Source organism: Roseomonas sp. GC11, assembly GCF_024437745.1.
Lineage (GTDB): Bacteria > Pseudomonadota > Alphaproteobacteria > Acetobacterales > Acetobacteraceae > Pseudoroseomonas.
The window spans coordinates 1-55,246 of sequence record NZ_JANFNY010000024.1; the positions used below are offsets into that span (position 1 = coordinate 1).

A 55,246-nucleotide genomic window follows, 5' to 3' on the forward strand; every position below is an offset into this window, starting at 1 on the left:
AAGGCCGTCGAAGACCTCGCCAAGGCGTGGTCGCGCAAGCCAGCCACCAGGCGCAAGCTAGCAAGCTGATCAAGGCCTTCCCAGGATCGGCACCCCCGGGGAGCTCAGCCCTGACCGGCAGCGGCGAATGCCGCCCACCACCTGACCTCGGCATCCGTGGCCTTGGCCGTATGGATACGGAGAAGGAGATGTCCCGCTGTGTCTTTCAACACAGCTCGCGGACAATCCGCTCCGCCTGGGCCATCCGATCCACCGGCAGCGGCAGGCGAGGCGGGCGCGGCACGCCCACGGGCCGGCCCATCTCGCCGAGCAGCGCCTTGGTGCCTGCCACATAAGCCTGACCGCCAACAAATTCGATCAACGGCAGGTAGCGCAGATAGAGCGCGCGGGCCTCGGCGATCTTGCCCTCATCCGCCACCAGGGTGAAAAGCCGCGCCAGTGCCGCGGGCGCCACGTTCGAGGCCACCGCCACCCAGCCCTCAGCGCCTTCCACGAAGCTCTCGAAGCCCAGGATACCGCCAAACACCGTCATCCGCTCGCCACAGAGGCGCAGGATGTCGCGCACCCGCGTCACCTCCAGCGTGCTCTCCTTGATATAGCGGCAATTCGGGATGGCGGAGAGCCGAGCCACCAGCGCCGGCCTCATGTCCACATTGGCCGTCGCCGGGTTGTTGTAGAGCATGATCGGAATGCCGATGGCGTCCGAGACGGTGCTGTAGTGGTGGAACAGTTCATCCTCGGTGGGCGTGGAGTAGAAGGGCGGGATGATCATCACCCCATCCGCCCCCAGCCGCTCGGCACGGCGGCTGAGGCGCACCACCTCCCGCGTATCCTCCGCCCCGGTGCCGACCAGCACCGGCACCCGCCCCGCCGCCTGGCGGATGACGGTCTCGGCCACCGCCTCATGCTCCTCATCCGACAGGGAGAGGAATTCGCCGGTGGAGCCGAGCGGGATCAGCCCGTGGATGCCCTGGGTGATCTGCCATTCCACGAAGTCGCGCAGCGCGGGCAGGTCCACCGCCCCCGTCGCGTCGAAGGGCGTGATCATCACGGTATAGGTGCCGCGGAAGGCGGGCATGCGAAAGCTCCTTGGAGGCTGTTTGGGAAGGCGGGCGCGCGTGGCTTGAGGGGGCTTTGCCCCCTCAAACATCAGGGGAGACTCACAGAAGGGTTTCCAAAGGCCTCAGGCCTTTGGTGGCTGCAAGGCGCTGCCTTGCAGGTCTGAGAGGGGCGAAGCCCCTCTCAGGACCGCGTGCTGTCTTGTCAAACGGCCTCGCAGCGGGATGCGGGGGAGGGAAGCAGACCGGCTTCCCGCAGAGCGGCGCCGATGGCGGCGCGCTCCTCCGCCATGAGGGGCTGCAAGGGCGGGCGCGGCTCAGGATGCGGCAGCAGCCCCATCAGGTGCAGCGCCGTCTTCATGCGGTTGTGGATGTCCATGCCAGGCGCCCGGTAGAAGGCGCGCACCAGCGGCAGCATCCGTTCATGCGCCGCGCGGGCAGCGGCGAGGTCGCCGCGCCGGATCGCCGCGTCCAGATCCACCAGCAGGGGCGCCGCCACGCTGCCCAGGCCGGAGAGGATGCCATCCCCCCCACAGGCCAGGGTGCCGAGCAGCGCGGTGTTGTTGCTGGTCAGCAGGGTCACGGGCCGCCCCAGCGCGGCCAGCACGGCGCGGGTTTCGTCATAGCCGGCAGGCAGGTCGCTGCCTTCCTTCACGGCGATGACGGAAGGGATCTCCGTGCAGAGCCGGCGCAGCGTCTCCGCCGTGTAGCCCAGCCCCGAGGCACGGGAGAGCTGGAACAGCACCAGGGGCTTGCCCCCGGCCTCGGCCACGGCCCGGGCAAAGGCCAGGATGGCCTCGGGCCGCGCCGCCGAGCCCCCGGCGAAGGCCGGTGGCGGGAAGAGCAGCAGCGCATCCGCCCCCGCCTCGGCGGCATCGCGCGCCAGGGCGCAGGCCTGCCGGGTATTCTCCGCCGCCACGCCGGCCACGAGGCCGGTTTCCGCCCCCAGCGTGGCGCGGGCCAGGGCGACGACGCGGTGGCGCTCCGCCAGATCCAGCGCGGTGGCCTCGCCGGCATGGCCATTCACCACCAGGGCGCGCACGCCGGGAATCGCCGCCAGATGGGCGAAATGCGCGCAGAGCGCCCCCTCATCCAGCGCGCCCTCGGGCGTGAAGGGGGTGAGGGTGGCGGGCCAGACGCCGCCGATACCGGTCAGATCCATGCGCGCTCCTCGGGCTGGGGCCGCAAACGATTGCGGGCAATAGCTAAGAACCTCCCTGCCTCCCCCGTCAAGACCGCGTAGGAAAGGGCTGAAAAAGGGGGCTTGCGGTCGCAATCGTTTGCGGTCCAGCATGGCGGCATGGACGGCCCCGTCACCCTGCGCGATGTCGCGCGCCTTGCCAAAGTCTCCGTCAGCACCGCCTCCCGCGCGCTGGCCGGCGGGCTGACCAGCCGTGAGACCGAGCAGCGCATCCAGCGCATCGCCGCCGAACTCGGCTATCGCCCCAATATCCTGGCGCGCGGGCTGAAGACGCGCTCCTCCCGCCTCATCGGCCTGGTGGTGCACAACCTCGCCAATGCCTCCTTCCGCGTGCTGGCCGAGGTCGCCCAGGCCCGGCTGCGCGCCGCGGGCTACCAGCTTCTCCTCTGCATCACCGCCGATGACCCGGCGCAGGAGGAGGAGGCCCTGGCCACCCTGGCAGCCCAGGCGGCGGAAGGGCTGATCATCTGCCCCACAGGCCAGAACGGCCCCCGGCTGGCGGCGCTGGAGCGCGCCGGCACGCCCGTCACCTGCGTCATCCGCCGCGACGAGTCGGCGGAGCTGGAAACCATCCTCGCCGGCGATCCGGAAGGGGCCTATGCCGGCACGCGGCATCTGCTGGCGCTCGGCCACCGCCGCATCGGCCTGATCGTCGGCCGCGCCGAGACCACCTCGGGGCGGGAGCGCCTCTCGGGCTATCGCCGCGCGCTGGAAGAGGCCGGGCTGCCCTTCGACGCGGGCCTGGTCCATGCCGGGCGCTACGAGCCGGAGACCGGGCTGGCCGGCTGCCGCGCCCTGCTCGATGGCGGGGAGCGGCCCACCGCCCTCTTCGTCGCCAACCACGAGAGCACGCTCGGCGTGCTGCGCGGCCTGGCCGAGCGCGGCCTGCTGGTGCCCGAGCATCTCTCGCTGCTCTGCTACGAGGATATGCCGGGCCTCGCCTGGCAGCGCCCCGCCATCAGCGTGGTGGATAATGGCCCGGCCGCCCTGGCCGAACTGGCGGTGGACCGCCTCCTGCTGCGCCTGCGCGGCGAGGCCAGCGCCAGCCCCGCGCGCGAATACCGCATCGGCGCCCGCCTGATCGAGCGCCAGTCCTGCCGCCCCCCCGCATCCCGCACGCCCTCTCTCCGCCTGCCCGCCGAGGCCCGATAGCCATGCCCTATGTCGAACTCCTCGCCCCGCCTGTGCCCGAGGCCACCCGCGCCGGGGTGGCGCGCGCCGTCACCGAGGGGCTGTGCGCCGCCTTCGGCGTCGGCCCGCAGACGGTGACGACCTATTTCCTCGACATCCCCGCCAGCCACTACGCCCATGCCGGGGTGATGGGCGAGGCGGCCGGCACGCCGCGCATCCTGGCCAAGGTGCATGCCTATCGCCGCGACACCGCCGCCCGCCGCGCCGCCGCCCGCGCGCTGACCGGCCCGCTCGCCGCCCTCTACGGCGTGCCGGAGGCGACGCTGGCCGTCTATTTCATCGAGCGCGCGCGCGACGAGGTGGCGCATGGCGGCACCCTGGCCTGTGACGCGGAGGGCTGAGCCGGTGGACGTTTTTTTCAGTGAGCCGCTGGTCGCGCTGCGCGACACTGTCCGCCGCTTCGCCGAGCGCGAGATCCTGCCGCGTGCCGCCGCCATTGATCGTGAGGACCGTTTCCCGCGCGATCTCTACAAGGCCATGGCGGAACTCGGCCTCTTCGCCGTGGCGCTGCCGGAGGCGGCGGGGGGTGCCGGGCTTGGCGCGCTCGGCGCCTGCGTGGCGATGGAGGAAATCGCCCGCTGCTCCGCCGCCGTCGGCAATGCCTTCGCCATCCCCGTGGAGGCGGCGCTCTTTCTCAGCGAGCACGGCAATGCGCGCCAGCGCGCGCTGATCCCCGGCATCCTGGCCGGCGACATCATCCCCGCCACGGCGGTGACGGAGCCGGACCACGGCTCCGATGTCGCCGGGCTGCGCACCACGGCGCGGCGCGAGGGGGAGGGCTGGGTGCTGAACGGCACCAAGGCCTGGGTGACGCTGGGCGGCGTGGTGGATGCGCTGATGGTCTTCGCCCGCACCGGGGCCGAGGGCCAGGGCCACCGCGCCATGTCCTGCTTCCTGCTCGATGGCGCCTCGCCCGGGCTGATCCGCGGCAAGACCGAGGATCTGCTCGGCATGCACGGGCTGGAGGATTGCCAGATCACGCTCGATGGCGTGCGGGCGCCGCTGGATGCGCTGGTGGGGCCGGAGAATGGCGCCTTCAAGATGGCCATGGGCAATTTCAACTTCTCCCGCCTGATGATGTCGGCCATGGCGCTCGGCATCGCCCAGGCGGGGTTTGAGGATGCCGTCGCCTATGCGCGCAGCCGCAAGCAGTTCGGCGGCCCGATCCTGAACTTCCAGGCGGTGCAGTTCATGGTGGCCGACATGTCCACCGAGATCGCCGCCTCCCGCCTGCTGGTGCACCACGCGGCGCGGCTTTGCGATGCCGGCCTGCCGATCGCCAAGGAGGCGGCGCAGGCCAAGCTCTTCACCACCGACATGGCGACGCGCAACGTCTCCAACGCGCTGCAGATCCATGGTGGCAACGGCTATTCGCGCGAATACCGCGTCGAGCGCCTGTTCCGCGATGTGCGGCTGGCGCAGATCTATGAGGGCACCAACCAGATCCAGCGCCTGATCATCGCCCGCCAGGTCGAGAAGGAAATGGCCTGATGGCGCCGCGCATCCTCCCGGCGGAGGAGGCCGCCGCGCTGGTGCAGGACGGCGATTTCGTCATCATCGGCGGCAATGGCGGCACCGGCACGCCGGAGGCGGTGATCGAGGCGATCGAGCGCCGCTTCCTCGCCGGCCAGGGGCCGCGCGACCTCACCCTGTTCCATGTCACCGGCGTCGGTGCGGTGACGGAGCATGGAATGTGCCATTTCGCGCATGAGGGGCTGGTCCGCCGCGTCTATGGCGGGCATTTCGGCCTCCAGGTGCCCTTCATGGCCCTGATCGACGAAAACCGCGTGGAGGCCTACAACTTCCCGCAGGGCGTGATGACGGGGCTGTGCCGCGCCATGGCGGCGGGGCAGCCCGGCGTGCTCACCCATGTCGGCCTCGGCACCTATATGGAGCCGGCGCTGGGCGGTGGCCGCATGAATGAGCGCACCACGGAGCCGATGGTGGAGCGCCTGCATCTGCGCGGGCGCGACATGCTGTTCTACCACGCGCCGGAGCGCCCGCGCATCGCCCTGCTGCGCGGCACCACGGCGGATGAGGATGGCTATGTCGCCATGGAGCATGAGGCGACGACGCGCGAGGATCTCTCGATGGCGCAGGCCGTGCACAATGCCGGCGGCCTCGTCATCTGCCAGGTGAAGCGGCTGGCGCGGCGCGGCAGCCTGCACCCGCAGATGGTGAAGATCCCGGGCTTCCTCATCGATGTGCTGGTGGTGGAGCCGGAGCAGATGCAGACCTTCGGCACGCGCCACGACCCGAGCCGCTGCGGCGAGACGCGCGTGCCCGTCTCCGCCATCCGCCCCGACCCGCTGAGCGAGCGCCGCGTGATGGCGCGCCGCGCCGCGCTGGAATTGCGGCCGGGCGATGTCGTCAATCTCGGCGTCGGTGTCTCCGCCATGATCCCGAATGTCGCGGCGGAAGAGGGGATCGAGGAGATGATCACCCTGACCGTCGAGGCCGGGGTGATCGGCGGCGTGCCCGGCCATGCCCGCGAATTCGGCACCGCCATCAATCCGCGCGCCATCATCGACCAGGGCTACCAGTTCGATTTCTACGATGGTGGCGGGCTGTCCTGCGCCTTTCTCTCCTTCGCCCAGGTCGATCCGGCGGGGAATGTCAATGTCACCCGCTTCGGCAACCGCTTCGCCGGCTCGGGCGGCTTCATCGACATCACGCAGAACACGCGGCGCCTCGTCTTCAGCGGCACGCTCACCGGCGGGCGGCTGGACATCGCGGTGGAGGAGGGCGCGCTCCGTATCCTGCGCGATGGCAACTTCAAAAAATTCATCCCTGCGGTGGAGCAGATCAGCTTCAGTGGCCCCCAGGCCCTGGCCAAGGGGCAGGAGGTCAGCTTCGTCACCGAGCGCGCGGTGTTCGAACTGACGCCGGAGGGGCTGCTGCTGACCGAGATCGCCCCCGGCGCGCGGCTGCGCGAGGATGTGCTGGACCGCATGGGCTTCGCCCCGCGCATCAGCCCCAACCTGAAGCCGATGGAGGCGCGGCTGTTCCATGAAGGGCCGATGGGCATCGGCGCGGAATTCGCCCGCCTGCCGCCGCGCGCGCGCCGGGTGCCATGCTGAGCGGCCCCGCCCCGCGCAGCCTGTGCTGGGAGGATGTGCAGCCGGGCCAGGAATGGCGCACGGACGAGCACGCCATCACGGCGGAGGAGATCGCCGCCTTCGCCGCGCTGACGCGCGACCACCACCCGCTGCACACGGAGGAGGCTTATGCCCGCGCGCGCGGCTTTGGCGGCGTCATCGCGCACGGGCTGTTCGGCCTCGCGCTGATGGAAGGATTGAAGACGGAGCTGCGTCTCTACGAGACCACCTCCATCGCCTCGCTCGGCTGGGACAAGGTGCGCTTCCGCTGCGCCATCCTGGCCGGGGACCGCGTGCATCTGCGCTTCCGCTTCCTCTCCGCGCGGCCGAGCCGCGAGGCGGGGCGCGGCGTCGTGATGGAATCGCTCGAACTCATCAACCAGCACGGCGAGGCGGTGATCACCGCCGAGCATGCCGCGCTGGTGCTGGGGCGGGATGCGCGTCCCGCCTGAGGGCGGCACGCTTCTTGCTGCTTCTGCTTTTTCCGTTGCTTGCGTCTGAGAGGACGGCCGGGGCCTGCACACCGGCCGGGCAAATCCGCGAACGGAGACATACAGGATGAGCACACGTCGCCTTCTCCTTGGCCTGGCCGGCGCCCTGCTGCTGGGCGGACAGGCTCTGGCGCAGTCCTGCGCGCCCAAGGTGCCCGCCGCCAGCCTGCTCGAGGCGGGCAAGTGGCAGATGTCCATCAACCCCACCCTGCCGCCGCAGCAATTCGTGGACAGCAGGGGCGAGTTGCAGGGGCTCAATGTCGAGCTGGCGCGCGCCATTGCCGCGAAGCTCTGCGTCGAGCCGGTCTTCCTGCGCATGGATTTCCCGCCGATGATCCCGGGCCTGCGCGCCGGGCGCTTCGACACCATCAACACCGGCCTGTTCTGGACGGAGGAGCGCTCGAAGCTCTTCTACATGGTGCCCTACGCGCAGCAGGCCATCAGCATCTACACCCTGCCCAACAGCAGCCTCGCCATCACCAAATTCGACGATCTTTCGGGCCGCGTCGTCGGCATCGAGAGCGCGACCTACCAGGAGCGCAAATCGCGCGAGGTGAATGCCGAGATGGTGGCGCGCGGGCTGAAGCCGATCGACTTCCGCACCTTCTCCACCGCCAGCGAGACGGTGGCGGCGCTGCGTGCCGGGCAGCTGGAGGCGGCGATCAACATCGACGAGACGGTGAACGACCTCGTGCAGAAGAAGGTGGCGAAGGCGCATCTGCAGGGCCTCTTCGGCACCGACATCACGCTGGCCTTCCGCGACAGGGCGATGGCCGAGGGCGCGGCGGCGGCGCTGACCGCGCTGAAGGCCGATGGCACCTATGACAGGCTGTTCGACCGCTTCGGCATGACACGCCTCCAGGCGGAGAGCTTCGCCATCCGCGGCCCCGGCCCCGCCGCGAACTGAGGCGGGGGAACAGGCCGGTGTTCGACGTCCACGCCTTTCTCTCCTACCTCACCAACGCCTATCTGCTGCAGGGCGTGCTGGTGACGATCGGGCTGACGGTGGCCACCATGCTCATCGGCCTGTTCCTGGGCATGCTGCTGGCGTTGGCGCGCATGTCGCGCCACCTGGCGCTATCCTCGGCGGCGGGCTTCTATGTGTGGATCTTCCGCGGCACGCCGCTGCTGGTGCAGCTGGTGCTGATCTACACCGGCCTGCCGCAGATCGGGCTCAAGCTCGGCGTGCTGGCCTCGGCGCTGCTGGCGCTCAGCCTGAACGAGGCCGCCTATCTCTCCGAGACCATCCGGGGCGGCTTCCAGGGCGTGCCGAAGGGCCAGCGGGAGGCGGCGAAGGCGCTGGGCCTCTCGCCCTGGCACACGCTGCGGCTGGTGCTGCTGCCGCAGGTGGCGCGGCTGATCATCCCGCCGCTCGGCAATTCGCTGAACGGCCTGCTGAAGGCGACCTCGCTGGCCTCCGTCATCTCGCTGGAGGAGCTGATGCGGCGCAGCCAGGTGCTGATGCAGGAGAAGTTCGAGGTGCTGGAACTCTACTGCGTCGCCGCCGTCTATTACCTCGTGCTGACGACGCTGTGGAACCTCGTGCAGGTCCGGCTGGAGCGCCATTATGGCCGTGGCTATGCCGAAGTCGCGGCGCCGGTCAAACCTGTCTCCGCAATGGCCCAACCTGCCTGAAGGCGGGGTCTGGGGTGGCCCTGCCACCCCAGCGGGAGAGGTGCGGAGAGGGCGGTGCCCTCTCCGCGCGGGCGATCAGGCGACGGCCCCATGCTGCACGCTGTGCAGCCGCCGGTAAGGCCCCGGCCGGGCCAGCAATTCCTCATGCCGCCCGCGCTCGGCGATGCCGCCCTGGTCCACCACCACGATGCTGTCCGCATCGCGGATGGTGGCGAGGCGGTGGGCGATGACCAGGGTGGTCCGCCCCTGCGCCAGTTCCGTCAGGCTCTGCTGGATGGCGCGCTCCGTCTCGGTATCGAGGGCCGAGGTGGCCTCGTCCAGGATGAGGATGGGCGGGTTCTTGAGGAAGATGCGGGCGATGGCGAGGCGCTGCTTCTGCCCGCCGGAGAGCTTCACGCCGCGCTCGCCGATCACCGTGTCCAGCCCCTCCGGCAGGGCGGCGATGACGCCATCCAGCCGGGCGCGGCGCGCGGCCTCCAGGATTTCCGCCTCGCTGGCGCCCAGGCGGCCATAGGCGATGTTCTCGCGCAGCGTGCCGGCAAAGAGAAAAACATCCTGCTGCACGATGCCGATCTGCGCGCGCAGGGAGGCCATGCTCATGCTGCGGATGTCGATGCCGTCGATGGTGATGCGCCCGCCGCTGACCTCGTAGAAGCGCGGCAGCAGGGAGCAGAGCGTCGTCTTGCCGGCACCGGAGGGGCCGACAAAGGCCACCGTCTCCCCGGCATGGATGGCGAGGTCCACGCCCTCCAGCACGGCGCGGCCCGGGCCATAGGCGAAGCGCACCTGCTCGAAGCGGATCTCGCCCTTCAGCGGCGGGGCGGGGATGGCGTCCGGCGCATCGGTGATATCGGGCGCGGTGTCCAGCAGTTCGGTGTAGCGGCGGAAGCCGGCGATGCCCTTGGGGTAGGTTTCCAGCACCGCGCTGATCTTCTCGATCGGGCGGAAGAAAACGCCGACCAGCAGCAGGAAGCCGATGAAGGCGCCCTGGCTCAGCTCCCCGCGCAGGACGAAATAGCTGCCGGCGATCATGACGATCATCTGCGTCAGCCGCATGCCGAGGTAGTTGAGCGACATGCTGGCGGCCATGATCTTGTAGGCACGCAGCTTCGTCTCGCGGTAGCGCGCATTGTCGTGCGCGAAGAGGCGGCGCTCATGCTCCTCATTGGCGAAGGCCTTCACCACGCGGATGCCGCCCACCGCCTCCTCGATGCGGGCGTTGAAGGCGCCGACGCGGCCATAGATCTCCCGCCAGGTGCGCGTCATGCCGGCGCCGTAATGCGCCGAGGCCCAGGTGATGAGCGGCACGACCACCGCCGTCAGCAGCGCCAGCGGCCAGTGCACGCTGAACATCAGCGCGAAGGCGCCGAGCAGCGTCATCACCGCGATGAAGAGATCCTCCGGCCCGTGATGGGCGACCTCGCCGATCTCCTCCAGGTCGCGGGTGACGCGGGCGACGAGGTGGCCGGTCTTCTGGTTGTCATAGAACCGGAAAGAAAGCTTCTGGAGATGGTCGAAAGCCTTGCGGCGCATCTCCGTCTCGATGTTGATGCCGAGCGCGTGGCCCCAGTAGGTGACGATGGCCATCAGCCCGGTATTGACCAGGTAGATGCCGATCAGCCCCGCCGCGGCGGCCAGGATCAGCCCCCAGTTCTGCCCGGGCAGCAGGTGGTCGACAAAGGCCTTGACCGCGATGGGGAAGCCCAGCTCCAGCAGCCCGGACAGGATGGCGCAGGAGAAATCCAGCAGGAACAGCCCCTTGTGGGGGCGGTAATAGGCAAAGAAACGCCGCAGCATGGGCAGAGGGTCCGGCCTGAGGAGACAAGCCCGGCACGCGTCAAACCGCACCGGGCTGGTCCGGTATCCTCCTGCACGAGCGGAGGGTCAACCATTCCGGTGCGTTGCAACAGAGCGGTCATCCTGCCGCGCGTGGTCTTGAGAGGGGCTTCGCCCCTCTCAAACTCTCCCCACCAAAGGCCTGAGGCCTTTGGAAACCCATCCGCAAGCCGCACTCAGCCGAGGGTGGAGAGGTTCATCGGCTCCTGCACCCAGCCATAGCCATCGCCCTCGCGGGTGACATGGCCGAGGCCGGGCCAGGGGAAGTGGTAGGAGAGCACGGCGTGGCGATCCGTCGCCAGCCGGTCGAGCATGCGGCTGCGGCTCTGGGCGGAGAGCTTCGGGTCGGTGTCGAAGGAGAATTCCCACAGCGGCTTGCGCAGCAGCAGGATGTGGTGGTGCGCCAGATCGCCGGTATTGACCATCACCTCGTTGCCGGAGCTGATGGCGTAGCAGTGATGCCCGACCGTGTGCCCCGGTGAGGCAAGGGCGACGACGCCCGGCACCACCTCCTGCTCGTCCTTCACCATGATCATGCGGTCGCGGTAGGCGGAGAGGTTCTTCTTCGCCCCGTCGATGAAGGGCGTCATGAATTCCGGCCCGCGCTTGTTGGCGTCATCCGTCCAGAAGCGCAGATCGGCCTCGGAGAGCGCCACCTGGGCATTGGGGAAGACCTTGTTGCCATTGGCGTCCACGAGGCCCCAGCAATGGTCGCAATGGGCGTGGGTGAGGACGACGAGGTCGATCTGCTCCGGGCTGATGCCGGCGGCGCGGAGATTGGCCAGCATCTTGCCCGTGGTGGGGCCGAACATCTTGCTGGCCGGGCCCATGCTGTCGCCCATGCCGGTGTCGAACAGGATGAGCTGCCGGCCGGTGTTGAGGACGAGAATATTCTGTTCCAGCGTCGCCTCGTCGGTGGGCAGGAAATTGCTGCTCATCAGGCGGCTGATTTCCTCCGGCGGGGAGGAGGGGAAGGCCGGGGCCGGCTTGCCGAGCGGCAGGCGGCCATCGGAGATCACCGTGGCCTCGAACGCGCCGAGGCGGAAGCGGTGCCAGGCTGGCGGCAGGTCGTTGCGGAAAGGCGCGGCGGCGGTGGCGAGGCCGGGCATCTGCGTGGCGGCCACCAGGGCGGCGGCGCCGCCGAGCAGGCCGCGCCGGGTCATCTGTGTCATGGACTTGTTCCTTCCCCCGTCTGTGCTGCGGGTTCTCTCCCGCGCCGCGCGTCAGTCCCGCGGCGCGCCCGAAGCGCAGCACATTCCGTGCGGCACGCGCAACGGATCCGCCGGATTTTTTTCACGGGCGCCATATCGGCCGCTCGTGCCCACGCCAGACAGAAAAAGTCTTTTTGCTTCTTTTTCTTCAGAAAAAGAAGAGTCTTACTTTCTGTGCAGCAGATGCGTCATCGCCGCCGTGCCCAGCACCGGCACGAGCAGATTGGCGAAGGGCACGGCGGCGAGGGCGGCCAGTGCGCCCCCAATGGCCAGCACCTCAACCCGGCGGCGGCGGCGCAGGGCGCGGGATTCGGCCACGCCCATGCGGCGCTGCGCCACCGCCTCAAACAGGCCATAGCCGAGCGAGACCGAGGCCACCGCCCAGTAAAGCACCACCCCCAGCGGCGGCAGCAGCAGCGCCAGCGGCAGGGTGATGAGGCTGAGCAGCAGCAGCTTCACCGACAGGGCCAGCCCCGCCGCCACCTGTGCCGCCAGGGAGGCGCCCAGCGCCGGGGGCAGGGCAGGGTAGAAGCGGCGCTCGACCGCCTCCGCCACCGCATCCAGGAAGAGGCCGGTCAGCGCCAGCAGCACCGGGACAAAGAGCCAGAGGGCGGAGACGAGAACAAGAAGGCCGCCCAGCAGCCCGGCCAGGGTGGCCAGCCAGCCGGTGCCGCCGGCCAGCGTGGCCACGCCCCAATCCGCCAGCCAGGCCAGGCCGCCAAAGCAGAGCAGCGCCAGGGCCAGGGCCTTCAGCAGGGGGGAGAGGAAAGCCGGGTCGTCCAACTGGCGAAGCGGCAGGGTCAGGCTGGCAGGCACGGCTTTCATGCGGGGGAGGCTCCCAGGGGAAAAGACAGAACAGAAGGGAAAAAGACGCGGGGGAAAAGTATTCCCCCGCACCCCCTTCCTTTCCGTCAGGGCCGGCCGCCGCTGGCGGCCGGCTGTCTCCTCCTATGTAGCGCCGGTTCAACCCCGGATCAGGGGGCAGCCGCCCTCCGACATGGGGCGGAAGACCTCGTCGGCCGCCACCGTCTGCACCAGCTTGTAGTAGTCGAAGGGCGCCTTGCTCTCCTGCGGGGATTTCACCTCGAAGAGATAGGCCGGGTGCAGCTTGCGGCCATCGGGGCGGATGCGGCCGGCGCCAAAGGCATCGTCATCCGTCGGCATGGCCTTCATGCGCTCCACCACGGCACGGCCGGAGCGGCGCGCCTCCGCGACGCCGAGATCCGCCACCGCCTTCAGGTAATGCAGCGTGCCGGCATAGCAGCCGGCATGGATCATGCCGACCGGCAGGCCCCCCGGCATATGCGGCATCATGCGCGCGGCGAAGGCACGGGTGCGCGCGTTCATGTCCCAATAGAAGCTCTCGGTCAGCAGCAGGCCCTGGCCATTCTCCAGCCCCAGCCCGTGCACATCGGCGATGGCGAGCAGCAGCGTCGCCAGCTTCGCCCGCCGCGTCAGGCCGAATTCGCGCGCCTGCTTCACCGCGTTCACCGTATCCGCCCCGGCATTGGCGAGGCCCACCACCTTCGCCCGGCTGGCCTGCGCCTGAACCAGGAAGGAGGAGAAATCGGTGGTGCTGGGGAAGGGGTAGCGCGCGGCGCCCACCACCTTGCCGCCCGCCTCCTCCACGAAACGCGTGGTGTCGCGCTGGAGGTTGTGGCCGAAGGTGTAGTCGGCGGTGATGAAGTACCAGGTGTCGCCGCCCGCCTTGGTCAGCGCGGTGCCGACGGTGCGGGAAATCATCTGCGTGTCATAGGTCCAGTGCACGGTGTTGGGGGTGCACTGGCTGCCATAGAGGTCGGGCGTCGCGGCGCCGGAATTGACGAAGACCTTGTCCTTGTCCCGCGTCACGCCGGCGACGGCGAGGGCGACGGAGGAGGTCGGCACGTCCAGGATCATGTCCACCCCGTCCTGGTCATACCAGCGGCGGGCGATGGTGGAGCCGGTATCGGCGCGGTTCTGGTGGTCGGCGGCGACGATCTCCACGGCGATGCCGGGGTGGCTGGCCATGAATTCCCGCGCCGCCTGCTGCGCGCAGGCCACGCTGCCCGGCCCCGTGGGGTCGCGATAGGGGCCGGACATATCGGTCAGCACGCCGATGCGGATGGTGGAGCGCGCCTGCGCCCGGGCGGAGCGCCCGGCCAGGGCACCCCCCATGGCGGCGGCACCGGTGCCGGCGAGCAGCGCGCGGCGCGGAAGGGTAAGGCTCATTTCCTGTCTGTCTCCCTGGGGGCCTCTGCGGGCCCTTGGTGCATATGGATGCCGGCCCCCTTCGCGGCGGCCGGTTCCCGGTATTCAGAGCGGGGCGGCGCCAGCCCCCCGGCCTCATCAGCCCATGGCCTCAGTTTCCGGCGGCCTGCATCGCCTCGGCATAGAGTTCGCGGATGCGCGACTTCAGCAGCTTGCCGGTGGCGGTGTGGGGCAACTCCTCGGCGAAGCGGATATCCTCGGGGATGCACCAGCGCGCGACGCGCCCGTGGAAATGCGCGCGGATCTCCTCCGCCGTCACCGCCACCCCCGGCCGCCGCACGAGGACGAGCAGCGGCCGCTCCCCCCATTTCGGGTCCGGCCGGGCGACGGCCGCCGCCTCCTGCACCGCCGGGTGGCTGACGGCGATGTTCTCCAGCTCGATCGAGCTGATCCACTCGCCGCCGGATTTGATGACGTCCTTGGTGCGGTCGACGATGCAGACATAGCCATCGGCATCGACGGTCGCGACATCGCCGGTGTCGAACCAGCCCGGCTCCGTCGCATGGGCGGGGCTGTCCTCCAGCCCGTGATAGGCCGCGGCCACCCAGGGGCCGCGCACCAGCAGCCGGCCGAAGGCCACGCCATCGCGCGCCACCGGCTGCCCGTCGGCGCCAAGGACGCGGAACTCGACGCCATAGAGCGGCCGGCCCTGCCGGGCGGAGAGCGCCAGCCGCTCACGCGGGGGGAGGCCCTCATGCTTCGCCTGCGGCGCGCTGGTCAGGGCGACGGGGCTGGTCTCCGTCATGCCCCAGGCATGGCGGACGGTGACACCGCGCGCCGCCAGGCGCTCGATCACCACCGGCGGGCAGGCGGAACCGCCAATGCCCACCAGCCGCAGCGCGCCGAGGCCGCCCTGCGCCCCTGCTATCTCGCCTGCTATCTCACCCTGGGCGTCCAGCCAGTCGAGCAGTCCCATCCACACCGTCGGCACCCCGGCGGAGAAGGTGACGCCCTCGCTGAGGATGAGCTCGCGCAGGCTGGCGCCATCGAGCTTCGGGCCGGGCAGCACCAGCTTGGCGCCCACCATCGGCGCCGAATAGGGCGTGCCCCAGGCATTGACGTGGAACATCGGCACCGCCGGCATGATCACCGAGCGGGCGCTGAGTTCGAAGACATCCGGCAGGCAGCAGCCCAGGGCGTGCAGCACGCAGGAGCGGTGGCTGTAGAGCACGCCCTTCGGCATCCCCGTGGTGCCGGAGGTGTAGCACAGGCCGCAGGCGGTGTTCTCGTCCAGCGCCGGCCAGTCGAAGCCGGGCGGCTGGGCCGCCAGAAGCTCCTCGTAGCAGAGCAGCGGCGGCAGCCCCTCCGGCGGGGGCGGCATATGGGCGCGGTCCGTCATCACCACGATGGCGCGCACGGCGCCGAGCTTCCCCGCCAGCCCCGCCAGCAGCGGCAGGAAGGTGAGATCGGCACAGAGAATCTCATCCTCCGCATGGCGGATGATACCGGCGATCTGCTCGGGGAAGAGGCGCGGGTTGATGGTGTGGCACACCAGCCCGGCGCCGCCGGCGGCATAATAGATCTCCAGGTGGCGATAGCCGTTCCAGGCCAGGGTGCCGACCCGCCCGCCCTGGCCGAGGCCAAGCGCCAGCAGCGCCTTCGCCAGGCGCTGGCTGCGTTCGTGCAGCGCCGCATAGGTGGTGCGGTGGATCGGCCCCTCGACGGTGCGGGAGACGATCTCCGTCTCCCCATGCGTCTCCGCGGCATGGCGCAGCACGGCGCTGACCAGCAGCGGAACATCCATCATCAGCCCACGCATCCTTCGTCTCCTCCCTTTTGGTTTTTCTTGGTCAGGCGAATGCGGTCCGGCAGGCGGGAAGGGGGGTCAGTAGGCCTCCTCCCGCAGGGCGAGCAGCGGCGCCGCGCCCTCGGCGATGGCGAGGTCCAGCGCCACCGTCTGCGGCAGGATGCGGCGCAGGAAGAACTGCGCCACCGCCAGCCGGTCACGGTGGCGCTCCTCCGCCGCCGCCCCCAGGGCGAGGGCGTGCAGCGCCATGCGCAGCCACATCCAGCCCAGCGCCACCAGCGCGAAGAAGCGCAGATAGTCGGTGGCGGCGGCGCCGGCCTCCACCGGGTCCGCCGCGGCGCGCTTCTGCAGCCGGGTGGTGGCGCCCTCCAGCCGCTTCAGCGCGGCGGCCAGCGGCGCGGTGTAGTCCGCCGCGCCCGGAATGGCCGCGCCCGCCTCGATGCTCTGCCGCACCAGGGCGAAGAAGCGGAAGGGCAGCAGCCCCTCCTCCATCACCAGCTTGCGGGTGACGAGGTCCATGGCCTGCACGCCATTGGTGCCCTCATAGATTTGCGCGATGCGGGCATCGCGGACGAACTGCTCCATCCCCCATTCGCGCACATAGCCGTGCCCGCCCAGGACCTGCTGCGCCAGCACCGTCGCCTCGAAGCCGAGATCGGTGAAGGAGGCCTTGATCACCGGGGTGAGCAGGGCCAGCAGCCCCTCCGCCGCCGCGCGCCCGGCGGCCTCGGGCAGATGCGCGGCCTTGTCCATCTCCAGCGCCGTCCACAGCGCCAGGGCGCGGCCGGCGCCGGTGAAGGCGCGGATGGTCAGCAGCATCCTGCGCACATCCGGGTGGCCGAGGATGGGCTGCGGCCCTTGCCCGGCGGGTGCGGTGCCTGTGCCGGCGGCGAGCGGCGCGCGGCCCTGCAGCCGCTCCCGCGCATAGCGCGCCGCGCCCTGATAGGCCGCCTCCGCCACGCCGAGGCCCTGCAGCCCGACGAAGAGCCGCTCCGCATTCATCATGGTGAACATGGCGGAGAGGCCGCGATGCGGCTCGCCGATCAGCCAGCCCGTGGCGCCGTCATAATTCATCACGCAGGTGGGCGAGCCATGGATGCCCATCTTGTGCTCCAGCGCGCCCACCGACATGGCGTTGCGCGGGCCCGGCCGCCCCTCCGCATCCGGCAGGTATTTCGGCACCAGGGCGAGGCTGATGCCGCGCACCCCCGGCGGTGCGTCCGGCAGCCGCACCAGCACGAGATGAACGATATTCTCCGCCATCTCGTGGTCGCCCACGGTGATGAAGATCTTGCTGCCGGTGACGCGCAGCGTGCCATCGGGCTGCGGCTCCGCCCGCGTGCGCAGCAGGCCGAGATCGGTGCCGGCATGGGCTTCGGTCAGCGCCATCGCCCCGGTCCAGGTGCCGGAGACCAGCTTCGGCAGATAGACGGGCTTGAGCGCGTCCGGCGCGTAGCGGGCGATGGTCTCCACCGCGCCGCGCGTCAGCCCCGGCAGCAGGCCGAAGGCGAAATTGGCGGAGGAGACCATTTCGTCCAGCGCGATCTGCGCCACCTGCGGCAGGCCCTGGCCGCCCCATTCCGGCGGATGCGTCAGGCTGGTCCAGCCATCGGCGGCGAAGGCGGCATAAGCCTCGGCGAAGCCCTTCGGCGCGCGCACCACGCCATTCTCCAGCCGGCAGCCCTCGGCATCGCCGCTGGCATTCAGCGGCGCCAGCACCCCGGCGGTGAAGCGCCCGGCCTCGCTCAGCACATCGCGCAGCAGCGGCAGCGGGTCGCCTTCCGCCCCGGGCAGCGAGGCCAGCAGCGGCCCCGCCTCCAGCACCTCCTCCAGCAGGGAGATCATGTCCTCCACGGGGGGCTTGTAGTCGGGCATCGGGCGTCTCTCCTCAGGCGGGCTCGGTGGCGCAGAGGCGCAGCCGCGCCTCGGCATCGGCCCGCATCGCTTCAAGCTCGGTGATGGTCTCGTCCAGCTCGCGCCGCATCTGGCGCAGCTCGGCCAGGCGGTCCTCGATGCGGCGCAGGCCCAGGCGGAACTGCGCCGCATGCGGCTGCCCGCCGCGATACTGCGCCAGATACTCGGCGATCTGGTCGAGGGAGAAGCCAAGGCGGCGGAATTTCTGGATCAGCCGCAGCCGCGCATGGTCGCGGTAGCCATAGACCCGCGCGCCCTCCACGCGGCGCGGGGCGAGCAGCCCGCGCTCCTCATAGAAGCGCAGCGCCTGTGCCGTCAGCCCGAACTCGCGCGCCAGCGCGGAGACGGACCATTGCCTTGTCCTGTCTGCCACGACGTTTTCTCCCTGTGCCCATTCTCGGCACGGCGCGGGGGCTCAAGTCAACTTGAGACTACAGGGGATTCGCCAGGAGCCCGAGCACCTCGGCCAGCGCCTCCGCCGCCGGCGAGAGGCTGGCGCCGCGCCGCCGCAGCAGCACGATGCGCCGGCGCAGCGCCATGCTGCCAGAGGCACCGTCAGAAGGAGTTTCCACGGGGCGCGTCTCCAGCTCCGGCGCGGCGCGCAGGTCGATGGCGGTGGCGGGCAGCAGCGCCAGCCCCAGCCCCGCCCGCACCAGCGCCACGGCGGTGGACATGTAGGTGGCCTCATAGGCCGGGCGCGGCACCGCCAGCCCGGCGGCGGCGAAGGCAGCCTCGGCCAGGGCGCGCAGGCTGCTCTCCGGGTCCGTCAGCACCAGCGGCACGCTGGCCAGCGCCGCCAGCGGCAGGCTCGGCAGCGCCGCCAGCGGGTGCCCCGGCGGCAGCACCGCCACCAGCGCATCCTCGAAGAGCGGCGTTTCCTCCAGCTCCGGCTCCGGCTGCGCGGCGGCGTGGCCAATGCCGAGATCGGCCTCCCCCGCCCTCACCAGCGCGCCGACGCGCCGCGCCACCGCATCGCGCAGCATCACCCGGATGCCGGGATGGGCGGCGCGCAGCCGCGCCAGGGCGCCGGGCAGCAGCGTCGCCGCCACCGAGGGCAGCACGGCCAGATGCACCACCCCCGCCCGCCGCGCCGCCTGCTCCCGCGCGCTGTCCACCACCGCCTCCAGCTCCGCCAGGATGCGCTGGAAGGAGGCCGCCAGCGCCGCCCCCGCCCGCGTCGGCCGCGCCCCGCGCGCCGTGCGGTCGAAGAGGGTGACGCCCAGCGCCTGCTCCATCTCGCGGATCTGCACCGTCAGCGCCGGCTGCGAGACATGCAGCCGCGCCGCGGCCTGGACGAAGCTGCCGGTTTCCACCGCCGCCACCAGGGCGCGGATCTGGCGCAGGGAAGGGGTCATAACCCTTTCCTATGGGTGGCCCCGGAAAATCTCAATTGCCTGATGGCCCGCCCTGCCGCCTGATACCGGCAACGGGGCCGCCCGAGCCCCCGCCGAGGAGACGCAGCATGACCCTTCCCCCCCTGCCGCGCCGCGCCCTGCTGGGCGCCGCCCTGGCCGCCCCGCTGCTGCCGCGCGCCCCGCGCGCCCAGGAGAACTGGCCCGCCCGGCCCATCCGCATGGTCGTGCCCTTCGGCGCCGGCACCAGCACGGACATCATGACGCGGCTGGTGGTGCCCCGCATGGGCCAGATCCTCGGCCAGCCGCTGGTGGTGGAGAACCGCGCCGGGGCCGGTGGCGTGGTGGGCAGCGACGCCGTCGCCAAATCCCCCGCCGATGGCTACACGCTCTGCATGGGCAGCATCGCCTCGCATTCGGTGAATGCCTCGCTGATGCCGAACATGCCCTATGACGTGCTGCGCGATTTCGCGCCGATCGCGCTGGTGACCAACGCGCCCAACCTGCTGGTCATCTCGCCCAGGGTGCCGGCGCGGACACTGCCCGAATTCATCGCCTGGGCGAAGCGGCAGAGCGGCGGCGTCAGCTATGCCTCGGCCGGCAATGGCACCTCCAGCCACCTCGCCGGCGAACTGCTCAAGCTGAAGACCGGCGCGCCGCTGGAGCATGTGCCCTATCGCAGCGGCTCCCAGGCTGTCACGGATGTAGTGGCCGGCAATGTGCCGATGATCATCTATCAGGTGACGGCGGTGCTGCCCTTCGTGCGCGAGGGCACGCTGCGCGCCCTGGCCGCCACCTCCGCCCACCGGCTGGCGCTGACGCCCGACATCCCCACCGCCATCGAGCAGGGCATCGCCGAGTTCGACGTCTCCGCCTGGCACGGCCTCTTCGCCCCGGCGAAACTGCCCGAGCCGCTGCGGGACCGCATCTACGCCGCCCTGCGCGAGGCGCTCTTCGCCCCGGAGCTGAAGCAGCAGCTGCTCGACCAGGGGCTGGAGCCGGTCGCCATGCCCCCCGCCGAGTTCCGCCCCTGGCTCGCCGCCGATATCGCCAAGTGGCGGGAGGTCATCCGGGTGTCCGGAGCCAAGGCGGATTAAAAAAGGAAGAAGCGTTCTTTTTAAAAAAAAGAACCAAAAATTTCTTTCAGTTGGCGTTCCGCTTCAGGACCGAGGCGGGGCACCAGACGGAAAGAAAGATTTTTATTCGGAAAAGAAAAACCATGGATCTTCTCCGCATCGGCTGCGGCTCCGGCTTTTCCGGGGATCGCCTGGACGCCCCCCTTCCCGTGGTGGAGGCGCTGATCGCCGCGGGCGGCCCGGCGGCGCTGATGCTGGAGGTGCTGGGCGAGCGCACCCTGGCCCTGGCCCAGCGCGAGCGCCTGCACCGCCCCGAGGCCGGCTATGAACCCGCTTTGGTCGATCTGCTGCGGCCCATCCTGGCGCGCTGCGTGGCGCATGGCATTCCCATCGTCACCAATGGCGGCGCCGCCAACCCGCGCGGCGCGGCGCGGGCCGCCCTGGCCCTGGCGCGGGAACTGGGCCTGCCGGGCCTGCGCGTCGGCGTGGTGGAGGGCGATGATATCCGCGGCACCCCCGCCCTGGCCGGGCTCGACCCCTGGGAGGGCGATGCCGGCGCGGTGCTGGAGCCGGAGCGCGTCATCGCCGCCAATGTCTATCTCGGCGCGGCGCCCATCGCGGCGGCGCTGCGCCAGGGCGCGCAACTGGTCATCACCGGCCGCTGTTCCGACCCGGCCCTGGCCCTTGGCCCCATGCTGGCGCATTTCGGCTGGGGCGAGGCGGAGTGGGACCGCCTGGCCGCCGGCACCCTGGCCGGGCACCTGCTGGAATGCGGCGCCCAGGTCACCGGCGGATACTTTGCCGACCCGGGCGTGAAGGACGTGCCGGGCCTCGCCGAGATCGGCTTCCCCATCGCCGAGATCGACGCGGAGGGCGGCATCCTCATCACCAAGCCGCCCGGCACCGGCGGGCTGGTGGACCGCCGCACCGTCACCGAGCAGATGCTCTACGAACTGCACGACCCTGCCGCCTACCTCACCCCGGATGTGGTGCTGGACATCACCGGCGTGACCCTCACCGAGGAGGGGCCGGACCGCGTGCGCCTCTCCGGCGCGCGGGGCCGCCCGCGCCCGCCGGCGCTGAAGGCCACCGTCAGCCTGCCCGGCGGCTGGCTGGGGGAGGGCGAGATCTCCTATGCCGGCCCCAATGCCCGCGCCCGCGCCGAACTGGCGGGGCGCGTGCTGCGGCAGAGGCTGGAGAAGCTCGGGCTGGCGGCGCAGGCGCGGCTGGATCTCATCGGCGTCGTCAGCGTCTTCGGCGGCGATGCGGGGCCGCCCGCCGGGCTGGACGACATCGCGCCGCCGGATATCCGCCTGCGCCTCGCCCTCGCCACCGCCACGCGGGAAGAGGCGGAACGCGCGGTGCGCGAGGTGCTCTCGCTCTACTGCTGCGGCCCGGCCGGCGGTGGCGGTGTGCGCAGCCGCGTGGTGGACCGCATCCGCACCCTGTCCTTCCTGGTGCCGCGCGAGCGCCTCTCGCCCACCGTCTCGCTGCTGACCCTGGAGGATGCATGATCCCCCTGCACCGCCTCGCCCATGCCCGCGCCGGGGACAAGGGCAACCGGCTGAACCTCGCCCTGATCGCGCATGACCCCGCGCATTGGCGGCATCTGGCGGCGGAGGTGACGGAGGAAAAAGTCCTGGCGCTCTTCGCCCATCGCGGCGCCACGGCGGTGCGGCGCTACGATCTGCCGGGGCTCGGGGCCTTCAACTTCGTGGTCGAGGACGTGTTGCAGGGGGGGGTCAATGGCGCCCTCAACCTCGACGGGCACGGCAAGACGCTCTCCTTCCTGCTGCTGTCGATGGCGGTCAGGGAGAGCCAGGAATAAAAAAGACGCGGGGGAAAAGTATTCCCCCGCACCCCCTTCCTCTCTGTCAGGGCCGGCCGCCGCTGGCGGCCGGCAGCTGCGCCCAGGGGCGGAGGAGCGCGTCCGCCGCGGCGAAGGCCGTGATGGCCTCGGCATGGCTCAGGGTCAGGTCCAGGTCGTTCCAGCCATTCAGCAGCTTCACGCGCCACACCGGGTCGATGCGGAAGGGCAGGGTCAGGCCATCCGCCCGCACCTGGCATTCCGTCAGGTCCACCACCAGCCGCTGCCCCCCGGCCTGGAGCCAGGAGAGCAGAATCTCCACCCCATCCTCCTCCAGCCGGGCGGGGAGGAGGCCGTTATTCACGGCGTTGCTGGAAAAAATATCGCCGAAGCTCGGCGCCAGCACGCAGCGGAAGCCGGCATCCACCAGCGCATAGACCGCCGCCTCCCGCGAGGAGCCGCTGCCGAAATTGCGCCGCGCCACCAGCACCTGCGCCCCCGCGCGCTCCGGGCGGTCGATCGGCGAGTGGGCGAGGGGGCTGCCATCCTCGGCGAAGCGCAGGTCGTGCAGCAGGAAACGGCCATAGCCCTCGCTGCGCGGGCGCTTCATGAAACGGGCGGGGATCAATTGGTCCGTGTCCACATTGGCCAGCGGCAGCGGGCAGGCAGTGGCGGCGAGGGTGGTGAAAGGCTGCATCAGCCGCGTCCTTCCAGCAGCGGGCGCACATCGGTGATATGCCCCGTCACGGCGGCGGCGGCGGCCATGGCGGGGGACATCAGATGCGTCCGCGCCCCCTTGCCCTGCCGCCCCTTGAAATTGCGGTTGGTGGTGGAGGCGCAGCGCTCCCCCGCCGGCACCAGATCGCCATTCATGCCGACGCACATGGAGCAGCCGGCGTCCACCCAGTCCAGCCCGGCGGCGCGGAAGATGCGGTCCAGCCCCTCCTGCTCCGCCTGCTGCTTCACCAGGGAGGAGCCGGGCGAGACCAGCCCCGGCACCTTCGCCCGCCGCCCCGCCAGCACCGCCGCCGCGGCGCGCAGATCCTCGATGCGGCTATTGGTGCAGGAGCCGATGAAGACACGGTCCACCGCGATCTCCGCCAGCGCCTGCCCGGGGCGGAGGCCCATATAGTCCAGCGCGTCGCGGATCTGCGCGGCGCGGGCGGCATCGGCCGTGGCGGCGGGGTCGGGGATGCGGCCGGTGACGGGCAGCGCATCCTCCGGGCTGACGCCCCAGGTGACGGTGGGCGCGATCTCCGCCCCCATCAGCACCTCCTCGCGGTCGAAGCTGGCGCCGGGATCGCTGGGCAGGGCCATCCAGGCCTCGGCGGCGGAGTCGAAGGCGCTACCCTGGGGCGCGAAGGGGCGGCCGCGCAGAAAGGCCAGCGTGGTCTCGTCCGGCGCCACCATGCCGCAGCGCGCGCCGCTCTCGATGGCGAGGTTGCACAGCGTCAGCCGCCCTTCCATGGACAGGCCGCGCACCGCGCTGCCGGCATATTCCACCGCATGCCCCTGCGCCCCATCGGCGCCGATGCGGGCGATGATGGACAGCGCCATGTCCTTGGCCGAGACGCCCGGCGCCAGCGCCCCCTCGATGCGGATGCGCATCCGCTTCGGCCGTTTCTGCCACAGGGTCTGCGTCATCAGCACATGCGCCACCTCGGAGGCGCCGATGCCGAAAGCCAGCGCCCCGAAGGCGCCATGGGTGGAGGTGTGGCTGTCGCCACAGACGATGGTCAGCCCCGGCAGGGTCAGCCCCTGCTCCGGCCCGACGACATGGACAATGCCCTGGCGCGGGTCATGCAGCCCGAAAAGCCGCGTGCCGTGCTGCGCCGCATTCGACTCGAGCCCGGCCACCATGCCGGCGATCCCGGCATCCGGGATGCTCCGCCCCGGCGTGCGGGTGGGCACGTAATGATCCGCCACGCCGATATTCAGCTCCGGCCGCGCCACCCGCGCCCCGCGCGCGCGCAACTGGGCAAAGGCGTGGTGCGAGCCTTCATGGAAGAAATGCCGGTCGATCCAGAGCAGGCTCTGCCCGTCCTCGCGCGTCAGGACCACATGCGCGTCCCACACCTTGTCGAACAGCGCGCGTGGCGCCGGGCTTGCTGGCATGGACCTGGCTGGCATCTCGCTCCTCCCTTCCGTCCCGTTCGCGACGATGCCGCAGGAAAATCGTTGACGCAATCCTCCTGTCTCGTAGGCTAGACAGCATCCGGTCTGGAAAACCATACAGGAGATCACTCCGCTTGGACGCCGCCGTCGAACCCTTCAAGGCGCGCCGCCTCTATCTGCTGCTGCGCGACCGCATCGCCGGCGGCGATGTCGCGGCGGGGTCGCGGCTGCCCGGCGAGCCGGATCTGGCGGCCGAGCATGGCGTCTCCCGCGTCACCATCCGCCGCGCGCTGGACCAGCTGGCGGCCGAGGGGCTGGTGGAACGCCGCCCCGGAGTCGGCACCTTCGTCCGCGCCGGTGGCATGATGGCGCCGACGGTGGTCGATTTCGCCGATGTCTTTTCCCACCTGAAGGAAATGGGGCGCCGCACCGAGGTGCGCCTGCTCGCCTTCGGCTATGTGCAGCCCCCGGCGGCGGTGGCGGAGGCCCTCGGCCTCGCGGCCGGGGAGCGGGCGCAGCGCGCGGTGCGCGTGCGGCAGATGAATGGCGCGCCCTTCTCCCACCTCACCACCCATGTGCCGGAGCGCATCGGCCTGACCTATTCGGAGGCCGAGATGGCGTCCCAGCCGCTGCTGACGCTGCTGGAGCGCAGCGGCGTCGGCGTCGCGCGCGCGCGCCAGTCGATCGGCGCGACGCTGGCGGGTCCGGACGTGGCGCAGGCGCTCAGCCTGGAGATCGGCGCGCCGCTGCTCTCCCTCACGCGCGTGGTCGAGGATGAGGAGGGCAGGGCGGTCGAGCACCTGCACGCCCTCTATCGCCCGGACCGCTTCGCCTTCCAGATGCAGCTGCAGCGCACGGGGGCCGATGGCGCCCGGCGCTGGAGCCCATTGCCGCCGCTGGCGGCCAAAACTGAAGAAACTGCCACGTCACGGACCACGCGCAGCAAGAGGAAGTCGTCGTCATGACCTCGCCCCGCCTCACTCTCACGCGCCGCGCCGCCCTGCGCGCCGGTGCCATGCTCCCCGTGCTGGCCGCCCCGCGCCTGCTGCGCGCGCAGCCTGCCGCGGTGAAGATCGGCATCCTCCAGCCGCTGACCGGCGCGCTGGCGCAGGATGGCGATCTCGGCCGCCTCGGCGCCACCCTGGCTGCGGAGGCGATCAACGCCGCCGGCGGCCTGAAGGAACTCGGCGGCGCCAGGGTGGAACTCGTCGTGGCCGATGCCCGCTCCAACCCCGAGGCGGCGGCGCAGGAGGTCGAGAAGCTGCAGGCGGAAGGCGTGGTCGCCATCGTCGGTGGCTTCGCCAGCCCGATCTGCCTCGCCGCCAGCCAGGCCGCCGCGCGCTACGACCTGCCCTATATCGTCGATGTCGGTGTCTCCGACCAGATCACCACGCGTGGCCTGCGCAACACCTTCCGCTTCGCCCCGGGCTTCGGCACGGTGACGAACACGGCGCTGGCCAATCTCGTCCGCCTCAACACCGCCGGTGGCCGCGCCGCCAAGACGGTCGTGCTGGTGCATGAGGATGGCCTCTTCGGCTCCGGCCTCGCCAAGCTGATGCAGACGGAACTGCCGAAGCTCGGCTTCGAGGTGCTGGAGACCATCGCGCACCCGACCCCGGCGCGCGACATGTCGAATGTCGCGCTGCGCATCCGCGCGCTGAACCCCGATCTCGTCATTCCCTCCAGCTACTACGGCGAATTCGTCCTGCTGGCGCGCACGCTGCGCCAGCAGCGCATCCGGCCCAAGGGCATCTACGCCGTGCTGAACGGCGCCGCCTCCAACTACCGCTTCGTCAAGGAATTCCCTGAGGCGGCCGAGGGCGTGATGGACTGCAACCACTGGCACGATCCCCGCAAGGAGGAGGCCGTGGCGCTGAAGAAGAAGGTCGAGGCCGATGGCCGGCTCTGGGCCTATAACGTGCCGCTGAACTATTCCTGCGTGAAGCTGGTGGCCGATGCCATCGAGAATGCCGGTGCCGCTGACCGCGGCAAGGTGACCGAGGCGCTGGCCGCCTCCAACTTCCGTGGCCACATCATGCCCTATGGCCCGACGAAGTTCATCAATGGCCAGAACCAGGGCGCGGCCCCGGTGAACACCCAGGTGCAGGGCGGCGACATCAAGGTGATCTTCCCCGAGAGCTTCGCCGACGCCAAGCCGATCTTCCCCCTCCAGGGCTGATCGCCGGCTCATGTATTCTCCCGCCATCGTGGCCGAGGCCATGGTGAACGGCCTGATGACCGGGGCGGCCTACGCCCTGGTCGCTCTCGGGCTGACCCTGGTCTATGGCGTGCTGCACATCGTCAACTTCGCCCATGGCGCCCTGCTGACCTGCGCCATGTTCGCGGTGCTCGGCATGGAGCAGGGGCTGGGCATCGGCCCCTATGCCGCCATCCTGCCGCTGGGCGTGCTGTTCTTCCTGCTCGGCTACGCGCTGCAACGCTACGTCATCGGCCCTTCCAGCCATGGGGAGGACCGCAACACCCTGCTCGTCACGCTGGGCATTTCCATCGTTCTGGAGAATGCGCTGCTGGCGGCCTTCCGCTCGGACACGCGCACGCTCGGCGGCGATATGGGCTTCGATGTCGTCGAGCTCGGCCCCATGCTGCTGTCGCGGCCGCGCCTGGTCGGCTGCGCCGTGGCGCTGGTGGTGGCGGCGCTGCTCTGGCTGCTGCTGGCGCGCAGCGATACCGGCCGCGCCATCCGCGCTGTGGCGAAGGAGCGCTTCGGCGCCCAGGTGGTGGGCATCGATCCGCGCCATATCTTCGCCGTCACCTTTGGCATTGGCTGCGCCTGCCTGGCGGTGGCGGCCTGCCTGCTGCTGCCGACTTTCTACGTCAACCCGCGCGTCGGCAACGCCTTCGTGCTGGTGGCCTTCACCATCGTCGTGCTCGGCGGCATGGGCTCGGTGGTGGGAGCGCTGGTCGGTGGCCTCGTCATCGGCGTGGTCGAGAGCCTGGGCGGCCTGCTGCTGGGTGAAAGCCTCGGCCAGCTCGGCATCTTCCTCATCTTCATCCTGGTGCTGCTGCTGCGGCCCACGGGCCTGTTCGGGGCAAGGGCATGAAGCCGCGCGACCTTCTGCCCCTGCTGCTGCTGCTGGGTGCCCTGGCGCTGACGCCGCTCTTCGCCTCCAACCTGCTGCTGAACTTCCTCGTCTCCGCGCTGATCATCGCGCTGGGCGCGCAGGGCTGGAACCTGCTCGGCGGCTATGGCGGCCAGCTTTCCTTCGGCCATGCCGCGCTCTTCGGCACGGGGGCCTATGCCACGGCGATCCTGCAGGTGAAGTTCGGGCTGAATGCCTGGCTGGCCTTCGCCTGCGGCATCGCGCTCGCGGCGCTGGCCGGCTGGATCATCGGCTATCTCAGCTTCCGTGCCCGGCTGCGCGGTTCCTACTTCGCCCTGGTGACGCTGGCCTTCGCCGAGGTTCTGCGCATCCTCGCCAATGCCGCCGACTTCACCGGAGGTGCTGCGGGCCTGCTGATCAAACTCCAGCCAGGGCTTGCGAATTTCCAGTTCGCCAGCCGCGCCGGCTATCTCTGGGCGGTGCTGGCCTGCATCCTCGTGGTCGGCCTGATGACACTGTGGATCGACCGGGGCCGTTTCGGCGCGCAGCTCGTCGCCGTGCGCGAGAATGAGGATGCGGCGCGGGCGCTCGGCGTCGATGTATTGGCGACGAAGCTGCGTGCCATCACCCTCTCTGGCGCCATCACCGGTGCGGCAGGCTGCCTCTACGCGCAGAATTTTCTCTACCTGGACGCCAGCATCGCCTATGGCACCTGGATTTCGGTGGAACTGCTGATCGCCGCCATCGTCGGCGGCCTCGGCACCGTGCTGGGGCCTGTGATCGGTGCCCTGGCCCTGCACGGGCTGGGCGAGGTGACCAAGGGCCTGCTCGGCTGGCTGACCGGGATCGACCTCGTGCTGTTCGGCATCATCCTGATCGCCGCCGTGGCCTTCGTGCCGAGTGGGCTGGTGGGGGCGCTGCGGCGCCTGCGCATGCGGGGAGCCGCCCGATGAGCCTCCTGATTCTTGAAGCCCTTAGCAAGCGCTTTGGTGGCCTGCTCGCGGTGGACAATGCCTCGCTGGTGGTGCGGGAAGGCAGCATCACCGGGCTGATCGGCCCGAATGGCGCGGGCAAGACGACCCTCTTCGCCCTGGCCTCCGGCTTCCTGGAGCCGAGTTCAGGCCATGTCATCTTCTCCGGGGAGGATGTGACGGCGGAGGAGCCGCATCTGCGCGCCCGCCGTGGCATCGCGCGCACCTTCCAGATCGTCCAGCCCTTCCAGGGTCTGACGGTGCGCGAGAACATCGCTGTCGGGGCCTATCTCCGCCATGCCGGGCGCGATGCCGCGCTGGCGATGGCCGAGAGCGTGGCGCGGGAAGTCGGCCTGGCGCCGCTGCTCGACACGCCGGCGGCGGCGCTGACGGTGGCCGGGCGCAAGCGGCTGGAACTGGCCCGTGCCCTCGCCACCCAGCCGCGCCTGCTGCTGCTGGACGAGGTGCTGGCGGGCCTCAACCCCTCCGAGGTGCGTGACATCCTGCCTGTTCTGCGCGGCATCCGCGCCCGTGGCGTCACCATCCTGATGATCGAGCATGTGATGCAGGCGGTGATGAATCTCTGCGACCACGTCCACGTCCTGGCGCAGGGGCGGATGATTGCCGAGGGGCCGCCGCGCGCGGTCTGCAACGATCCCGTGGTGATCGAAGCCTATCTGGGCCATGGCGCCGCGGCACGCATCCGCGCCGAGGGAGGCGCGCATGCTTGAGGTGAAGGGGCTGCACGCCGGCTATGGTGTGGTGGAGGTCCTGCGCGGGATCGACATGGCGGTGTCGCGCGGGGAGATTGTTGCCGTGCTGGGCGCCAATGGCGTCGGCAAGACGACCCTGAACAAGGTGTTCTCCGGCGTCATTCCGGCCTGGGCGGGTGAAATCCTGTTCGAGGGGCAGCGCATCGACCGGGCCACGCCGGATGCCATCGTCGCGGCTGGCCTCATCCATGTGCCTGAGGGGCGCAAGATTTTTCCCAACATGACGGTGCGCGAAAATCTCGAACTCGGCAGCTATCGTCGGGGAAAGCCGCGCCGGGCCCGTAACCTGGAGCATGTCTTCTCGGTCTTTCCGCGCCTGCGCGAGCGGTCCGCGCAGGCCGCCGGCACGCTGTCCGGCGGTGAGCAGCAGATGCTGGCCATTGGGCGTGGCATGATGGCTGAGCCGAATCTTCTGATCCTCGACGAGCCTTCGCTGGGCCTTTCGCCACTGCTGGTCGAGGAGATGTTTACCCTGATCCGCCGGCTGAATGCCGACGGCCTTCCCATCCTGCTGGTCGAGCAGAACGTGGTGCAATCGCTGGAAATCGCTTCCCGTGCCTACATCCTTGAGAACGGCCTCTTCGCCCTGTCGGGCAGCGCCGCCGAGGTGAGCGGGAATCCGGAACTGCGCCGCGCCTATCTCGGCATGTGAGGTCACGATGAACATCGTCACCGCCGGCGTTGAGCCGGCCTCCGTGCTGCTGCGTCGGCAGCGGCCGGAATGGCTTGAGGAGTGGGGCCGCTTCGCCGCCTCCTTCTCCTTCGCCGACCTGCCTGAAGAAGCGCGCGACCGTACGCGCCTGGTCCTGTTGGACAGCATCGGTGTCATCGCCGCCGGCATGCAGGAGCCCGAACTGGCATCCCTGCTCCGGCAGCCAACTTATGCGGCGGGAGGCACGGCCATCGCCATCGGCGCCGGCCATACCTTGCCGCCCCTGCTCGCCGCCTTTGCCAATGGCACCGCCGGCACCATGCTGGAACTGGACGAAGGCAATCAATACGCCCGTGGCCATCCCGCGATTCATGTCGTGCCTGCCGCCCTGGCCGCGGCTCCGCGCGATGGCGCTGCCCTGCTCGGCGCCATGGCCCTGGGCTATGAACTGGGCGCGCGGATTGGCATTGCCAGCAAGCTGCGCGTGACGATGCATCCGCATGGAACCTGGGGCACGCTCGGGGCTTTTCTGTCGGTGGCGCATCTGCGCGGTGCCGATGCCCAGCAGATCATGCAGGGCATCAACCTCGCTTCGAGCCTTGGACTGTCTACCAGCCGCCGGACCATGCTGGAGGGTGCGACCGTCCGTAACACCTATGCCGGTTTCTCCAATCAGCTGGGCCTGATGGCATGGGATCTGGTCGCGGCCGGCTTCACCGGTGAGACCGATGGTGTCGGCGCTGTCTATGGCGGCATTATCGCTGAGGATTTCCAGCCCTCTGCCATGACGGATTCGCTTGGCGTGCGTTGGGAAATCGCGAGGAACTATTTCAAACGGCACGCCGCCTGCCGCTATACGCATGGCGCTCTTGATGCGCTGGGCATGCTGCGTGCGCGGTTGCCCGGTCTGCGCGTCGAGGACATCGCCGCGATATCAGTGGAAACTTATGTCTGGGCAGCGCAACTTGATCTGCCTGCGCCGGCCAACATGCTCTCTGCCAAATTCTCGATACCCTTTGCCCTGGCAACGGCCCTGGTGCATGGCGAGGCCAGCGTCCCCGCCTTCCGTCCGCCTGCGCTCCAGGATCCTGCGATCCGCGATCTGGCAGCCCGTGTCACTGTGCGCGAAGATCTCGCACTGACAGCCCAACTGCCTGGCCTGCGGCCGGCCCGCGTTGCCATGACTTTGCGCGATGGCTCTGTGCACCAGGCCGAAGTGCTGACCAATCGCGGCGATACCGAAGATCCCTACGAGGCTGCCGACATCATCGCAAAGTTCCGCTCTCTGGCTGTTCCTGTCTGGGGAGAAGCTGGGAGCACGGCGCTGCTCGATGCGGCTCTGGAAGTCGATCAAGCGGGTGGACTCGACCGTCTTTTCTCCTTGCTGGCGCTACCGCCGCGGAGCATGAACTGATGAGCCTAAAGGACAAGCTGAGCCATGCGGCTCCTGTCGTCGCCCCTGGCGTCTATGATGCGCTGACAGCCAGCCTCGCGGAGAGCGCGGGTTTTCAGGCACTGTATGTATCAGGTGCGGCCATTGCTTATACGCGGCTTGGGCGGCCTGATATCGGCCTCGTTGCCATGACCGAGGTTGCCGAGACCATCGGCCTGATTCGCGATCGTGTTGCCTTGCCGCTGATCGTTGATGCCGACAACGGTTATGGCAATGCACTCAACACGCAGCGCACCGTCCGGCTTTTCGAGCGTGCGGGTGCGACCGCTCTGCAGTTGGAAGACCAGACGCTGCCAAAGCGCTGCGGGCATCTTCAGGGAAAATCGCTGATCAGCGCCGGTGAGATGGCCGGAAAGATCAAGGCTGCCGTTGACGCCCGTCATGATGTGTCCACGCTGGTGATCGCACGGACGGATGCGGTGGCTGTCGAGGGTATGGATGCCGCACTGGACCGTGCGCGCCTCTATGCCGAGGCAGGTGCCGACATCCTGTTTGTTGAAGCTCCCCGCTCAAGCGAGCAATTGTCGCGCATCGCGCGTGAACTGGGTGGGCTGCGTCCGCTGCTGGCCAATATGGTCGAGGGGGGTGAAACTCCCATCGCCTCAGCCGCCAAGCTCGGCGAACTCGGTTTCCAGCTGGTCATTTTTCCGGGTGGCATTGTGCGCGCACTGGCCCACACTGCCCGCGACTACTACGCCTCCCTGGCGCAGCACGGTAGCAATCAACCCTTCGCCGCGCGCATGTATGATTTCAATGCGCTGAACGAGTTGATCGGGACGCCGGAGATGCTGGCACTCGGCGAAACCTACGCACAGCACGAGCGGAAGGAAGATGCGGCATGAGTGGCATTGACCCCGTCACTCTGGCCATCCTGAAAGGGCGGCTGGAACAGATCGCCGATGAGATGGATGCAACGCTCTATCGCTCGGCCTTTAATCCGATCATCGCCGAGGCCAGGGATGCCTGCCACGGTTTCTACCATGCCGAGACCGGCGAAACCCTGGTGCAGGGTGCCAATGGCCTGCCGATTTTCGTTGGTGCCATGGCCTTTGCCGTCAAGGCGGTGATTGACAAGGTGGCCCAGTCGGGAGGCGTGCGCCCGGGCGACACCTTCCTGTTCAACGACCCTTATGATGGCGGAACGCATCTGAACGATTTCCGTCTGGTGCGGCCTGTCTTTCGGCAGGGAAAGCTGTTCTGCTGGATGGCGTCGGTTGGCCATTGGCTGGATATCGGCGGCAATGTTCCTGGTGGCTACAATCCCAAGGCGACCGAGAGCTTCCAGGAAGGCGTGCGCATTCCCCCCGTCCGGCTGATGACGGAAGGCCGGATGAATCAGGATCTTCTGGATATCCTGGCTGCCAATACGCGCGTCCCGCAATCGAACTGGGGTGATCTCAACGGTCAGCTCAACGCCCTCGACCTTGGCGAGCGCCGCTTTGCCGCCCTGCTCGACGACTATGGCGAAGCCACGGTGGCAGAGGCTTTCCACGCCTTCTCTGACCGTGCCGATGCGATGATGCGCACGGCCATCCAGGGCCTTCCGGATGGACGCTACAGTTTCGAGGATGTCCTCGACAATGATGGCATCGATGACAAGCCGCTGACCATCGCGCTGGATCTCACCATCGCGGGCGAGACGATGGCGTTGGATTTCTCGCGCTCCTCGCCCCCGGTGCAAGGGCCGGTGAACATCGCGCGCTCCACGGCGATTGCGGCCTGCTATGTCGCCTTGAAGCATGTTTTCACCGAGGTGCCGGCCAATGCCGGCTGTCTCCGCCCGATCACCTTCACGGTGCCGGAGACAACGCTGCTGGGCGCCACGGCACCGCGTCCTGTCGCGGGCTATACGGAAACCATCCTGCGCCTCATCGGTGTCATTTTCGGTGCCCTGGCCAAGGCGGATCCCGCGCGTGCTACGGCGGCGCCCTTCGGGACCATCAATGCCCTGTCCCTCGCCGGTCATCGGCCCGATGGATCACGGTGGGTGATGTTTTCCTTTTTTGGTGGTGGGCTCGGCGGAAATCCGGAAAGCGATGGCCTGAGCCACGCCAACAATCCGATCTCCACCGCCACGATTCCGCCGGTCGAAATCCTGGAGGCCGCCTATCCTGTCCTGTTCCGCCAATGGGCCTTGCGTGCGGACTCCGCAGGACAGGGCCAGCACCGAGGTGGCCTCGGCGCGGTCTATGAGATCGAGCCTTTGACCGATGCCCGCGTTTCGCTGCTCGGCGAGCGTGGCAAGGCTGCTCCCTTCGGCGTTTCGGGTGGTAGCGCAGCTGCGTTGAATCGCTTCACCTGGTGGGATGAAGCCGGCGCGCACCATCCACCGATGGTCTCGAAGATTACGGATATCGCCCTCAGGGCGGGCCAGCATATCCGTCTTGAAACACCGGGCGGCGGCGGTTGGGGTGATCCCACGCTGCGCGATCCGCAGGCGGCCGAGCGTGACCGCCGCCTTGGCTATGTGACGTCGGAGTCCGCGGCATGAGCGCGACCATCGTCGGTGTCGATGTCGGCGGCACCTTCACGGATCTCTTCTGTTTCGATGAGGCGAGCGGTCGATTCCGCACGGCCAAGGTGCCTTCGAACCGTGGCGATGAAGCCGTGGGCTTCCTCGAAGGTCTGAAGACCTTTGGCCCCGTGGCGCAACTCGCCTCCGTCGTGCATGGCACCACCGTCGGCACCAATGCCCTGCTGGAACGCAAGGGTGCGAAGGTCGGCCTGATCACCACGCGCGGTTTCCGGGACGTGCTGGAAATGCGCCGGCGTGACCGGCTGCGCACCTGGGGTCTCTGGGGCGATTTCCTGCCGGTCGTTGATCGTGACATGCGCCTGGAAGTCAGCGAGCGGACCCTGTCCGATGGCAGCATCCGTGAGGCCGTGCAGACAGCGGAAGTGCAGGAAGCCGTGCGGCACCTGCTGCATATGGGCGCTGAGGCGCTCGCCATTGTCTTCATCAATGCCTATGCCAACCCTGCCAATGAACAGGCCGCGCTTGAAGCCGCCCGCGCGGTATGGCCGTATGAAACCATCGCCTGCTCAACACAGATCCTGCCCGAGATCCGTGAATTCGAGCGGACCTCGACCACTGCTCTGAACGCCTACCTGCAACCGGTCGTGGGGAGTTATCTCGGCAAGCTCGATGCCGCCCTGCAAGGTGAGGGATTCACGGGCAAGTTCCACATCGTGCAATCCAATGGCGGTGTGATGTCGACCGCCACCGCGCGGCGCCTGCCGGTGCGCACGGCCCTGTCGGGCCCTGCCGCCGGTGTCATCGCGGCGGCGGCGATCGCGCGGGAGGCTGGCTTCCCGGATGTCATCACCGGCGATCTCGGCGGCACCTCTTTCGATGTCTCGCTGGTTGTCGGGGGAGCCACGGCGCTGGCCGCGCAGACCACCATCGACTTCGGCATGGTCATCCGCACGCCAATGATCGAGATCAGCACCATCGGTGCCGGTGGTGGTTCCATCGCGCATGTCGATGCGGGCGGCCTGCTGCAGGTGGGGCCGGAAAGCGCGGGCTCGCGCCCTGGCCCTGTCTGCTATGGCCAGGGCAATACCCGCCCGACGCTGACCGATGCCAATGTTGTCCTCGGCCGCATCAATGCGGAGCGGCCGATCGGTGGCAAGTTGCAGCGCCTGGATGTGGAGGCGGCCAAGGCCGCCATCCTGGAACATGTCGGCCGCCCGCTGGGTCTCGACGCCATGGCGGCGGCGGAAGCCATTCTGCGCGTGGCCAATGCGCGCATGGCAGGTGCTATCCGCCTTGTCTCGATCGAGCGTGGTCATGATCCCGCGCGTTTCGCGGCGGTGCCCTTCGGCGGTGGCGGCGCGCTTCATGCTGGCGCGCTGATTCGCGAGGTTGGGTTGAAAGCCGCGCTCGTGCCACGCTATCCGGGCGTGACGTCCGCGCTGGGCTGCGTCATCGCCGATATCCGCCACGACCAGGTGCAGACCGTCAATCTGACGCTCGACACGCTCGACGAAGCCACGCTGGACCAGCGCATGGTGGCGGAAGCCGCTGCTGCCCGCGATGTTGTCGAAGCCGCTGGCCTCGCCGTGGAGAGGATCGATACGGTCTTCGAACTGGACATGCATTACGCCGGCCAGACCCACACCGTGGCGGTGCCCTTGCCCGTCGCCGTCGGGGAAGGAACGACGGGCGTCACCTGTGCCATCATTCGCGCGGCGTTCGAGGCAGCCTATCAGACCAGTTTCTCCCGCCTCCTGCCCGGGCTTGGCGTGCGCATCGTCAACCTCCGCACGGCGGCCATTGGCCGGCGGCCGCGCTTCGATCTCGGCATGCTGGCCCCTGAGGCGGGGACGACGCTGGAGGCGGCCCGTCGTGGTACGCGCCCCGTCTGGTTCGAGGGCGCTTGGCACGAGGCCGCCATCTTCGCCCGCCTGGAACTGCCCGTGGGGGCGGAGGTCGCAGGCCCCGCCATCCTGGAGCAGCCCGATGCGACGACCGTCGTCGATCCTGGCCTGATCGCGCGTGTCGATCGCCTGGGCAATGTCATCGTGGAGCGCGCGGCATGAACCAGGATGTGATCCCCGTCACTGAAACCGCTTTGCTGGTCGTCGATCTCCAGAATGACTTCCTGCACCCCGAGGGAGCCTATGCGCGCGGCGGCCTTGCGGAACCGGCCATCGCCGCGCTGCCGCAGCGCCTGAAGCCGCTGGCCGAAGCCTTGCGGGCGAAGGGGGGCTGGGTGGTCTCCACCCAGTTCACCCTGGTGCCGGGCAAGGATGGCGAGCCGATCATCTCGCCCCACCTCAAGGCGCTGCGGCCTTTCCTGCGCAAGGGGGATTTCTGCCCCGGCGCCTGGGGGCACCAGCTGGTCGATGCCTTGCAGCCTGCCGATCTGTCGGTGGAGAAGGTGGCCTACTCCGCCTTCTACATGACGCGTCTGGAATGGGTGCTGCGCAAATCGGGCATCCGCCGCCTGCTGGTGGGTGGCATCGTCACCAATGGGGGCGTCGCCTCGACGGTGCGCGACGCCCATGTGCGCGATATCGACGTCACCGTGCTGGAAGATGGCTGCGCCGCTTTCAGCGCGGAGACCCACGCAACGGCCATCGCCGCCCTGCGCCCCGTCTGCCATATCGCCACCATTGGCGAGGCCCTGGCGGAGATCGCCGTGGCATGACGGTTCTTCCTGTTCCTGACACCGGTTTTGAGCTCACCCTGCCGGTGGTGGTGATCGGTGCCGGCGCCGCTGGCCTCGTGGCGGCGTTGGCCCTCCGCCAGGCCGGGCAGGATGTCCTGGTGCTGGAGCGCGATCCGGTGCCGCGCGGCTCCACCGCGCTCTCTGCCGGCCTCATTCCCGCGTCAGCCACGCGCTGGCAGCGTGCCGCGGGCATCGAGGACAGCGCGCTCCTGTTCGGCGCCGATATCATGGCCAAGGCGCAGGGCGAGCCGGATCCGGCGATGGTGCAATCCGTCGTCGAGCGCATCGGGGGCGTGCTGGAATGGCTGGCGGATCGGCATGGCCTCGATTTCTCGGTCATCACCGATTTCCGCTACCCGGGCCACTCGGCCTGCCGCATGCACGGCCTGCCCAGCCGCTCCGGCGAGGAACTGGTGGACCGCCTGCGTGAAGCCGCGGAGGCGGCGGGTGTCGAGATCCTTTGCGATGCCCACGTCATCGCCCTCTACGCCGATGATCAGGCGCGGGTGCACGGGCTGCGCTTCCGGCGCCCGGATGGCAGCGAGGAAAGCCTGGGCTGCGAGGCCCTGATCCTCGCCTGCAACGGCTATGGCGGCAATCCGGATCTCGTCGCGCGGCATGTGCCGCAGCTGGCGGGGGCGCTCTATTTCGGCCATGCCGGCAATCAGGGCGATGCCGTGCTCTGGGGGGAGGCCCTGGGGGCGGCAACGCGCCATCTCTCTGGCCACCAGGGGCATGGCTCCGTCGCGCATCCCATCGGTATCCTGATTTCCTGGGCGACCATGACCCAGGGTGGCGTGCAGGTGAACCTGTTGGGCCAGCGCTTTTCCGATGAGAGCCACGGTTATTCCGAGCAGGCGGCCACCGTGCTGCGCCAGCCTGAAGGCACGGTGTGGAGCATCTTTGATGAGCGGATTGCCGGCATCGCCCGGCAGTTCGAGGATTTCCGCCAGGCCGAGCAGGCGGGCGTGGTGGTCACGGCCGCTGATCTTCCGGCCCTCGCCGCGGTGACGCGCCTGCCATGCGAAGCCCTGGCGGCGACGCTGGAAGAAGTGGAGCGGATGAAAGCAGGTGCGGAGAAGGATCGCTTCGGGCGGGACTTCGCCGGGCAGCCGCCGCTTCAGCCGCCCTATCGCGCGGTGCGCGTCACGGGCGCCCTGTTTCATACGCAGGGTGGGCTGGTCGTGGATGGGCAGGCGCGCGTGCTGCGGCCGGATGGCGCGCCGCTTCCCAATCTCTACGCGGCGGGGGGCGCGGCCTGTGGCGTGTCCGGCAGCCGTGCGGAAGGATACCTGTCGGGCAATGGGCTTTTGACGGCGGTGGCGCTGGGGCATGCGGCGGGCGTTGCCGCGGCGGGGCGGGGTTGAAAAAAAGTCCGGGGGAAGGAATTCCCCCGGACCCCCATCTTTTTTCTGTCAGTCAGATGGCTTGCGTCGCGGTGTCGCTCGCGCCAGGCAGGGCGGCCATGTCCTGGCTCTCGGCGCGCAGTGCGTTCCGCTCGCGGCGCGCGGCTTTTGCCTCCTCGCGGCGCTTCGCCACTTCATAGAGCAGCGCGCCGGCCACGGTCACCGCGATGATCGTCACGGCCAGCGCGCTCAGCGCCGGTGTCGTGCCCTGGCGCACCCGGCCGGCCAGCACCGTGGTCAGCGTCTTGTCGGCCAGGATCGAGAAGGTGGTGGTGTTGTAGTTCTCGAAGGAGGACAGGAAGGCCACCACGGCGGCGGAGCCGATGGAAGGCGCCATGAAGGGCAGCATCACATCGCGGAACACCTGCCAGCGGCTGGCGCCGAGATCCAGCGCCGCCTCCTCCAGCGTGCGGTCGAACCGCGCGAGCCGGGCCAGGAAGATCAGCATGGTGTAGGCGGAGATGAAGCTGGATTGCGCCAGCACCGTCATCAGCGTGCCGTCATAGAAGAAGCGCAGGCCGGTGAGCTGCGTCGCCTGCCGCCAGAAGACGACGGTGGAAATGCCGATGATGACGCCCGGCGTCAGCACCGGCGAGACGACGATCAGGTAGTAGAAGGAGCGCGCCCGCGCCTGCAGCTGCGTCATCACCAGCGCGCCGGCGAGGCCCACGGGGACGGAGACGAGGACAACAAGAAGCCCGATCCACAGGCTGGTGCGCAGCCCCAGCATCAGGTCCTTGTCGCCCGCCAGCTTGCCGAACCAGTCGAGCGTGAAGCCCTCGAAGGGCCAGGCCTGCGGATAGGCGGGCGTGTTGAAGGCGGTGATGCCCATCACCACCAGCGGTCCGAAGAGATAGGCGAAGAACAGCAGGATGTAGAAGCCCACCAGGGCACGCCGCAGCGTGTCGGCCCTCATTTCGCGATCTCCCCGAGGCCGAGGCGGAACAGCTTCAGCACGCCCAGCACGAAGATGATGCAGGCGACGAGCAGGATCAGCGCATAGGCCGCGCCCTGCTGCCAGTTGAAGGCCTGGTAGAAGCGGTCATAGACGATGGGCGTGAACCACAGGCTGCGCGGCCCGGCCAGGATCAGCGGCGCCGCCAGGGAGCCCGCCGTCAGCATGAAGACCAGCGTGGCGCCGGAGCCGATGCCCGGCTTGGCATGCGGGATGACGATGAAGGCATGGATATGCCACCACGGCGCCCCGAGGTCGCGCGCCGCCTCGATCAGATTGCGGTCCAGCGTCTCGATCGCGTTGTAGAGCGCGAACATCATCATCAGCAGATAGGCATAGGCGAGGCCGGAATAGAGCGCGACATCCCCCGCGATGAAATCCACCGGCTGGTCCGTGAGGCCGAGCGACATCAGAACCCGGTTGATCAGCCCCTGATTGCTGAACAGCAGGCGGAAGGCGAAGGCCCGCAGAAGCTCGTTCACCCAGTAGGGGGCGATCAGCATCAGCATCATCAGCCGCAGCCGCGCCGGCCGCGCCACCTTCGCCATGTAGAAGGCGACCGGGTAGCAGATGCAGAAATCCAGCGCCGTCACCAGGATGGAGACGAGGATGGTGAGGCCGAAAGCCTTCAGGTGGGTGACGTTCCAGCTGTCGGTCGATGTGTTCGAGCCGAACAGGAAGAAGCGGTAGTGGTCCAGCGTGTAGATGTCGCGCGCATTGCCCCACTGCGCCGGCGGCAGCCGCGGGCGGAAGGACAGGTCGATCATCGACAGCAGCGGCAGGACGATCATGAAGACCGTCCACAGCACCACGGCGAGGATCAGGAAGGAGGCCACCGGCCAGCCATTGCGCGCGATGAAGCCGGGCGGCGCATCAGGGCCGAGCGCCCGCCGTTCCCGCCAGGAGAGGGTGGCGAGCGCCAGCACCATCAGCACCGGCACCGCCAGGATCACCCATTGGCCGGTACTGCTATGCATCGCCATAGCCCTCGCGCGGCAGCAGGATGGCGGCCTCGGGGTCGTAGTCCAGCCAGGCTTCCTGGCCGGGTTCCGGCGCCTGCCGCGCCGCCGCGCCGGAGAGGGAGAGCAGCAGCGCGCGACCGCCACCGCAGCGCAGCGTCAGATGCGTCGTCGCGCCCTCGAAGGCGCGGCCGGTGACGGTGCCGGCGAGGCGCCCGGCCCCCGGCTCCACCAGCGACAGCGCCTCGGGCCGCAGGAACAGCACGGCCTCCGAGCCGGGCGCCAGCTGCCGGCTGTTGCGGCCGGGCAGGGGGCCAAGCTCCGTCTGCACGCGCGCCAGATCGCCATCGCGGTCCAGCACGGCGCCGGGCAGCGCGTTGTTCTCGCCGACGAAGCCGGCGACGAAGGCGGTGCGCGGCTGGTGGTACAGCGTCTCGCCATCGCTGATCTGCTGGATCACGCCGCGGCTCATCACCGCGATGCGGTCCGACATGGTCAGCGCCTCGCCCTGATCATGCGTGATGTAGATGAAGGTGATGCCGACGCGGCGCTGGATGGCGCGCAGCTCGGTGCGCATATGCTGGCGCAGCTTGAGGTCGAGCGCCGAAAGCGGCTCGTCCAGCAGCAGGATCTTCGGCTCCACCGCCAGGGCGCGGGCGATCGCCACGCGCTGCTTCTGGCCGCCGGACAGCTCATCGATGCGCTTGTTGCCCTGGCCGGGCAGGGCGATCAGCTCCAGCAGCGCCTCCGCCCTGGCCAGCCGCTCGCGCTTGCCCATGCCGCGCACACGCAGGCCATAGGCGATGTTCTCCGCCACCGACATCATCGGGAAAAGCGCGAGGTTCTGGAAGATCAGCGCCGTCGGCCGCTCATTCGGGCCGGTGCCGCGCATGTCGCGGCCCTCGAAGAGCACGCGCCCCTCGCTCGGCTGCACGAAGCCGGAAATGGCGCGCAGCAAGGTCGTCTTGCCGCAGCCGGAAGGGCCGAGGAAGGAGAAGAACTCGCCCTGGGCGATGTCGAGCGAGGCATCCTCGACCGCGGTGAAGCCGCCGAAGCGGACGCTGACGCGGTCAAGCACAAGGGCTGATGTCATGGGCACCCGTCTGCCAGGAAGAACAGGGATCGCGGGGGCGGGCAGGCGCCGCCCCCGCGCGGCATCCTCAGGCGGCCTTGAACTTCTCGGCGTACTGGGTGCGCAGGTCGGCGAACCAGGAAGGCTCCGGCACGCGGTGCCACAGCTTCGCCGTGGCATCGCCCGGATAGGCCTCCAGGAAGTTCTTCTTGGCCACATCAGACAGAAAAGCATCCGCCCCCTTGGCCACCGGGTTGTAGCCCGAGCCATCCGCCACCTTGGCCGAGACCTCGGGGGAGTGGATGTAGTTGATCCAGGCATAGGCCTGCTCGACATTGCGCGCGGCCTTGGTGATGGCCCAGCCATCGAGCCAGGCGATCGCGCCTTCCTGCGGCGCCATGTAGGAGACGGGGCGGCCCTGCTTCTTCAGCGACAGCGCCGGGCCATCCCAGGTCTGGCCGATGACGACGCCATTCTCCAGCAGGCCGGACTTGGTGTTGTCGGCCGAATCCCAGAACTGGCGGATCTGCGACTTCTTCTCGATGGCGAACTTCAGGATGGGGTCGTAGATGCGGCGCATCGACGCCTCATCCTTGTAGCTGTCCATCATGCGGTTGCTGGCCAGGCGGCCGGTGCGGTCCCACCACAGGCCGATGCCGAGCAGCAGCGAATGCGGCCGGCCCTGCACCTTGCCGCGATAGGCCTCGTCCCACAGCGTGCCGTAGCTCAGCGTCTCATAGTTCAGCGTTGTGAGGTCGGTGCGCCAGGAAATCGCCTCCGAACCCCAGCAATGCGGCACGTGGTAGAGCTTGCCGCCCCAGGTCCAGACGCTGGTCGAGCCCTCCAGCATGGCCGGCAACAGGCGGTCGAGCTGCAGCTTCTTCGTGTCGAAGGGCGCCAGCACCTCAAGCTCCTGGAACTGCGGCGCGCGGTCGCGCGTCGGCTGGCAGAGGTCGAAGCCTTCGCCGCCGGTGGCCTGCAGCTTGTTGATCTGCTCCTCATTCTGCGAGAAGGGCGTCTTGTTGATGCGGATGCCCGTCTTCTTCTCGAAGTCGGGGATCACCTCGCCCGGCAGTTCGTCATCCCAGTGCAGCAGGTTGAGCGTGCCGGAGGAGGACAGCGCGTCCTTCACATACCACGGCCCCATCGCGGCCACGGTGCCGGCGGCGCCCGCCTTCAGGAAGAAACGGCGGCTGAGGCCGCGCGCCGCGCGCAGCGTCTCGGCGGCCTGGGCCGTGGCGGCCATCTTGTTGGTGTCAGACATGCTGTGAAGCTCTCCCCTGGCTCTACGGCCGGATACCGGTCCCTGCCGCTGCCCTAAGCAGGAAGCAGGCCAGTCCGGCCCGGGCCTCCTCGGGCCGCCCCGGGCCGCCGCGGGTGGGGACTGCTCTGCGATACCCGGTCAAAGCCTGGGCGGATCGTTGGGGATGTGTGCCTTGTTTCTGTGCAAAGGCCGCGCCGGAGCCTGCCGCCGGCGTGGAGGGGGGGAGGGGCGAGGAACGAGCGTTAACGGAGTCTTGGAACAAGCCACGGTTCTTCCTGGTTCAGGCGGTCGCTGCCGGTGTCAGGAACGAGTCATGCCTTTCTCGCCCCCAGCCCATTCGTCCCAGGCGCATTCCTCCATCGTCTGCGACCATGACTGGCTGTCGCATATGCGCTCCCGGCCGCAGATCCTGGGCGAATTCGCCGAGGCCCTGCCAGGGCAGGGGGATCTGGTGATGGAGGAGGCGGCCGCACGTGCCTGGCCGGGCCATGGCGGCCGGGCGCTCGACCATTTCGAGGCGGCGCTGGACGAGATGGAGGCCGGCTTCACCGCCATCGCCGAGGCCGAGGACGCCTATCGCGCGGCCATGGAGCACTGGCTGGCCCAGCAATGCCTCACCTGGACGACGCTGGCGGCGGCCTGGGTGGGGGCTCTGCTCTCGCCCCGCCGGCGGGAGGATTACCGCCGCCTCGTGGCGCTGCGGCAGACGCAGCCCCTGTCCGACCGCGAGGCCGCCGCCGCCTTTCGCAAGGCGCGCGCCGAGGCGGATGCGCGCATCCAGCAGGGCGGCCGGCTGGCGGCCACCTGGGCGGTGCAGGCGGCGCTGGCCCTGGTGCTCACCGGCCGCACCCCCTCCGGCCCGCTGGCCGAGGCGGTGCAGGCCTATGACGCGGCGGTGACGCGGCGCGCCATGCTGCGCCACCGCATCGTCGTCTCCGCCATGGGGGTGAGCCAGACCTTCCCCTTCGAGATCACCCCGCCCCCGCCGCCCGCGCGCCGCCCGCGCCTCGCCTGGCCGGCGGAACTCGGCTCGATGGGCATCCCGAGCCGTGTCGAGGACCCGCTGCGCATCGCCGTCTCCGTGCGGGCCGATGGCCTCTCCTGGGAGGGCGGCGATGTCTGCGTGCTGGAACTCGGGGAATGGGAGGTCGCCATGCCGCTCAGCGAGGCGGGCTCGGCGCGCATGCTCGGGCTGATCAGCAAGTTCAACAATTTCCGCTCCGTCCGCGGGCGTGAGGACACGATGGTCCTCGGCTATGACGTGCCCAAGGGCGTGGAGAGCATGCGCCTGACGCGCCACATGCGGAACTGGCAGGCCGAGCAATGGGGCCTGACCGTCGATCTGCGCTATGAAAAGCTGCCGCGGGAGAAGGCGCCGAAGGGCGCGAATGCGGCCGGCAATGCGCCCGGGACCTCTTCAGGGAATTCCCCGGGGGATTCGCTGGCCGCCGGCGCGCCGTCGCGGGGCTGAGAGGCCGTTTGACAGCACGGCGCGTGATCTTGAAAAGGTCTTCGCCTCTCTCTCTCGGCCCCCGCGCCACAGGGAAAGAAAGAGGGGCGTTTGAGAGGGCAAAGCTCCCTCCAGCCAGGAGCGGCCCGTATTCCCAAACAGCCGCTGAGCCGGCTGCGGGGCCGCTCCCGGAGAACAGGTCCGTCCACGCCCATCTCCAGGCGGCGATGCCGCAATTGTCGCGGACAGCCTTCAGCACCCATCGGGCGCATTTGCTGATGGACCCCTCTGGCCATGTGCTGGAGGCGAACGAGGCCGGTGACGGACCACGCCATGCCCGGCATGAGCGGGGCGGAACTGGCGGCGCAGGCGGCCGGGCAATGGCCGGGCAGGGGCATCTGCGCAGGTCCGGCTCTGCGGAGAACATCGCCCTGAAGAAATTCCCCATCCTCCCGAAGCCCTTCCAGAAGGAGGATCTGCGGGAACGGCTCGGCAGGGCCGGCCACCCCCTCCAGTGAGGGGGGGCGGGCCAGCCCCGGCGCGGCGGATCAGTCGATGGCGTTGGCCTGCAGGAACAGCGCCTGGGAGAGGGTTTCGAAGAAGCGCTGGAAGGGCGCGGGGTCGGACAGTTCGTGCTGGTTCAGCTGGCCCGAGGCGCGGACGATGGTCCGGTTGCCCTCGCCCCGGCGCAGGGTGACCGTGAAGCGGACCAGCCCGCCGCCGCCATAGCGCGTGGCGCTGATGGTGCCGAGCACGGTATCGGCGCGGTCCACGACGAAGCCCAGATCCTGCAGGGCGCTGATCGCGGCCTGATACACCTTGCCCTGGTCCGCCGTGTCGAAGGCGCGGGTGGAGATGGCGCGCTGCGCCGCCTGGCTGTTGGCGCTGCCGAGCACCTGCTGGCGGCTGTCCGTCTGGCAGGCGGCGAGCAGCGGCAGCAGCGCCACCGCGAGGGCGGCGCCGAGGCGGGAGGAGGGGGCTGGCACGGTGTCAGATCTCATGCGCGGTGAGGAAGGCGGATTGCGCCATCTTCTCGAAGAAGCCCTGGTAGATGGCCGGGTCCTCCAGCGTCTCCCCGGCGGTGAGCAGGGAGCCCGGGCGGGGGGTGATGGACTGGAAGGTGGCGCGGACCAGAATGCTGCGGCCATCGGCGCCGGGGCGGAGCACCACCTGCGCGCGCACGCGCCCATCGGCGGTCCTGGTGCCGACGATGATGCCGTGCTCGGCCTGCGTCTCCTCGATCTGGTAGCCGAGGTCCTGCAAGGTGCCGATGGCGCTTTGCAGCATCAGCCGGCGGTCGGCCGTGTCGAAGCGGCGGGTCTGCCGGGCGCGCAGGGCGGTCGCCGCCGCGCTGGGGGTGAAGGCGGCGGCCTGCTGCGCCGGGGTGGGGGCACAGCCTGCCAGCGCCGCCAGGGCCGCGCCGGGCAGCGCCGCCAGCAGGAGGCGCCGCCGGGGGCAGGGCTGGCGGGACATCGCGCCGGCGCCGCTCAGAAGCTGGAGGCGCGATAGGAGAAGTCGCGCACCTTGCCCGCGGCGTCATAGCGGATGATCACCGTGAGGGTGCGCTGCGAGGTGCTGGACGCCCCGGCGCGCCCGCCCACCCCGCCGAGGAACAGCACGCCGGCGCCGCCCTCGGAGGAGGAATAGACCTGCTCGGTGGAGATGCGGTCATAGACCCAGGTTTCGCGCCGCTGCTCATCCGTGGTGACGATGTTGGGCGAACCCAGAACCCCGCCCACCTCGGCGCCGCTCATGCCGGCACGGATCTCGCGCTGCACTGTGCCGACGGTGACGCGGTCCTGCGCCTCGCGGCCGGCGGCAACGCTGCGGGCGTGGTCGCTGGCCGGGGTGCAGCCGGCCAGGAGGGCGGCGATGCCCAGGAGGGGCAGGAAGCGGGGGCTGGTCATCGCGGGGCGGCTCCGGTGGCGGGGCTGGCGGCGGCGGGGCTGGCGGCGGCGGGCTGCGCGGCAGCACGGGCGGCGGCCTCGCGTTCCTTCAGGGTGTTCAGCTCGGCGGTGGGGCGCAGGGCCTCGGGGGCTGCCACCTCCGCCGGCGCCGCGGCCAGCTCGCGCTGCAGCGTCGCCGCCAGCTGGGTGTAGAAGTTCTTCTCGTAGAATTCGGCGCTGTCCACCTGCGCCTCGCGCTGCGGCGAGACGATGGTGGCATTGGCGCGCACCACTGAATCCTGCGGCGTGCGGGCGCGCACCACCACGGCCATCCGCAGCGTGGTCATGCGGGTGGCGGAGACGGTGCCCGCATCCGGCTCCACCTTGGTGATGCGGTAGCCGAGATCATGCAGGGCGGCGATGGCGCCGCGCATGGCGGCATCGGCATCGACCGGCACCAGCCGCACCTGCGCCGCGCGCAGCTCGGTCGCGGGCTTGCTGCTGGGCTCGAAGACCATCTGCGGCTGGACGCAGCCGGCCAGCAGCGGCGCGCAGAGCGCCAGGGACAGGGGTATGGAGATGGACAGGATCGGGCGCGTCATGCTCAGGCCCCACGCGCCAGGCCGGCGCGCACCTTCTCGAAGAAGCCGGTGGAGAATTCAGGCTCGCTCAGCCGCTCGACGCGGGTGAAGCCCTTGTTCGTGGTGACGATGCGCTCGAAGGAGACGCGGAGCTGGCTGTCCCGCGCGCCGAGGGGGCGGGTCGTCAGGGTCGCACGGATCACCTGATCGGTGTCATAGATGGGGTCGTAGCGGACGCCAACCAGCGCCAGCCCGATGGCCAGGGCCACCTGGCCGGCGACCTGGCCGGCCTCGGTCGCATCGCGGTCCTTGCTGCCGGCGAGGACGCCGTAGCGGGGCGCGCTTTCCTCGATGGTGAAGCCGAGATCCTGCAGGACCTGCGTGGCCTCGATGAGCAGGCGCTGCTCCGGCACGTCGGCGAAGCGCGCGGTCTGCGTCTCGCGCAGTGCGGCGGCATTCTCCAGCGGCGCGCCGATCCGCAGGGCGGCCTTATTGGCCCAATCCGGATCCTGCTGCTGGCAGGCAGACAGGAAGATGGCCGCCGTTATGGCAGCCAGAGAAGAAAGGCGCATCAGGCTTCCCGGCACTGTCGGCACAAGACAAGGTTTGTCTTGGCAATAAAATGTTACAGAGCCGTCCTCTGCCGTCAAGCATGCGCCGGCCAGCCGCGGGAATGCCGGCCGCGCGGATGCGTTCAGGGCGAGGCCTGCGAATGACAGCGGATCGTCGGGGGGAGGGAATATGGCGGATGGGGTGGGATTCGAACCCACGATACCCTTTTGAGGTATACACACTTTCCAGGCGTGCGCCTTCGACCGCTCGGCCACCCATCCAGCGCAGGCCGGGGGTATAGCAGCCCCGGCGCAGGGGGCAAGGGGTTTCGCGCGGCCAAAATGCGACCGGAATGATGAAGCGGGACAGGACTGGAGTTTTTCCGTATCCCCCCGGGGGGTTGCCGGGGGCCTTCCGGAGGGGGCAGGGGGGCAACACGGCGAGATACGCGTTGGGCGCAGGAACGACCCGCGATTTTTTCGGCCTCGCGGTCCCGATTTTCCTTGCGGCGGGGGAAGGCTTGCCGCATATGCCGCCCCCGTTGACCTGATCGATCTCCGATCACCCTGGTCATCTTCTGGTGGGAAGGAGCCCCCGAGCCATGGACGCTCTCGTTTCTCCGCTGGGGATGGTCTCGGATAGCAGCCCGAGCGAAGCCCAGTCTGTTGATACTCACGGTGAGGCGAAGGATTACTTCGTCGAGCGTGACGGTGTGCGCTTCGCTGGCACGCACCTGATCGTCGATCTGTGGGGTGCCACGAATCTCGACGACCCCGCGCACATTGATGCTGTGCTGCGCGAGGCCGCCATCGAGACCGGCGCGACCATCCTGCACGGCCATTTCCACCACTTCTCCCCGAATGGTGGTGTCTCCGGCGTGCTGGTCCTGGCCGAAAGCCATGTCTCGATCCACACCTGGCCGGAGCGGGCCTATGCCGCGCTGGACATTTTCGTCTGCGGCATCTGCAACCCGTACAACGCGGTGCCGGTGCTGAAGAAGGGCTTCCTGCCCGAGCGCGTGCAGCTCGCCGAGCACAAGCGCGGCCTGATCGGCTGACGCCCGCCTGACGCGCTCCTGTCACGTGACGCCGCGGAGGGCGGGGCCTTAGGGTCCCGCCCTCTTCGCATCTTCCCGAGGATTTCCCCGATGCCGACCGACTCCTGGGTGAACGAAACCCTGTACCCCGACTGGGGCCAGCGCTTCCTGGTGAAGCGTGAACTCGCCCGCGTGCAGAGCGAGTTCCAGGACATCATGCTGTTCGAGAGCTACAGCCATGGCCGCGTCATGCTGCTCGATGGCGTGGTGCAGATCACCGAGAAGGACGAGTTCGTCTACCAGGAGATGCTGACCCATGTGCCGCTGCTGGCGCATGGCGACGCGAAGCGCGTGCTGATCATCGGCGCCGGCGATGGCGGCGTGCTGAAGCGCGTGCTGCAGCACAAGACCGTCGAGAAGGCCGTGATGGTCGAGATCGATGGCGAGGTCATCCGCCTGTGCAAGGAGCACATGCCCGACATCGCCGGCGATGCCTGGAACGACCCGCGCGCCGAGGTCATCGTGGGCGATGGCATCGACTATGTCCGCAAGGCGCCGGCCGGCAGCTTTGATGTGGTGATCGTCGATTCGACCGACCCGATCGGCGTGGGCGAGGTGCTCTTCACCGACGAGTTCTACGCCAATGCGGCGCGACTGCTGTCGGATCGCGGGCTGATCGTGAACCAGTGCGGCGTCCCGGCCATGCAGGCCGAGGAACTGGCCGAGACCTCGCTGCGCCGTGGCAAGGTCTTCCCGGATATCTGGGCCTATGTCGCCGCCGTGCCGACCTATGTCGGCGGCTTCATGACGCTGGGCTGGGCGGCGAAGGACGCGACGCTGCGCCAGGTGGACACCGCCACCATCCGCGCCCGCGCCGAGGCCGCCGGCATCCTGGGGCTGACGCAGTACTGGACGCCGGAAATCCACACCGGCGCCTTCAACCTGCCGCCCTATATCAGCAAGCACCTGCCGAAGCAGGGCTGAACAAGGCTCTGGCCTCGATGAGGGGGCTTTGCCCCCTCAAACACCCCCAGCAGGGGACAGGGTCCCCTGCACCCGCCTTCAGGGGGGAACCCCCTCTCAAGAACGCGGGCTGTGTTCTCAGACACTCTCTGAGACCCGTGGGGCGCCGCGTGGCGCCCCTCAGGATTCCTGGCGCCCCGGCAGGGTGGTGAGCAGCATTTCCAGCCCCGCCTGCACCGCGCGCAGGGCCTGCCGCGCCTCGCCACGGCAGGCCCGCGGCAAGGCCAGGGCAGCGGCGCACAGCACCGCCACCTCCCGTTCCAGCCCCGCCATGTCGATCTGCCGGCCGGAATGGACCAGGGCCTGCGCCACGGCCAGGGTCGACCGCAGGCTTTCGGCGCTGGCCTGAACAGCCTGGAGAGAGGTGAGTGACATGGCCTCAATTTAATCGGTGGAAAGTTACTCTTTCATTCCGGTTGTGCGCCGGGCGGGGCCATGCCGTGCCCAGGCTGCCTTAAACCTCCGCTAATCTCCTTGCCGTTAAGCTACTTCGTCTCGAGGGAGCTGCCGCAATGGACATGGACGAAGCCCTGCGCCTCTGCGCCGCCAACATGCGGGCGCAATCCCACCGCCTGCTGGCCATGGCCCGGCAGATGTCGGCCGCCGAGGAAGCCGCCGAGGCCGAAGCCGCCGCGGAGGACCTCGCCGCCAGCGCGCTGCTGGATCGCCCGGCGGTGAGTGGCGCCAGCCTGGACGCCCTGCGCATCAGCCACCAGCTCCTGGGTGAGGCCATCGCGCTGCTCGACGCCGAGGCGAAATGACGTGCCGCGCCGTGCCAGCCTGAAGAAGGTAACTGACATCACGTTTTTGTGATGTTAGTCTGGCCGGCAATGCGCTTGCTCAGCCCCTGGCGGGGCCGGCCCGCCGACACCGACTTCATGGCCCTGCTTTCGGGCCTGCCCGACCCTGCGCTCTGGCTGGGTGAGGGCGAGGCGGTGCGCGAGGCCAATGCCGCGCTGCGCCAGATGCTCGGCCCGGCCGTGCTGATCCGCCCCGGCACGCCGGTGGACCGCCTCTTCGCCGCCGCTGCCCGCCCCCTGCTGCGGCAATGGCTGCAGGAGGGCGGCGAGCCCCCGGCCGAGCTGCGCCTGATCGCCCCGGAAGGGCAGGAAGGGCCGCTGGTGGCGCCGCAGCGCCTCGCCCTGCCGAGGGGCGATTCCGTGCTGCTGCTGCGCGACCAGTCCCACCGCCGCGCGCTGGAGGCCCGGGTGGCGGAGGCCGACCGGCTCCAGGCCCTGGGCGCCCTGGCCGGCGGCATCGCGCATGACTTCAACAATCTGCTCTCCGTCGTGCTGGGCGCGGCGGAGGATGCGGAGCGGCTGGCCGGCGCGCAGCCCGCCCAGGCGCCGCTGCGCGCCGAGCTGAACCAGATCAAGGAAGCCGCCCGCCGCGGCGCCGCGCTGGTGCGGCAGATGATGGCCTATGCCCGGCAGCAGGTGCTGGCCCCGCGCCTCGTGCCGCTGAACGCGGCGGTGGAAGGAATCGCCCAGCTTCTGCGCCCGCTGCTCGGCCAGAGCATCCGGCTCACCCTGGAGCTGGACACGCCCGGCCGGCATGTGCGGATCGACCCCTCGCAGCTCGACCGCGTGCTGATGAACCTGGCGATGAATGCGCGGCAGGCCATGCCCGAGGGTGGGGAACTGACCCTGCGCACCGGCCGCGCCCTGCTGCTGCAACCCCAGCGCGGCGTGGGCGAGGATATTCCCGTCGGCCGCTGGACGGTGCTGGAGGTGGAGGATACGGGGAAGGGCATCCCGCCCGAACTGCTCACCCGCATCTTCGAGCCCTTCTTCACCGGGCGGCTCCAGCAGGGCGGCACCGGCATGGGGCTGGCCACGGTGCATGGCATCGTCCGCCAGTCCGGCGGCTATGTCACGGTGCGCAGCACGCCGGGGGTGGGCAGCCTGTTCCGCATCCTGCTGCCGCGTGTCGAGGAGCCGGCAGCGGTGGAGCCCCCCGCGCCAGCGCCCGAACCTCCCATGCCTGCCCCCCCCGCATCCGCGCCGGAGCTTTCCGCCGCCGGGCCTCCCGCCGCCCAGCCCGCCGTCCAGCCCGCCTTGGCCCCGCTGCTGCTGGTGGAGGATGAGGCGCCGCTGCGCCGCCTCGCCGAGCGCGCCCTGCAGCGCGCCGGCTGGGCGGTGATGGTGGCCGAGGATGCCGAATCGGCGCTGGAGATGCTGGAGGAGGCCGCCACCCCTCCGGCGCTGATGGTGACGGATGTGGTCATGCCGGGCATGGACGGGACGGAGCTGGCGCGGGTGGTGCGGCAGCGTTTCCCCGGCCTGCCGGTTCTTCTGGTGAGCGGATATGCCCCATCCATGGTAGAGAAGGGGCTGGAAGGCCCGGGGCTGCATTTCCTGGCCAAGCCCTATGGCGCGGCCGACCTCGCCGAGGCGGCGCGGCGGGCGATGGCGGTGGAAACCCCCCTTGCATAGCCCGGTCTTTGCGAACATATAGAGAACATAAATTCCTCGCCCGGGACGCGGCTTCCCCTTGAAGCGCATCGCCAGGGCCTGGATGATCCGGCCGCAAGCTGCGGCACAGGCGATATGAGAGACAAGCCGAACGGCGAAAGGGTTCCCAGAATGGACAAGAACAAGGCGCTGGACGCCGCGCTCAGCCAGATCGAGAGGGCCTTCGGCAAGGGCTCCATCATGCGCATGGGCGCCAAGCAGCAGTCGGATGAGGTGGATGTCATCCCCACCGGCTCGCTCGGCCTCGATCTGGCGCTGGGCATTGGTGGCCTGCCGCGGGGCCGCATCATCGAGATCTATGGCCCGGAAAGCTCGGGCAAGACGACGCTGGCGCTGCATGCCATCGCCGAGGCGCAGAAGCGCGGTGGCACCTGCGCCTTCATCGATGCCGAGCACGCGCTGGACCCCGGCTATGCCCGCAAGCTGGGCGTGGACGTGGACAACCTGCTGATCAGCCAGCCCGATGCCGGCGAGCAGGCGCTGGAGATCGCCGATACGCTGGTGCGCTCCGGCGCGGTGGATGTGCTGGTGGTGGACTCGGTCGCCGCCCTGGTGCCGCGCGCCGAGCTGGAAGGCGAGATGGGCGACAGCCATGTCGGCCTGCATGCCCGCCTGATGAGCCAGGCGCTGCGCAAGCTGACGGGCTCCGTCTCCCGCTCCAACACGCTGCTGGTCTTCCTGAACCAGATCCGCCTGAAGATCGGCGTCATGTTCGGCAACCCGGAGACGACGACGGGCGGCAACGCGCTGAAGTTCTATGCCTCCATCCGCATGGAGATCCGCCGCATCGGGCAGATCAAGGACCGTGAGGACGTGGTGGGCAACCAGACCCGCGTGAAGGTGGTGAAGAACAAGATGGCCCCGCCCTTCCGGCAGGTCGAGTTCGACATCATGTATGGCGAGGGTGTCTCGAAGGTGGGCGAGCTGCTCGACCTCGGCGTGAAGGCCGGGGTGGTGGAGAAGTCCGGCGCGTGGTTCAGCTGCGACAGCCAGCGCATCGGCCAGGGCCGCGAGAACGCCAAGCAGTTCCTGCGCGACAATGCCGCCATGGCGGACAGCATCGAGCAGCGCATCCGCGCCCAGGCCGGCATTGTCGCCAGCAGCATGCTCGCCAGCCCGGATACGGATGACGCCGCGGCGGCGGAATAAGAGAAGCGTTCTTTTTTGAAAAAAAGAACCAAAAAACTTTCTTCAGTTTAGCGTCCCGCTGTGCCGGGAGACGGCGGCAGCCTGAAAGAAAACTCCAGAACCCACAAGGCTCTGGAGTTTTTTTTGATGTCTATCGCCCGAACAGCCCGCGCAGCAGATCGCTGGCGCTGCCCCCCTGGCGTTCGCGCCGGCTGGAGGAGGCGCTTTCCGGCGCGGGCATGGGCCCGTTGCGGCCCCCGCGCGCGACGGCGAGCTGCTGGGCGCAATCCGGCAGGGTGCCCGGCGCGCGGCCGGAAAGCTGCTGCCCGAGCTGGGCCAGGACGCCGCCCTGCTTCTCCATCTGCTGGGCGACGAGATCGCCGACGATGCCGAGCGTGGCTTCCGGCACGCCCGCCGGGTCCAGCCGGTAGCTGGGGTTGGCGAAGCTGCCGCCCACCTGCACCGGGGCGGAGAGGCCGAGCCCGCCCAGGCGGATCTGCGGCAGCAGGCGCAGGGCCAGGCGCTCCTGCCGCAGGTCGATCTCGCCACTGCCGACGACATCGGCCAGGGAGGTCTCGACGAGCATGGCCTGGGGCCGGGCGATGCCCTCGCGCAGGTTCAGGCGCAGGGCGAGGCAGCGCAGGGCGGTGCTGCCCTCGCTGGGGGCATTGGGCAGCAGCAGGCGCCGGAGATCGCCGGCCAGGGAGGCGAGAAGGCGGTTGTCCACCTGCCCATTGGCCATGGCCAGGGCCATGTGCCCGCCCAGCGTGCCGGCGATCTGGCGCGTATCGGCGCCGCTGCCGGCGAGGTCGGCTTCCACCTCCAGCCGCCCGCTGGCCTGCGGCGGGATGCCATAGGCCTGGAGCATGGGGCGCAGATCCAGCCCGCCCCCCTCATGCCGGAAGGCGAGGCTGAGGCGCGGCAGGGCCCCGCTGCCATCGAGCGCGAGCTTGCCGGCGATGCGCCCACCCGGCAGGCCGAGGCTGAGCGGCTCCACCGCCAGTTGCCCGTTGTTGAGCTTCAGCGTGGCGCGCAGGTCGCGATAGGTGACGCCCCCCGCCAGGGCCTCGCCCACGGTCAGGCCGATCTGGGCGTTGAGGGCGCGCAGCGGGAGGAAGGCCACCGGCAGGTCGGGGATGACGCGGCGCGGCTCGGCGGCGGGCGCCGGTGGCGGAGGGGCGGCCGGAGAGGGCGCGGGGGCGGCCGTGGCGGGCGCGGCCTGGGCCGCCGGCGGGCTGGCCAGCATGCCATCCAGGTCCAGGCGCTGCGCGGCGAGGCGGGCCGTCAGCAGGGGCGGGGTGCCTTCCTGCCAGGCGCCTTCGCCTTCCGCCTGAAGCTGGCGGGAGTCGAGGCGCAGCGCCTCCAGGCTGCTGCGCTGCCGCGACAGGGTGAGGCGTGCCCCGAGCCGCGCCTCGGTCAGGCGCGGCAGGGGCATGGCCAGGGCGGCGGACAGCGCGGCCGTATCCCGGGCGCTGAAGGAGAGGTCCAGCTCCGCCTCCTGGCCACCCTTCCACTGGCCTTCGGCGCTCGCCTCCAGCCCCTCACCGCGGAGGACGAGGCGGAGCGGCCAGGGCAGATCCGCCGTGGGGTTGCCGGCGAGCAGCTGCTCCAGCGGGGGCAGCCTGCCCTCGGCGCGCAGCGGCAGGCCGTTCAGCGTCAGCGCCGAGGCCAGGGCGACGGGCTCGCCTGGGGCGGTGAAGCCAAGGCTGGTCACGCCGGCGCGCAGCCCGGCGGCCAGCGGCGCGGCGAAGCCGGTGCTGCGCAGTTGCATCCGGTTGACGCGGGGCAGGGCGCCCGCCCCCGCATCGGCCAGTTCCAGCGAGAGATCCAGGCCCCGCGCCAGGGGCAGCGGGCCGAGGAAGGGGGCGAGGCGCTGCGTGTCCTCCGCCGCGGCGTCGAGGGTGAGGCGCCAGCCGCCGAGGAGATCCGGCTGGGCCAGATTGCCCTGCGCCACGAGCTGCACGCCCGGCGCGGCGAGGGCGAGGCGGAGCGGCCATTCGCCGCTGCTGGCCGTGGCGCCGGTGAGCTGGGCCAGCGGGCCGCTGCTGCCCTCCGCCGCCACCGCCACGCCGTGGAAGCCGAAGCGGCCCTCGAAGCGCATCGGCGCCTCCGGGCTCTCGGCTTCCAGGTGGAAATGGCGGATTTCCAGCGTCTCCGCCTGGCCCTTGCGGAGGTCGCGCCAGCCGATCCGGCCGCCCTCGATGTCGATGGCGGCGACGGTCAGGGCCAGCGGCTCCCCGGCGGGGGCGGCGGGCGTGCTGGCCGGGGCGGGGGCGGCCCCGCGCGGGCGCGGCGGGCCGAAACGCCAGTTGGGCGTGCCCTCGGCATCCAGCTCCAGCAGCAGGTCCGGCTCGATCAGCGTCACCCGCTCGAAGGCCAGCTTGCGGCGGAGCAGCGGCAGCAGGGCCAGCTCCGCCTCCACCCGGCGGGCGGTGAGCATCTGGGCCCGGCTGCCGCGCGTCTCCCAGCCCGGCGCATTGGCCAGGGCGACGCCCTCCAGCGTCACCGTCGGCACCAGGGACAGCTTGATGCCGATGGGGCCGGAGAGGGTGAGGCCGCGCCCGGTGGCCTGCTCCACGGCGGCGATGACGCGGGGGCGCAGCACCTCGTCGCTCAGCGCGAGGCTGAGCGCGCCCCAGCCCGCCGCCGGAATGGCGACCAGGACGGCCAGGGTGACCAGCGCGGCACGGCCGCGCCGGCGGCGGGGCGGGGCCATGGGGTCAGCCCCGGCGCTTCGGCTGCGGCGTGCGGGGCTTCTCGAAGCCCAGCGTCTCGAAGCTCTCCGCCATGTGGGGCGGCAGCGGCGCCGTCACGTCCAGCGTGCCGCCCTCCGGGTGCGGCACGATGAGGCGGCGGGCATGCAGGTGCAGGGCGTGGGACATGCCCTCCAGATGCGCCGCCTGCCCGCCATACTTGCCATCGCCCAGGATGGGGCAGCCGAGCGCCGCCGCGCAGTGGACGCGCAGCTGGTGGGTGCGCCCGGTCAGTGGCCGCAGCTCCAGCCAGGTGGCGTGGCGGCGGGCGGCGTCCACCGTGTCGAATTCGGTGATGGCGTGGGCGCCATCCTTGCCCTCGGCGGGGACGACGCGCTCGCCCATCGGGCCGCCGCCCTGCTTGGCCAGGCGCATGTCGATGCGCCCGCCCTGGTATTGCGGCTGGCCCACCACGATGGCCCAGTAGGTCTTCTGCGCATCCCGCCCACGGAAGGCGGCGGCGAGGAAGCTGGCCGCCGCGGCGTCGCGCGCCAGCAGGATGACGCCGGAGGTGTCGCGGTCCAGCCGGTGGACGAGGCGCGGGCGCTCCTCCTTCTCGAAGCAGAGCGCGTCCAGCATGCCGTCCAGGTGCTTGCGGATGTTGGGGCCGCCCTGCACCGGCAGGCCATGCGGCTTGTTC

General features: G+C 69.8%; 53 protein-coding genes and 1 tRNA gene (1 of these 54 cut by a window edge). 29 read left to right on the plus strand and 25 right to left on the minus strand.

What is annotated here, in order from left to right; genetic code table 11:
- Positions 1–205 precede the first annotated feature (205 nt).
- Together NON00_RS09560 and NON00_RS09565 are read right to left on the minus strand one after the other, a co-directional pair.
- A complete protein-coding gene (locus tag NON00_RS09560) occupies positions 206–1,078 on the minus strand; it encodes a dihydrodipicolinate synthase family protein (RefSeq protein ID WP_256020101.1) in 873 nt (290 codons plus the stop codon).
- A gap of 185 nt (positions 1,079–1,263) precedes the next feature.
- Positions 1,264–2,220, minus strand: a complete 957-nt coding sequence (locus tag NON00_RS09565; protein WP_256020102.1) for a dihydrodipicolinate synthase family protein — start codon at positions 2,218–2,220, stop codon at positions 1,264–1,266.
- 138 nt (positions 2,221–2,358) lie between these two features.
- Between NON00_RS09565 and NON00_RS09570 the strand changes: the two genes are divergently transcribed.
- The 7 genes from NON00_RS09570 to NON00_RS09600 all read left to right on the plus strand — a co-directional run bounded on the left by NON00_RS09570 (position 2,359) and on the right by NON00_RS09600 (position 8,674).
- Complete coding sequence (locus NON00_RS09570) at positions 2,359–3,411, plus strand: LacI family DNA-binding transcriptional regulator (RefSeq protein WP_256020104.1); 1,053 nt, start codon at positions 2,359–2,361, stop codon at positions 3,409–3,411.
- A gap of 2 nt (positions 3,412–3,413) precedes the next feature.
- Positions 3,414–3,791 (plus strand): hypothetical protein, encoded by a 378-nt coding sequence (locus NON00_RS09575; protein WP_256020105.1) that lies wholly within the window; start codon positions 3,414–3,416, stop codon positions 3,789–3,791.
- Positions 3,792–3,795: 4 nt separating this feature from the next.
- The gene (locus tag NON00_RS09580) at positions 3,796–4,941 is read left to right on the plus strand and encodes an acyl-CoA dehydrogenase family protein (RefSeq protein ID WP_256020107.1); all 1,146 of its coding nucleotides are present in this window, start codon (positions 3,796–3,798) and stop codon (positions 4,939–4,941) included.
- Complete coding sequence (locus tag NON00_RS09585; RefSeq protein WP_256020108.1) at positions 4,941–6,530, plus strand: acyl CoA:acetate/3-ketoacid CoA transferase; 1,590 nt, start codon at positions 4,941–4,943, stop codon at positions 6,528–6,530. The genes NON00_RS09580 and NON00_RS09585 overlap by 1 nt, the downstream gene beginning before the upstream one ends.
- Positions 6,524–7,000: a MaoC family dehydratase gene (locus NON00_RS09590; protein WP_256020109.1), complete on the plus strand. Its 477-nt coding sequence runs from the start codon at positions 6,524–6,526 to the stop codon at positions 6,998–7,000. The genes NON00_RS09585 and NON00_RS09590 overlap by 7 nt, the downstream gene beginning before the upstream one ends.
- A 106-nt stretch (positions 7,001–7,106) precedes the next feature.
- On the plus strand, positions 7,107–7,946 hold the full coding sequence (locus NON00_RS09595) for a transporter substrate-binding domain-containing protein (RefSeq protein ID WP_256020110.1): 840 nt from the start codon (positions 7,107–7,109) through the stop codon (positions 7,944–7,946).
- A 17-nt stretch (positions 7,947–7,963) separates the two neighbouring features.
- Positions 7,964–8,674, plus strand: a complete 711-nt coding sequence (locus NON00_RS09600) for an amino acid ABC transporter permease (protein ID WP_256020111.1) — start codon at positions 7,964–7,966, stop codon at positions 8,672–8,674.
- 75 nt (positions 8,675–8,749) lie between these two features.
- On the opposite strand, the gene NON00_RS09605 is transcribed toward NON00_RS09600, so the two are convergent.
- The 8 genes from NON00_RS09605 to NON00_RS09640 form a co-directional block, all read right to left on the minus strand.
- Positions 8,750–10,471 carry an ABC transporter ATP-binding protein gene (locus tag NON00_RS09605; protein WP_256020112.1) on the minus strand — a complete coding sequence of 574 codons (1,722 nt, stop codon included), beginning with the start codon at positions 10,469–10,471 and terminating at the stop codon, positions 8,750–8,752.
- Positions 10,472–10,686: 215 nt separating this feature from the next.
- Positions 10,687–11,682, minus strand: coding sequence for an MBL fold metallo-hydrolase (locus tag NON00_RS09610; RefSeq protein ID WP_256020113.1), 996 nt, complete (start codon positions 11,680–11,682; stop codon positions 10,687–10,689).
- 204 nt (positions 11,683–11,886) lie between these two features.
- Positions 11,887–12,546: an EI24 domain-containing protein gene (locus NON00_RS09615; protein ID WP_256020114.1), complete on the minus strand. Its 660-nt coding sequence runs from the start codon at positions 12,544–12,546 to the stop codon at positions 11,887–11,889.
- Between the two features lie 138 nt (positions 12,547–12,684).
- A complete protein-coding gene (locus NON00_RS09620; RefSeq protein ID WP_256020115.1) occupies positions 12,685–13,932 on the minus strand; it encodes an ABC transporter substrate-binding protein in 1,248 nt (415 codons plus the stop codon).
- Between the two features lie 130 nt (positions 13,933–14,062).
- Positions 14,063–15,730 carry a long-chain-fatty-acid--CoA ligase gene (locus NON00_RS09625; RefSeq protein ID WP_256020116.1) on the minus strand — a complete coding sequence of 556 codons (1,668 nt, stop codon included), beginning with the start codon at positions 15,728–15,730 and terminating at the stop codon, positions 14,063–14,065.
- 66 nt (positions 15,731–15,796) lie between these two features.
- Positions 15,797–17,593, minus strand: coding sequence for an acyl-CoA dehydrogenase C-terminal domain-containing protein (locus tag NON00_RS09630; protein WP_256020117.1), 1,797 nt, complete (start codon positions 17,591–17,593; stop codon positions 15,797–15,799).
- Positions 17,594–17,606: 13 nt separating this feature from the next.
- Positions 17,607–18,005 (minus strand): MerR family transcriptional regulator, encoded by a 399-nt coding sequence (locus tag NON00_RS09635; protein WP_256020118.1) that lies wholly within the window; start codon positions 18,003–18,005, stop codon positions 17,607–17,609.
- A gap of 58 nt (positions 18,006–18,063) precedes the next feature.
- The gene (locus NON00_RS09640; protein ID WP_256020119.1) at positions 18,064–18,987 is read right to left on the minus strand and encodes a LysR family transcriptional regulator; all 924 of its coding nucleotides are present in this window, start codon (positions 18,985–18,987) and stop codon (positions 18,064–18,066) included.
- Between the two features lie 107 nt (positions 18,988–19,094).
- On the opposite strand from NON00_RS09640, the gene NON00_RS09645 reads away from it, so the two are divergent.
- From NON00_RS09645 to NON00_RS09655, 3 genes are all read left to right on the plus strand, one after another.
- Positions 19,095–20,081, plus strand: coding sequence for a tripartite tricarboxylate transporter substrate binding protein (locus NON00_RS09645; protein ID WP_256020120.1), 987 nt, complete (start codon positions 19,095–19,097; stop codon positions 20,079–20,081).
- Between the two features lie 122 nt (positions 20,082–20,203).
- A complete protein-coding gene (locus tag NON00_RS09650) occupies positions 20,204–21,574 on the plus strand; it encodes an acyclic terpene utilization AtuA family protein (protein ID WP_256020121.1) in 1,371 nt (456 codons plus the stop codon).
- Positions 21,571–21,888 carry a hypothetical protein gene (locus NON00_RS09655; protein ID WP_256020122.1) on the plus strand — a complete coding sequence of 106 codons (318 nt, stop codon included), beginning with the start codon at positions 21,571–21,573 and terminating at the stop codon, positions 21,886–21,888. The genes NON00_RS09650 and NON00_RS09655 overlap by 4 nt, the downstream gene beginning before the upstream one ends.
- Before the next feature lie 46 nt (positions 21,889–21,934).
- Here the strand turns inward: NON00_RS09655 and leuD are convergent, their stop codons facing one another.
- Together leuD and leuC are read right to left on the minus strand one after the other, a co-directional pair.
- On the minus strand, positions 21,935–22,564 hold the full coding sequence (gene leuD / locus NON00_RS09660) for a 3-isopropylmalate dehydratase small subunit (RefSeq protein WP_256020123.1): 630 nt from the start codon (positions 22,562–22,564) through the stop codon (positions 21,935–21,937).
- Entirely contained in the window at positions 22,564–23,997 is a 1,434-nt protein-coding gene (gene leuC / locus NON00_RS09665; RefSeq protein ID WP_256020124.1) for a 3-isopropylmalate dehydratase large subunit, read from the minus strand. The genes leuD and leuC overlap by 1 nt, the downstream gene beginning before the upstream one ends.
- A 119-nt stretch (positions 23,998–24,116) precedes the next feature.
- Between leuC and NON00_RS09670 the strand changes: the two genes are divergently transcribed.
- From NON00_RS09670 to NON00_RS09725, 12 genes are read left to right on the plus strand one after another with little or no spacing between them, the layout of a single operon-like run.
- On the plus strand, positions 24,117–24,947 hold the full coding sequence (locus tag NON00_RS09670) for a GntR family transcriptional regulator (RefSeq protein ID WP_256020125.1): 831 nt from the start codon (positions 24,117–24,119) through the stop codon (positions 24,945–24,947).
- Positions 24,944–26,161 carry an ABC transporter substrate-binding protein gene (locus NON00_RS09675; RefSeq protein ID WP_256020126.1) on the plus strand — a complete coding sequence of 406 codons (1,218 nt, stop codon included), beginning with the start codon at positions 24,944–24,946 and terminating at the stop codon, positions 26,159–26,161. Before NON00_RS09670 ends, NON00_RS09675 begins: the two co-directional genes overlap by 4 nt.
- A gap of 10 nt (positions 26,162–26,171) precedes the next feature.
- The gene (locus tag NON00_RS09680) at positions 26,172–27,044 is read left to right on the plus strand and encodes a branched-chain amino acid ABC transporter permease (protein WP_256020127.1); all 873 of its coding nucleotides are present in this window, start codon (positions 26,172–26,174) and stop codon (positions 27,042–27,044) included.
- A complete protein-coding gene (locus NON00_RS09685; RefSeq protein ID WP_256020128.1) occupies positions 27,041–27,997 on the plus strand; it encodes a branched-chain amino acid ABC transporter permease in 957 nt (318 codons plus the stop codon). Before NON00_RS09680 ends, NON00_RS09685 begins: the two co-directional genes overlap by 4 nt.
- Positions 27,994–28,746, plus strand: a complete 753-nt coding sequence (locus NON00_RS09690; RefSeq protein WP_256020129.1) for an ABC transporter ATP-binding protein — start codon at positions 27,994–27,996, stop codon at positions 28,744–28,746. The genes NON00_RS09685 and NON00_RS09690 overlap by 4 nt, the downstream gene beginning before the upstream one ends.
- Entirely contained in the window at positions 28,739–29,440 is a 702-nt protein-coding gene (locus NON00_RS09695; protein ID WP_256020130.1) for an ABC transporter ATP-binding protein, read from the plus strand. Before NON00_RS09690 ends, NON00_RS09695 begins: the two co-directional genes overlap by 8 nt.
- Before the next feature lie 7 nt (positions 29,441–29,447).
- Positions 29,448–30,854, plus strand: coding sequence for an MmgE/PrpD family protein (locus tag NON00_RS09700; protein ID WP_256020131.1), 1,407 nt, complete (start codon positions 29,448–29,450; stop codon positions 30,852–30,854).
- On the plus strand, positions 30,854–31,735 hold the full coding sequence (locus NON00_RS09705; protein ID WP_256020134.1) for an oxaloacetate decarboxylase: 882 nt from the start codon (positions 30,854–30,856) through the stop codon (positions 31,733–31,735). The genes NON00_RS09700 and NON00_RS09705 overlap by 1 nt, the downstream gene beginning before the upstream one ends.
- Positions 31,732–33,384 (plus strand): hydantoinase B/oxoprolinase family protein, encoded by a 1,653-nt coding sequence (locus tag NON00_RS09710; protein ID WP_256020135.1) that lies wholly within the window; start codon positions 31,732–31,734, stop codon positions 33,382–33,384. Before NON00_RS09705 ends, NON00_RS09710 begins: the two co-directional genes overlap by 4 nt.
- Positions 33,381–35,435, plus strand: a complete 2,055-nt coding sequence (locus NON00_RS09715) for a hydantoinase/oxoprolinase family protein (RefSeq protein ID WP_256020136.1) — start codon at positions 33,381–33,383, stop codon at positions 35,433–35,435. Before NON00_RS09710 ends, NON00_RS09715 begins: the two co-directional genes overlap by 4 nt.
- Positions 35,432–36,046, plus strand: a complete 615-nt coding sequence (locus tag NON00_RS09720) for a cysteine hydrolase family protein (protein ID WP_256020137.1) — start codon at positions 35,432–35,434, stop codon at positions 36,044–36,046. Before NON00_RS09715 ends, NON00_RS09720 begins: the two co-directional genes overlap by 4 nt.
- Positions 36,043–37,434, plus strand: a complete 1,392-nt coding sequence (locus NON00_RS09725) for an FAD-dependent oxidoreductase (protein ID WP_256020138.1) — start codon at positions 36,043–36,045, stop codon at positions 37,432–37,434. Before NON00_RS09720 ends, NON00_RS09725 begins: the two co-directional genes overlap by 4 nt.
- A gap of 52 nt (positions 37,435–37,486) precedes the next feature.
- On the opposite strand, the gene NON00_RS09730 is transcribed toward NON00_RS09725, so the two are convergent.
- From NON00_RS09730 to NON00_RS09745, 4 genes are all read right to left on the minus strand, one after another.
- Positions 37,487–38,389 (minus strand): ABC transporter permease, encoded by a 903-nt coding sequence (locus NON00_RS09730; RefSeq protein ID WP_256020139.1) that lies wholly within the window; start codon positions 38,387–38,389, stop codon positions 37,487–37,489.
- On the minus strand, positions 38,386–39,405 hold the full coding sequence (locus NON00_RS09735; RefSeq protein ID WP_256020140.1) for an ABC transporter permease: 1,020 nt from the start codon (positions 39,403–39,405) through the stop codon (positions 38,386–38,388). The genes NON00_RS09730 and NON00_RS09735 overlap by 4 nt, the downstream gene beginning before the upstream one ends.
- Positions 39,398–40,480: an ABC transporter ATP-binding protein gene (locus NON00_RS09740; protein WP_256020141.1), complete on the minus strand. Its 1,083-nt coding sequence runs from the start codon at positions 40,478–40,480 to the stop codon at positions 39,398–39,400. The genes NON00_RS09735 and NON00_RS09740 overlap by 8 nt, the downstream gene beginning before the upstream one ends.
- A gap of 67 nt (positions 40,481–40,547) precedes the next feature.
- On the minus strand, positions 40,548–41,723 hold the full coding sequence (locus tag NON00_RS09745; protein ID WP_256020142.1) for an extracellular solute-binding protein: 1,176 nt from the start codon (positions 41,721–41,723) through the stop codon (positions 40,548–40,550).
- A 313-nt stretch (positions 41,724–42,036) separates the two neighbouring features.
- On the opposite strand from NON00_RS09745, the gene NON00_RS09750 reads away from it, so the two are divergent.
- Positions 42,037–43,194 carry a hypothetical protein gene (locus NON00_RS09750; protein ID WP_256020143.1) on the plus strand — a complete coding sequence of 386 codons (1,158 nt, stop codon included), beginning with the start codon at positions 42,037–42,039 and terminating at the stop codon, positions 43,192–43,194.
- Positions 43,195–43,400: 206 nt separating this feature from the next.
- Positions 43,401–43,691 (plus strand): hypothetical protein, encoded by a 291-nt coding sequence (locus NON00_RS09755; RefSeq protein ID WP_256020144.1) that lies wholly within the window; start codon positions 43,401–43,403, stop codon positions 43,689–43,691.
- Between the two features lie 30 nt (positions 43,692–43,721).
- Here the strand turns inward: NON00_RS09755 and NON00_RS09760 are convergent, their stop codons facing one another.
- From NON00_RS09760 to NON00_RS09785, 6 genes are all read right to left on the minus strand, one after another.
- Complete coding sequence (locus NON00_RS09760; RefSeq protein WP_256020145.1) at positions 43,722–44,159, minus strand: hypothetical protein; 438 nt, start codon at positions 44,157–44,159, stop codon at positions 43,722–43,724.
- A gap of 4 nt (positions 44,160–44,163) precedes the next feature.
- A complete protein-coding gene (locus NON00_RS09765) occupies positions 44,164–44,646 on the minus strand; it encodes a hypothetical protein (RefSeq protein ID WP_256020147.1) in 483 nt (160 codons plus the stop codon).
- Positions 44,647–44,660: 14 nt separating this feature from the next.
- The gene (locus NON00_RS09770) at positions 44,661–45,080 is read right to left on the minus strand and encodes a hypothetical protein (RefSeq protein ID WP_256020148.1); all 420 of its coding nucleotides are present in this window, start codon (positions 45,078–45,080) and stop codon (positions 44,661–44,663) included.
- Positions 45,077–45,661, minus strand: a complete 585-nt coding sequence (locus NON00_RS09775) for a hypothetical protein (protein WP_256020149.1) — start codon at positions 45,659–45,661, stop codon at positions 45,077–45,079. Before NON00_RS09775 ends, NON00_RS09770 begins: the two co-directional genes overlap by 4 nt.
- Before the next feature lie 2 nt (positions 45,662–45,663).
- Positions 45,664–46,212: a hypothetical protein gene (locus NON00_RS09780; RefSeq protein ID WP_256020150.1), complete on the minus strand. Its 549-nt coding sequence runs from the start codon at positions 46,210–46,212 to the stop codon at positions 45,664–45,666.
- A 170-nt stretch (positions 46,213–46,382) separates the two neighbouring features.
- Positions 46,383–46,473: transfer RNA gene (locus tag NON00_RS09785), tRNA-Ser, on the minus strand.
- A 320-nt stretch (positions 46,474–46,793) separates the two neighbouring features.
- Between NON00_RS09785 and speD the strand changes: the two genes are divergently transcribed.
- Positions 46,794–47,249, plus strand: a complete 456-nt coding sequence (speD, locus tag NON00_RS09790) for an adenosylmethionine decarboxylase (protein ID WP_256020151.1) — start codon at positions 46,794–46,796, stop codon at positions 47,247–47,249.
- Between the two features lie 90 nt (positions 47,250–47,339).
- Positions 47,340–48,212 carry a polyamine aminopropyltransferase gene (speE, locus tag NON00_RS09795; protein WP_256020153.1) on the plus strand — a complete coding sequence of 291 codons (873 nt, stop codon included), beginning with the start codon at positions 47,340–47,342 and terminating at the stop codon, positions 48,210–48,212.
- A gap of 159 nt (positions 48,213–48,371) precedes the next feature.
- Here speE and NON00_RS09800 read toward each other — a convergent pair whose 3' ends face one another.
- Positions 48,372–48,626, minus strand: a complete 255-nt coding sequence (locus NON00_RS09800) for a hypothetical protein (RefSeq protein WP_256020154.1) — start codon at positions 48,624–48,626, stop codon at positions 48,372–48,374.
- Positions 48,627–48,763: 137 nt separating this feature from the next.
- Here NON00_RS09800 and NON00_RS09805 point away from each other — a divergent pair, with 137 nt between their 5' ends.
- From NON00_RS09805 to recA, 3 genes are all read left to right on the plus strand, one after another.
- Complete coding sequence (locus NON00_RS09805; RefSeq protein WP_256020155.1) at positions 48,764–49,012, plus strand: hypothetical protein; 249 nt, start codon at positions 48,764–48,766, stop codon at positions 49,010–49,012.
- Between the two features lie 117 nt (positions 49,013–49,129).
- A complete protein-coding gene (locus NON00_RS09810; protein ID WP_256020157.1) occupies positions 49,130–50,686 on the plus strand; it encodes an ATP-binding protein in 1,557 nt (518 codons plus the stop codon).
- A 150-nt stretch (positions 50,687–50,836) separates the two neighbouring features.
- Positions 50,837–51,874: a recombinase RecA gene (gene recA, locus NON00_RS09815; RefSeq protein ID WP_256020158.1), complete on the plus strand. Its 1,038-nt coding sequence runs from the start codon at positions 50,837–50,839 to the stop codon at positions 51,872–51,874.
- A 130-nt stretch (positions 51,875–52,004) separates the two neighbouring features.
- On the opposite strand, the gene NON00_RS09820 is transcribed toward recA, so the two are convergent.
- Positions 52,005–54,569, minus strand: coding sequence for an AsmA family protein (locus tag NON00_RS09820; protein WP_256020160.1), 2,565 nt, complete (start codon positions 54,567–54,569; stop codon positions 52,005–52,007).
- A 4-nt stretch (positions 54,570–54,573) separates the two neighbouring features.
- Positions 54,574–55,246, minus strand: the 3' portion of a protein-coding gene (locus tag NON00_RS09825; protein ID WP_256020161.1) for an RluA family pseudouridine synthase. Its footprint extends 311 nt past the window's final position; 673 of the gene's 984 nt are visible here — the last part of the coding sequence; the start codon falls outside the window, past its right edge — the gene reads right to left on this strand; the stop codon is at positions 54,574–54,576.

Bases quoted from the DNA above. Each gene is read 5' to 3' on its own strand.
- NON00_RS09715 (WP_256020136.1), top strand. From the start codon at position 33,381: ATGAGCGCGACCATCGTCGGTGTCGATGTCGGCGGCACCTTCACGGAT.
- NON00_RS09650 (WP_256020121.1), top strand. From the start codon at position 20,204: ATGGATCTTCTCCGCATCGGCTGCGGCTCCGGCTTTTCCGGGGATCGC.
- NON00_RS09720 (WP_256020137.1), top strand. From the start codon at position 35,432: ATGAACCAGGATGTGATCCCCGTCACTGAAACCGCTTTGCTGGTCGTC.
- NON00_RS09690 (WP_256020129.1), top strand. From the start codon at position 27,994: ATGAGCCTCCTGATTCTTGAAGCCCTTAGCAAGCGCTTTGGTGGCCTG.
- NON00_RS09775 (WP_256020149.1), bottom strand. From the start codon at position 45,661: ATGACGCGCCCGATCCTGTCCATCTCCATACCCCTGTCCCTGGCGCTC.
- NON00_RS09800 (WP_256020154.1), bottom strand. From the start codon at position 48,626: ATGTCACTCACCTCTCTCCAGGCTGTTCAGGCCAGCGCCGAAAGCCTG.
- NON00_RS09710 (WP_256020135.1), top strand. From the start codon at position 31,732: ATGAGTGGCATTGACCCCGTCACTCTGGCCATCCTGAAAGGGCGGCTG.
- NON00_RS09780 (WP_256020150.1), bottom strand. From the start codon at position 46,212: ATGCGCCTTTCTTCTCTGGCTGCCATAACGGCGGCCATCTTCCTGTCT.
- NON00_RS09585 (WP_256020108.1), top strand. From the start codon at position 4,941: ATGGCGCCGCGCATCCTCCCGGCGGAGGAGGCCGCCGCGCTGGTGCAG.
- NON00_RS09805 (WP_256020155.1), top strand. From the start codon at position 48,764: ATGGACATGGACGAAGCCCTGCGCCTCTGCGCCGCCAACATGCGGGCG.
- speE (WP_256020153.1), top strand. From the start codon at position 47,340: ATGCCGACCGACTCCTGGGTGAACGAAACCCTGTACCCCGACTGGGGC.
- NON00_RS09730 (WP_256020139.1), bottom strand. From the start codon at position 38,389: ATGAGGGCCGACACGCTGCGGCGTGCCCTGGTGGGCTTCTACATCCTG.
- leuD (WP_256020123.1), bottom strand. From the start codon at position 22,564: ATGCAGCCTTTCACCACCCTCGCCGCCACTGCCTGCCCGCTGCCGCTG.
- NON00_RS09810 (WP_256020157.1), top strand. From the start codon at position 49,130: ATGGCCCTGCTTTCGGGCCTGCCCGACCCTGCGCTCTGGCTGGGTGAG.
- NON00_RS09640 (WP_256020119.1), bottom strand. From the start codon at position 18,987: ATGACCCCTTCCCTGCGCCAGATCCGCGCCCTGGTGGCGGCGGTGGAA.
- NON00_RS09820 (WP_256020160.1), bottom strand. From the start codon at position 54,569: ATGGCCCCGCCCCGCCGCCGGCGCGGCCGTGCCGCGCTGGTCACCCTG.
- speD (WP_256020151.1), top strand. From the start codon at position 46,794: ATGGACGCTCTCGTTTCTCCGCTGGGGATGGTCTCGGATAGCAGCCCG.
- NON00_RS09575 (WP_256020105.1), top strand. From the start codon at position 3,414: ATGCCCTATGTCGAACTCCTCGCCCCGCCTGTGCCCGAGGCCACCCGC.
- NON00_RS09705 (WP_256020134.1), top strand. From the start codon at position 30,854: ATGAGCCTAAAGGACAAGCTGAGCCATGCGGCTCCTGTCGTCGCCCCT.
- leuC (WP_256020124.1), bottom strand. From the start codon at position 23,997: ATGCCAGCCAGGTCCATGCCAGCAAGCCCGGCGCCACGCGCGCTGTTC.
- NON00_RS09620 (WP_256020115.1), bottom strand. From the start codon at position 13,932: ATGAGCCTTACCCTTCCGCGCCGCGCGCTGCTCGCCGGCACCGGTGCC.
- NON00_RS09565 (WP_256020102.1), bottom strand. From the start codon at position 2,220: ATGGATCTGACCGGTATCGGCGGCGTCTGGCCCGCCACCCTCACCCCC.
- NON00_RS09625 (WP_256020116.1), bottom strand. From the start codon at position 15,730: ATGCGTGGGCTGATGATGGATGTTCCGCTGCTGGTCAGCGCCGTGCTG.
- NON00_RS09605 (WP_256020112.1), bottom strand. From the start codon at position 10,471: ATGCTGCGGCGTTTCTTTGCCTATTACCGCCCCCACAAGGGGCTGTTC.
- NON00_RS09725 (WP_256020138.1), top strand. From the start codon at position 36,043: ATGACGGTTCTTCCTGTTCCTGACACCGGTTTTGAGCTCACCCTGCCG.
- NON00_RS09700 (WP_256020131.1), top strand. From the start codon at position 29,448: ATGAACATCGTCACCGCCGGCGTTGAGCCGGCCTCCGTGCTGCTGCGT.
- NON00_RS09615 (WP_256020114.1), bottom strand. From the start codon at position 12,546: ATGAAAGCCGTGCCTGCCAGCCTGACCCTGCCGCTTCGCCAGTTGGAC.
- NON00_RS09740 (WP_256020141.1), bottom strand. From the start codon at position 40,480: ATGACATCAGCCCTTGTGCTTGACCGCGTCAGCGTCCGCTTCGGCGGC.
- NON00_RS09765 (WP_256020147.1), bottom strand. From the start codon at position 44,646: ATGTCCCGCCAGCCCTGCCCCCGGCGGCGCCTCCTGCTGGCGGCGCTG.
- NON00_RS09645 (WP_256020120.1), top strand. From the start codon at position 19,095: ATGACCCTTCCCCCCCTGCCGCGCCGCGCCCTGCTGGGCGCCGCCCTG.
- NON00_RS09755 (WP_256020144.1), top strand. From the start codon at position 43,401: ATGCCGCAATTGTCGCGGACAGCCTTCAGCACCCATCGGGCGCATTTG.
- recA (WP_256020158.1), top strand. From the start codon at position 50,837: ATGGACAAGAACAAGGCGCTGGACGCCGCGCTCAGCCAGATCGAGAGG.
- NON00_RS09695 (WP_256020130.1), top strand. From the start codon at position 28,739: ATGCTTGAGGTGAAGGGGCTGCACGCCGGCTATGGTGTGGTGGAGGTC.
- NON00_RS09680 (WP_256020127.1), top strand. From the start codon at position 26,172: ATGTATTCTCCCGCCATCGTGGCCGAGGCCATGGTGAACGGCCTGATG.
- NON00_RS09560 (WP_256020101.1), bottom strand. From the start codon at position 1,078: ATGCCCGCCTTCCGCGGCACCTATACCGTGATGATCACGCCCTTCGAC.
- NON00_RS09570 (WP_256020104.1), top strand. From the start codon at position 2,359: ATGGACGGCCCCGTCACCCTGCGCGATGTCGCGCGCCTTGCCAAAGTC.
- NON00_RS09735 (WP_256020140.1), bottom strand. From the start codon at position 39,405: ATGCATAGCAGTACCGGCCAATGGGTGATCCTGGCGGTGCCGGTGCTG.
- NON00_RS09595 (WP_256020110.1), top strand. From the start codon at position 7,107: ATGAGCACACGTCGCCTTCTCCTTGGCCTGGCCGGCGCCCTGCTGCTG.
- NON00_RS09675 (WP_256020126.1), top strand. From the start codon at position 24,944: ATGACCTCGCCCCGCCTCACTCTCACGCGCCGCGCCGCCCTGCGCGCC.
- NON00_RS09770 (WP_256020148.1), bottom strand. From the start codon at position 45,080: ATGACCAGCCCCCGCTTCCTGCCCCTCCTGGGCATCGCCGCCCTCCTG.
- NON00_RS09655 (WP_256020122.1), top strand. From the start codon at position 21,571: ATGATCCCCCTGCACCGCCTCGCCCATGCCCGCGCCGGGGACAAGGGC.
- NON00_RS09750 (WP_256020143.1), top strand. From the start codon at position 42,037: ATGCCTTTCTCGCCCCCAGCCCATTCGTCCCAGGCGCATTCCTCCATC.
- NON00_RS09610 (WP_256020113.1), bottom strand. From the start codon at position 11,682: ATGACACAGATGACCCGGCGCGGCCTGCTCGGCGGCGCCGCCGCCCTG.
- NON00_RS09745 (WP_256020142.1), bottom strand. From the start codon at position 41,723: ATGTCTGACACCAACAAGATGGCCGCCACGGCCCAGGCCGCCGAGACG.
- NON00_RS09590 (WP_256020109.1), top strand. From the start codon at position 6,524: ATGCTGAGCGGCCCCGCCCCGCGCAGCCTGTGCTGGGAGGATGTGCAG.
- NON00_RS09630 (WP_256020117.1), bottom strand. From the start codon at position 17,593: ATGCCCGACTACAAGCCCCCCGTGGAGGACATGATCTCCCTGCTGGAG.
- NON00_RS09685 (WP_256020128.1), top strand. From the start codon at position 27,041: ATGAAGCCGCGCGACCTTCTGCCCCTGCTGCTGCTGCTGGGTGCCCTG.